Genomic DNA, 56,352 nt, shown 5'->3' with positions numbered 1-56,352 from the left:
GTAGCGGTCGGCCAAGGCGGGGGCCAGCTCGGTGGGCGGGGCGTCGACGACCTCCACCCCGCTACGGCGCAGCCGCGTGGCGATCGCGCGGCGGTCGTTGCGGGACCGTTCGGCGGCCGCCGCGTCGTAGACGGCGGCCGGATCCGAGCGCCCGGCGGCCATTTGGTCGACCCGAGGGTCGGCGACCGCGGCGAGCATCAGGTGGTGTTTCGCCGACAACTGAGGCAGCACCGGCAACAGGCCCTCGTCGAGAGCGGTCGCGTTGAGATCGGTCAGCAGCACCACGAGTGCCCGCCGGCGGGCCCGCCGCGCGATGGCGGAAACCATTGCGGTCCAATCCGGTTCGAGCAGCGCCGGTTGCAGCGGGGCCATCGCCTCGACGAGATGGGCGAGCAGTTCGGTGCGCGACGCGCCGAACACGCCGGCCCGGGTGACCCGGTCGTGGGCGAGGAAGTCGACATGGTCGCCGGCCCGCGACGCGAGCGCCGCCAACAGCAGCGCGGCGTCCATCGACCAGTCCAGCCGGGGCCAGCCGGCGGGGTCGGCGGCGGTCGGGTCGACGCCCACCCGGCCCGCCGAGGTGCGCCCCGTGTCCAGCACGATCAGCACGCGCCGGTCGCGTTCGGGGCGCCAGGTGCGGACGACGACGTCGGCGCGCCGCGCGGTCGCGCGCCAGTCGATCGATCGCACGTCGTCACCGACGACGTACTCGCGCAGCGAGTCGAATTCCGTTCCCTGTCCGCGGATCAGCGTCGGCAGCAGCCCGTCGATCTCGCGCAGCTTGGCCAGTCGCGCCGGCAGGTGCTTGCGGGACAGGAAGGGCGGCAGCACCCGCAGCAGGCCGGGGACCGCCTGTGACCCTTGGCGTCCCGCCAGCCCCAGCGGTCCGATCGAACGGGCGGTGACCAGCGCCGCGCGCTGCTCGCCGCGGCGGACCGGCCGCAGCTGCGACTGGACGTGCTGATGCTGCCGGGCGGGGATGTTGACGGGATGGACGCGGGGCCGCGCGTTTGCACTGGGCGGCCAGGCGTCGCGAACCTGGCCGCGGAACCGGCGCCGACCGTCGTTGTGAATCAGCAGCCCGATGTCCACCTGCTGCGCCAGGCGGGCGGAGCGATCCGGCGAACGGATGTAGCGCATTTTGCGGGTGCTGGCCGCCAGCGCGATGTCCACGATCACCAGGATCGTCAGCGTAACCAGCAGAAAAACGAAAGTCCTTGCCGGCCAAGGGGACAGCGCGATGGGCAGGACGCACACGAGCGCGACCAGCCCGGTGCGTCCGGTCAGGATCACTAGCGGGGCACCGGAACGGACGCCAAGACGCCGTCCAGCACGCCGTCGGGGGTGGCGCCTTCCAGCTCGGCCTCGGGGCGCAGCATCACCCGGTGCCGCAGGGTCGGGCGGGCCATGGCCTTCACGTCGTCAGGGGTGACGTAGTTGCGGCCGGACAGCCACGCCCAGGAACGGGCCGTGGCGAGCAGCGCCGTCGCCCCGCGCGGCGAGACGCCAAGCTGCAGTGCCGGCGAGGAGCGGGTGGCGCCGACGATGTCGACGATGTAGCCCAGTACCTCGTCGGCGACCAGCACGTGCCCCACGGCGTCGCGCCCGGCCGCCAGTTCGGCGGGCCCGGCCACCGGTTTGATCGCCGACAGGTCGCGGGGATCGAAGCCGTGGGCGTGCCGGCCGAGGATGGTGATCTCCGAATCGCGGGGCGGCAGCATCACATTGAGCTTGAGCAGGAAGCGGTCCAGCTGCGCTTCGGGCAGTTGATAGGTGCCCTCGTATTCGACGGGGTTCTGGGTCGCGGCGACGATGAACGGGTCGGGCAGCGGCTGGGCCACGCCCTCCACACTGACCTGGCGCTCTTCCATCGCCTCGAGCAGGGCGGCCTGGGTCTTCGGCGGGGTCCGGTTGATCTCGTCGGCCAGCAGCAGGTTGGTGAACACCGGGCCGGGCCGGAAGGCGAACGCGGCGGTGCGCGCGTCGTACACCAGCGAACCGGTGACGTCGCCGGGCATCAGGTCGGGGGTGAATTGCACCCGTTTGAACTCCAGTCGCAGCGCGGCCGCCAGCGCCCGCACCAGCAGCGTCTTCGCCACTCCCGGAACACCTTCCAGCAGCACATGACCGCGGCATAGCAGCGCGATCACCAGGCCGCTGACCACCCCCTCCTGCCCGACGACGGCCTTCGCGAGCTCGCTGCGCAACGCCAGCAGCGCGCCTCGTGCCGACTCAGCGGTGGGGGTGGTCTCTGCGGGAGAGGAGGACTGTGTCACGTCCGTGTGACCTGCCTTTCGATGTCGTCGAGCGCACGGGCAAGTTGTAGCAGGTCGTGGTCGGTCGCCGGGGGCGGGCCGTACAGCTGGTAGGAGACGAAGGCCGGGTCGGCCCCGCTGCGTCCGGCCACCGCGGCGGCCACCGCGGGGGCCGAGGCCCCGATGCTCAGGCCGAGCCGGGGCAGCAGCCGCTGCAGTGTGGCGGTGCGCAGTGCCGCGGCGGCGCGGTCGCGCGCCCGGCGGGAACGGTAAAGCCGGCCGCGGCCCTCGACCGTCTCGGACGCGCGCACCACGACGGGCAACTCCTCGGCCACCAGCGGGCCGGGGCGCCGGCCGCGCCACAGAGCGACGAGCAGCACCACCAGGCACAGCTGCCAGACGATCCACGTCACGTTCTGCGGGATGAGGTCAAAAATCGAGCCGGGCGGCGCCGGTTCACCCTCGACGCGGTGCGGCGCGTACCAGACCAGCCGGGGCCGGGCGCCGGCGAGGTTCATCGCCAGGGCGGCGTTGCCCTCCTGCAACAGGGCGCCGTTGGTCAGGAAGTCGGTGCTGCCGACCGCGGTGATGGTCCGCCCGCCGTCCCGGAAGCGGATCAGCGCGCCACCGTAGCAGCGAGTCATCTCCCGGCCGTCGGTGGCGCGGTAGCTGTCGCTGGGCCCGAATCGAACCGGCCCGGCCCGGGTCGCCTCGCGCAGAGTGCACTCCGGATCGGTGTCTTCGAACGTCCCGGCCGGCGAGACACGCAGGCCGGGCATCAGCGCCTCGCGGGTGCGTGCCGTCGGTTCCACCAACAGCAGATCACCGGGCGCATTCGCCAGCCGGTCCAACAGCGGGCCGGTCAAGTACTGGCTCTGCGCCACCAGGATCAGCGCGTCGGGACGTGCCGCCCGTTCGACGTCGCCGATGCCGTCGGCGACCACGACGTCTACGCCGCCGCCGCGCAGCAGCGCCACCAGCGCATGGGCACCGTCGGGACCCGTCGACGCCGGATCCATGCGGGCGCCGGGCCGCGGCGCGGTCAGATAGGCGTCGACGCCGGCGATGACGGCGAGCACCACCACGGTGAGGATCACCCAGCGCCACGACCGCCAGCGCTGCACCGCCGTCGGGCCGGCGGCTTCGGGACGCCCGATGGTCGCCATCACCGCACCTGCGCCCACGAGTCGGACGCGGCGCGATGTCCGGGCGCTGCGGGGACGGCCGCCGAGCGTGACCGCAGGTGATCGTCGAGGTCGGCGATCATCCGGTATGCGCTCTGCGTTCCGGGTTGCTCACCGTAGGTGACATCGTTGAAAGCCGTTGCCGCACGGGACAACTCGTCAGCGAGATGGGGCAAGGCGGCGCCGGCATGAAAGGCCAGCTCGTTGGCGGTACGGCCGGGCGCCGGGTCCAGCACGCCCGTCTCCTCGAGCTGGCGGGCGACCGCGCGCAGTCGGTGACGAATCGCTGCGGCCCAGTCACCTTGCGCCGCATAGTTTTCGGCGGTCGCCCGATGCTGGGCCGCGGTGAGCTGTGCGGCTTCGAACAGCTGGTAGTCGCCGCCCCGGTTGGTGCGCATGGTGCGCCGCGCGATGTGGATGGCGGCCGCCAGCGCGATCGCCAGCATGATGAAAAGCACCGTCGCCGTGAGCCACCCACCGGGAAACGAGGCGGTCTTCTGCAGCAACCGGTAGATCATCTCGTTGATCCACTCGGCTACCTGTTCACCCGCCGAGCCCTTGGAGTAGATCGGTTTGTTCAGCTCGTCCTGCGCGGCCTGGTGCGCGGCATCGCGGTCGATGTCGATGGAGGGCACTGTCTTACTCGTCCTCAGACCGGCCGCGTCAGCCAGAGATTGTCGGTGGACGCCGTCCCGTATGGCCCGCCTGCGGCGCCGGTCTGCAGCACTAGATCGAAAGCCTCGGCGCGCATTCGGCGGTCGGTATAGAGCAGCGTGATGACTCCGGCGTTGAACGGGGCGGTGATGATCTCGCCGATCGCGGCGCCTACCGACGTGACCGCGGTGCTGACCAAGAAGGCCCCGGTGGACGGGGTGACGAGGAAGATCTGGCTGACGATGTTGAACGGCACCGCGACCGCGCCCGCGACAACCGATGTCACCAGAACCGTCAGCAGCCGGATGCCGAGCACCCGCCAAAAGCCGTTGCGGACCAGCGCAAACGATCGGGTGATGGCAGCCAGGACGGGCAGGCGCTCCAGCACGATCAGCACGGGCGCGAACGACAGGACCGTGTACAGGTAGACCAGCAACGCGATCACAGCCAGCGCCAGAGGCAGACCCAAGACCACCGCCGCCGCCGGGCTGCCGATGGCCGCCAGCACCGCGATGATCACCGCGACCAGGCCGGCGATAACCGCTACCGCGCCGCCTTCCAGCAGCGCCAGCCCGAGCAGGGGCAGCAGCCGGCCACGGATCTTGACCCAGGTTTCACCGATGGTGATCGGCGAGCCGAACACCGCACGCCCGACGATGACGGTGAGCATTCCCGACAGCAGCACGCCGCCGAGCCAGGCCACCAAGGCGCCGGCGCCCACCGACGTCAACCACGCGCCGATAACTCCCGTGGTCAGCTCGTCGGCCTGGCCGGTCGTAAACCTGCTGTAGGACGCCAGCGGTCCGAAAAAGGCGACCTTGGTGACGATCTGGATGGCCACCACCACGATGGCGGTCAGCCCGAGCGTCGCCTTGGGATTGGCCCGGACGTAGCCGACCGCGCCGTTGAAGATGTCGCCAAGGGTCAGCGGTCGCAGCGGGATGATGCCGGGCTTGATCGCTCCCGGAATCAGTTGCGGCGGGCCGTTTTGCCACCCCGGCGGCGGTCCGTATCCCGCAGGGGGACCGTATCCCGCAGGAGGACCGTAGCCGGGTGGGGGGCCGTAGCCGGGTGGCGGGCCGTAGCCGGGTGGGGGGCCGTAGCCGGGTGGCGGGCCGTAGCCGGGTGGCGGGCCAACCGGATAGCCGGGCGGCGGCGCGGTCACCGTGTTCCGCGGTGTTTGCGGGCGGGCCCGTCAGTCGTCATGGGCTCCATCCTGTCGGTGGTCCGGGCATTTCTCAATCATGGCCAGACTGTCGGCGCGTAGCGTCTCTGGCATGGCCGAACTCAAGTCCCGGCTGCGGGCCGACCTGACCGATGCGATGAAGAGCAAGGACAAGCTGCGCACGGCGACCCTGCGCCTACTGCTCGCTGCGATTCAAACCGAGGAGGTCTCCGGCAAACAGGCCAGGGAACTCTCCGACGACGAAGTGATCAAGGTGCTGGCGCGGGAGTCCCGCAAGCGTGCCGAGTCGGCGGAGATCTACACCCAGAACGGCCGCGGCGAGCTCGCCGCCAACGAACACGCCGAGGCGCGGATCATCGACGAGTATTTGCCGACGCCGCTCACCGAGGCCGAAGTGGCCGATGTCGCCGACACCGCCATCGCCCAGGTCGCCGAGGAGATCGGCGAGCGCCCGAGCATGAAGCAGATGGGCATGGTGATGAAGGCGGCCACCGCGATCGCGGCCGGCAAGGCCGACGGGGCCCGGTTGTCGGCGGCCGTCAAGGAGCGGCTGTAGCGAGCACGACCCGGGTGCCGTCCGGGGCCCGCCTGGTGACGCGCCGGGCGTCGAGCTGCTCCAGCAGCGGGACGGCGACCCGCCGGCTGGTGCCCAGCGCGCGGCGCGCGTCGCTGACGGTGAACGGCTGCGGCAACGCGGCGAGGACGGTGGCCGCCCGGTCCAGCGCGCCGGATCCCAGCACGACGCCGTCGGCGATCCGCGTCAGCCGCCCGGCGCGCACCGCCGCGGCCAGCTCCCGGGGCCCGAGCTTGAGCTCGGCCAGCTCATCGGCCTCCGGCGCCCGAAAAGGCTCGGCGGCCAGCCACTCCTCGATGGTGCGCACCGCCTTGTCGACGCGGGCCGGCAGGCCCGCGCCCGGCGAGCGGACCAGCCCGTCGACCACCTGAAGGCCCGTGCCCGCGAGCAGCGCCGGCAGTAGTTCGGCGGCGGGCAGCCCGACCCGCTGCCGCAGCGTTTCCAGCGGCATCCCCGCCGCGACATCGTGGTCGTCCGCCCAGCTCCGCACCGCCGCGGTCGCGCACTCCCGCCGCCCGGCCCACCAGTCGGGGCCCACCACCCAGTCGCCCACCCGCTGCCCGGCAAGCGGCAGGCCCATCGCTCGCAGTTCGGCCGCCCGGGCGCAATCGGGCGGCCGGACCCGGCCGGTCGCCAGCTCCGCGGCACGATCCCGCGCCGCGCCCCTGCGGCGCAGCGCCGGCGGGGCGACGTCGAGCACTTCGATCCCCGCGGCGATACGGTGTTCCCCGGGATCGCGCAGCAGCCCGACGTCTCCGACACGCAGCGGCAGCTGCCGCGCCAGCCGCAGCCGGGCCGCCGCCTCCCCCAGCTGACGCACCCGCACCGGCACGGCCGCGGACCCGACGTGCAGGACCAGCTGGCGGTGCAGCGCGTCCGCCGACCGCAGGGCGACATCGATCTCGGCGGTGTCGAGCCACGCGCCCGGCGTCCGGACGGCGTCACCGCGACCGATGTGCCGGCGGTCCACGCCGCGCAGGTTCAGCGCGACGCGCGCCACCGCACCGACCGCCGCCTGGTCGCGGCCCAGCGATTGCAGCCCGCGAACCGTGACGCGCCGGCCGGCGTGGTCCAGCTCGTCGCCCACCCGGATCGTCCCGCCCGCCAGCGTGCCGGTCACCACCGTGCCCGCCCCCCGGACGGTGAAGCTGCGGTCGACCCAGAGCCGCACGTCGGCGTCCGGATCCGGGACCGGCAGCCGGTCGGTCAGCGCCACCAGTTCCGCGCGTACCCGCTCCAGGTCGGCGCCGATCGCGACGGGGGCGTCGGCCAGCGACGTCACGGCGAACCGTTGGCGCGCCTGCTCGATGGCCGGACCCGGATCGGCGAGGTCGGCCTTGCTGATGACCAGCAGCCCGTGGCGGACCCCGAGGGCGTCCAGCGCCGCGAGGTGCTCGTCGGACTGCGGCATCCAGCCCTCGGTGGCGGCGACGACGAACATCACCGCCGGAACCGCGCCCACCCCCGCAAGCATGTTGGCCACGAACCGTTCGTGGCCGGGCACGTCCACGAACGCCAGCTGGCGGCCGGCGAGCTCGGTCCACGCGAAGCCCAGGTCGATGGTCAGCCCCCGGCGCCGCTCCTCGGCGAGCCGGTCCGGCCACATGCCGGTGAGCCGGTGCAGCAGCGTCGACTTGCCGTGGTCGACGTGCCCGGCGGTGGCTATGACGAACATGCCCGCACCGCCGCGGCCAGCAGCGCGTCGTCCTGCGGGGCCACCGTGCGCAGGTCGAGCAGGCAGCGGCCCGCCTCGAGGCGGCCGACGACCGGTGGGCTGGCGGCGCGCAGCGCGGCGGCGTAGGGCTCGGGCAGGCTCACGGCGGCGCTGGGCAGTTCGACGCCCGGGGCTCCGCCGCCGCCGACGGCCGCGACGCAATCCACCGCCTCGGCGCCCGGCAGCGCGGCGGCCAGCGACTCGGCGCGGGCCCGCAGCTCCGCCACGTCGGCGGCCAACGCCTCGGCCACCGGTGGGGGCGGGCCCGTCAGGGTCGCCTCCAGCGCGGCGAGGGTGAGTTTGTCGACGCGCAGCGCGCGCGCCGCCGGGTGGCGGCGCAGCCGTTCGATCAGCCCGGCCTCGCCCAGCAGCAGACCGGCCTGGGGGCCGCCGAGCAGTTTGTCGCCGCTCGCGGTGACCAGGTCCGCGCCGTCGCGCAGGGTCGACGTCGCGTCGGGCTCGTCGGGCAGCAGAGGGTGTGGGGACAGCAACCCGGAGCCGATGTCGACCACCAAGGGGACCCCCAGCTTGGCCAATTCCTGGGCCAATTCCGCCACGCCGACCGCCGAGGTGAACCCGGTGACGTGGAAGTTGGACGGATGGACCTTCAGGACGAAACCGGTCTGCGGCCCGATCGCCTCGGCGTAGTCGCGCAGGCTGGTGCGGTTGGTGGTGCCGACCTCGCGCAGCCGCGACCCGGTGGACGCCAGCAGCTCGGGAATGCGGAATCCGTCGCCGATCTCGACCAGCTCGCCGCGGCTGAGCACGATCTCCTTGCCCCCAGCCAGCGTGAGGGCCGCCAGCAGCAGCGCGGCGGCGTTGTTGTTGACCACGTGCACGCCCCCGGCCGTCGGCACCGCCCGTGACAGCGCGGCGAGCGCGGCCTGGCCGCGGCGGCCGCGGCGGCCCGTCGCCAGGTCCAACTCGACATCCGTGGTCCCGGCCGCGGCGACCACCGCGTCGACGGCGGCCCGCGACAGCGGCGCCCGGCCCAGATTGGTGTGCACCACCACGCCGGTGGCGTTGATGACGGGCCGCAGGCTCGACGCCGTGCCGGGAAGCGCGGCGACCGCGCATTCGGCGACGCGCTCGGGCTCGATCTCCCCGGCGCGCGCCCGCTGCTGCGCCTCGGCGATCACCGACTTCACCAGCGCGCGGCCCAGCACCCGCTCGGCCTGGGCGAGGCGCGGATCGGCGAGCAGTGTGTCGGTGCGCGGCACCCGCCGGCGCGGGTCGCTCACGTCAGGCCCGACGAAGTATGGCGGAGGCGGACGGGAATCGAACCCGCCAGCGGCAGCGTCTGCCGTTCGACGGTTTTGAAGACCGCGCCGGTCACCAGACCGGACACGCCTCCTCGGACCATGCCAACGATTATGTATCCGTGACCTATCGACTGACCCAGTACGCCCACGGCGGCGGCTGCGCATGCAAGATCCCGCCCGGCGAGCTGGAGGACGTCGTCCGCGGGTTGGGGGTGGGGGCCCCGCGCGACCCGGCCGGCGAGCTGCTGGTCGGGCTGGAGCACGGCGACGACGCGGCGGCGGTGCGCATCGAGGGCGGCACGGCGCTGATCGCGACGACGGACTTCTTCACCCCGGTGGTGGACGACGCCTACGACTGGGGACGCATCGCGGCCACCAACGCCCTGTCCGACGTCTACGCGATGGGCGGGCGTCCGGTGGTGGCGGTGAACCTGCTGGGCTGGCCGCGTGACGTGCTGCCCTTCGAGTTGGCGGCCGAGACGCTGCGCGGCGGACTGGACGTCTGCGGCCTGGCCGGCTGCCACCTCGCCGGCGGGCACAGCGTCGACGACCCGGAGCCCAAGTACGGGTTGGCCGTCACCGGGATCGCGGATCCGAATCGGTTGTTGCGCAACGACTCCGGCAAGCCCGGCGCGCCGCTGTCGTTGACCAAGCCGCTCGGCGTCGGCGTGCTCAACAGCAGGCACAAGGCCACCGGCGAGCGCTTCGAGCACGCGATCGAGGCGATGACCACGTTGAACGCCGCCGCGGCCGCCGCGGCGCTGGCGGCAGGCGTCGAATGCGCAACGGACATAACCGGTTTCGGGCTGCTCGGGCACCTGCACAAGCTGGCGCGGGCCAGCGGCGTGACGGCGATCGTCGACGCGGCGGCGGTGCCCTACCTGGAGGGCGCGCGGGAGGCGCTGGCGGCCGGCTACGTCAGCGGGGGCACGCGGCGCAACCTCGACTGGGTCGCTCCCCACGTCGACCTGTCCGCGGTCGGCGAGGACGAGGCCCTGTTGCTGGCCGACGCGCAGACCTCCGGCGGGCTGCTGATCGCCGGCGAGATCCCGGGCGCGCCCGTGATCGGGGAGCTGGTGCCGCGCGGTGAGCACACGATCGTGGTGCGCTGAATCCGGCGGGGTTTCGGCAGCCCGCACTAGGGTAAAGGCCATGGCTATGCGCAAGCTTTTCCTGGAATGGCCCGTCGTGCGTCAGTTGCGTTCGGGAGACAAGCTCGGCCGCGGGTCGGCCGTCACCTCGAGGCAGACCCGCGCCGTCATGCCGCGCACGACGACGGCCGACCGGGTGGTGCAAAGCATCTGTCCGTATTGCGCGGTCGGTTGCGGGCAGCGGGTGTACGTCAAGGACGAGCGCGTCGTCCAGATCGAGGGGGACCCGGACTCGCCGATCTCGCGAGGCCGCTTGTGCCCCAAGGGCGCTGCCAGCGAACAGCTGGTGAACTCCCCGGGCCGGCAGCTGCAGGTGCTCTACCGTCCGCCGCGGGCCACTGAATGGCAGCCGCTGGCGCTGGACACCGCGATCGACATGATCGCCGACCGCTTCGTCGAATCCCGCCGCCACACCTGGCAGGACATCGACAAGAAGGGCAACCTGTTGCGTCGCACCATGGGTATCGCCGCACTCGGCGGGGCCACCCTGGACAACGAAGAGAACTATCTCATCAAGAAGCTCTTCACCGCGGCGGGCGCCATCCAGATCGAGAACCAAGCCCGTATTTGACACTCCGCCACGGTTCCCGGTCTGGGAGCCTCCTTCGGGCGCGGCGGCGCCACCCAGACACTGCAGGACATGGCCAACGCCGATTGCATCGTGATCCAGGGCTCCAACATGGCCGAGTGTCATCCGGTGGGGTATCAGTGGGTCGAGGAGGCCCGGGCCCGCGGCGCGCGGGTGATCCACGTCGACCCCCGATTCACCCGCACGTCCGCGGTGTCGGACCGGCACATCCCGATCCGGGCCGGTTCGGACGTGGTGCTGCTCGGCGCCCTCATCAACCACGTGCTGGCCAACGATCTGTGGTTCAAGGAGTACGTCGTCGCCTACACCAACGCCGCCACGCTGATCAACGAAAAGTTCAGGGACACCGAAGATCTGAACGGCTTGTTCTCCGGCTTCGACCCCGAGTCCGGCCACTACGACATGTCCACGTGGGCGTACGCCGACCCGGACGGGTCAAGCCCCGGCGGCGCGGAGCACGGCGCCGAGGCCTCGGCGCGCGCGGCGGGCGACGAACACGGCAGCGGGGGACCGCCGCTCGCGCACGCCAGGGTGAAGCGGGACGAGACCCTGCAGCACCCGCGCACGGTATTCCAGATCCTCAAGCGGCACTACGCCCGCTACACCCCGGAGATGGTCGCCGACGTCTGCGGCATCGGCCGGGAGGATTTCGACTACCTCGCCCGCTCCATCGTGGAGAACTCGGGGCGCGAGCGCACCACCTGCTTCGCGTACGCCGTCGGATGGACGCAGCACACCCTGGGGGCCCAATTCATCCGCACCGCAACGATTCTGCAGCTGCTGATGGGAAACGTCGGCCGCCCGGGCAGCGGCATCATGGCGCTGCGCGGCCACGCCAGCATCCAGGGCTCCACCGACATCCCGACGCTGTTCAACCTGCTGCCCGGCTACCTGCCGATGCCCAAGGCCGGCATGCACGACAGCCTGGCCGACTATCTCGACGCGGTCGGATCGAAGCAACAGAAAGGCTTCTGGGCCAACGCGGACGCCTACACGATCAGCCTGCTCAAGGCGTGGTGGGGCGACGCGGCCACCGAGGACAACGACTGGGCCTACGACTACCTGCCGCGGCTGTCCGGTCCGCACGGCACCTATCAGACCGTGATGGGGATGTTGGCCGACGAGGTCGAGGGCTACTTCCTGCTGGGCCAGAACCCCGCGGTCGGCTCGGCGCACGGCCGCATGCAGCGGCTCGGCATGTCCCACCTCAAGTGGCTGGTGGTCCGCGACCTCAACCTCATCGAGTCGGCCACCTGGTGGAAGGACGGTCCCGAGATCGCCTCGGGCGAACTGAAAACCGAGGACATCGAGACCGAGGTGTTCTTCCTGCCCGCGGCCTCGCACGTGGAGAAGGCCGGCTCGTTCACCCAGACGCAGCGGCTGCTGCAGTGGCGGCACAAGGCCGTCGCGCCGCCGGGCGACTGCCAGAGCGAACTGGCCTTCTTCTACGAGCTGGGCAGGCGCATCCGCCAGCGGCTGGCCGGCTCCGCCGACGAGCGCGACCGGCCCCTGCTGGATCTGACGTGGGACTACCCCGCCGACGAGCACGGCGACCCGGACGGCGAGGCGGTGCTGGCCGAAATCAACGGCTATCACGTCGCCGGGCGCGACCCGTTGTCCTCGTACACCGAGTTGCGCGCCGACGGGGCGACCGCCGCGGGCTGCTGGATCTACACCGGCGTCTACGCCAACGCCGCCAACCAGGCCGCGCGCCGCGTCCCGCAGGGCGGACCGTCGCGCAGCCAGCACGAGTGGGGCTGGGCGTGGCCGGCCGACCGCAGGATCCTCTACAACCGCGCCTCGGCCGACCCGGACGGCAAGCCGTGGAGCGAACGCAAGCGGTACGTGTGGTGGGACCCAGACCAGCGGCGGTGGGTGGGTTACGACGTGCCCGACTTCGTGGCGGACCGGGCGCCGGGCAGCCGGCCCGATCCCGACGTCGGCGGGCCCGACGCGCTGGCCGGCGACGACCCGTTCATCATGCAGGCCGACGGCAAGGGCTGGCTGTTCGCCCCCAAGGGGATGGTCGACGGGCCGCTGCCGACGCACTACGAGCCGCAGGAGTCCCCGGTCGCCAACGCGTTGTATCCGCAACAGCGGAACCCGGCGCGAATCACGTTCCCGCGCAAGGACAATCTGAGCGCGCCCAGCGCCGGGGAGCCCGGCGCCGACGTGTATCCCTACGTGTTCACCACCTACCGGCTGACCGAGCATCACACCGCCGGCGGGATGAGTCGCTGGCTGCCCTACCTCTCGGAGCTGCAGCCGGAGATGTTCTGCGAGGTATCGGAGGAGCTGGCCGCCGAACGTGGCCTCGAGCCCTACGGGTGGGCCACCATCATCTCGCCCCGCGCGGCGATCGAGGCCCGGGTGCTGGTCACCAAACGTGTTGCCCCGCTGGTGATCAACGGCCACACCGTGCACCAGGTCGGGCTGCCGTACCACTGGGGCGTCGGCAGCGACGCGGTGGTCAGCGGGGACGCGGCCAACGACCTGCTCGGCGTGACGCTGGACCCCAACGTGCAGATCCAGGAATCGAAGGCCGGCTCGTGCGACATCCGGCCGGGGCGGCGGCCGCAGGGCGAGGACCTGCTGCGCCTGATCGGCGAGTACCAGTCCCGCTCGGGTGCCACCACCGAGACCGGCAACGCGCGGATCAGCGACGGGGTGTGGAAAGGGGGAGCCGATGGGTCAGCTGAGCGGACCGACCGACCCGACGAGTGACGCCGGCTGGGCCGAGCACAAGCCGCGCAAGGGGTTTTTCACCGACACCTCGATCTGCATCGGGTGCAAGGCCTGCGAGGTCGCGTGCAAGGAGTGGAACCGCAACCCGCGCGACGGCGACCTCGAACTGCTGGGTTCGTCCTACGACAACACCGGCGCGCTGGGCGCCAGCACCTGGCGGCACGTGGCGTTCATCGAGCAGGGCCGCGACCGGATCGAGGAGGCGCGCGAATCCGGGCGCGCCCTCACCGATTTGGGGATGCCCGCGGTCCCCGGCGCCGCGGACGTCACGCCGCCGGACACCCCGGAGTTCCGCTGGCTGATGTCGTCGGACGTGTGCAAGCACTGCACGCACGCCGGCTGCCTGGACGTCTGCCCGACGGGCGCCTTGTTCCGCACCGAGTTCGGCACGGTCGTCGTGCAGGCCGACGTCTGCAACGGCTGCGGCACCTGCGTGGCCGGGTGCCCGTTCGGCGTGGTGGAGCGGCGCAGCGACGGCACCTTCACCACGCCGGCGCAGCGACCGGGTCGCCCGGCCGAGACGCCCGCCTCGGGGGTGGCCCAGAAGTGCACCCTGTGCTACGACCGGCTCGTCGAAGACCAGATCCCGGCCTGCGCCCAGACCTGCCCGACGACGTCGATCAAGTTCGGCGACCACGACGACCTGGTGGCCAAGGCCCGGGAGCGGGTCGCCCAGCTGCACGCCCTGGGTCTGACGGAGGCCCGACTCTACGGCGCCAACGAGCACGACGGCGTGGGCGGCACCGGGTCGATCTTCCTGCTGCTCGACGAGCCGGAGGTGTACGGCCTGCCGCCCGACCCGCGCGTGTGCACCGCCGACCTGCCGCAGATGTTCAAACGCGCGGGCGCGGCCGCGGCGGGGATGTTCGCCGCCGCGGCGCTGGCCTTTTGGAGGAGCCGGTGACCACTTCCGAATTCGACAGCCTTCGTCCGCCGGAACCCGAGGGCGGCAGGCGCCGAAGGGGTAAGCGCGGGGGCCGCCGCGGCGGGGGCGACGGGTCGCGCGAGATGCCGATGGTTCCGGAGGCCGAGTTCAGCTCGTACTACGGGCGCCCGGTGGTCAAGCCGCCGCCGTGGGAGTCGGAGGTGGCCGCGTACCTGTTTCTCGGCGGCGTCGCCGGCGGGTCCGGACTGCTGGCGGCCGGCGCCCAGCTCACCGGCCGCGCGAAGCTGCGCCGCAACGCCCGCCTGACCGGGTTGGCGGCCGTGTTGCTGAGCCTCGTCGCGCTGGTGAAGGACTTGGGACGGCCCGAGCGCTTCCTGCACATGTTGCGGACGTTCAAGCTCACCTCGCCGATGAACCTCGGCTCGTGGATCCTCAGCTCCTTCAGCGCGGGGATCGGGGTGGCGGCCGCGTCTGAGGTCGACCGCTTGACGGGGGAGCGTCTGCCGCTCGGGCCGCTGCGGCCGGTGTTGCGCGCCGTGGAGGGGCCGGCCGGCCTGGAGGCGGCGCTTCTCGCCCCGCCGCTTGCCGTCTACACCGCCGTGCTGCTCTCCGATACCGCGACCCCGACGTGGAACGCGGCCCACGAGGATCTGCCGTTCGTGTTCGTCAGCTCGGCGAGCCTGGCCGCCTCGGGGTTGGCCATGGTCACCACGCCGGTGCACGAGGCCGGCCCGGCCCGGACACTGGCGGTCCTCGGCGTTCTCGGGGACCTGGCCGCCACGAAACTGATGGAACGACGGATGGATCCGGTCGCCGCCGAGCCGCTGCGTCACGGCAACCCGGGAAGGATGCTGCGGTGGAGCCAACGGCTCGTGATCGCCGGCGGGCTGGGAACGCTGCTCGGGGGCCGCAGCCGCGGCATCGCGGCGGTGGCCGGCCTGGCCCTGGCGACGGCGTCGGCGCTGACCCGGTTCGGCGTGTTCGAGGCGGGGCTGGAATCGGCCCGTCACCCCCGCTACACGATCGAACCGCAGAAACGCCGGCTCGCGGCCCGTCGCGCGGCCGGCGTCACGGGGGACTCGATCACCACCGCCGGCTGATCGGCGTCCCGAGCTAACGCCACGGCGCTTTTCGGTCCGATTTCTCGCACTGGCGTTACGCTCGCGGGCGCCCGGGTATCCATACGACTATGACGCATTTCGGCTACACTCTGATGACCGAGCAGAGTGGACCCAAAGACCTTGTCCGGCAAGCCGTTTCAGCCGAAGAGCGTGGTTTTGACTTCGAGGTGTGCAGCGACCACTTCTCGCCCTGGCTGACGTCGCAGGGGCACGCGCCCAACGCGTGGACCGTGCTGGGCGCGGTGGCACACGCCACTGAGCGGGTGGATCTCTACACCTACGTGACGTGCCCGACGATGCGGTATCACCCGGCCGTCGTCGCTCAGCAGGCCGCCACGGTGCAGATTCTGTCGGACGGCCGGTTCACCCTCGGTCTGGGCACCGGCGAGAACCTCAACGAGCACATCGTCGGCCAGGGCTGGCCGACCGTCGAGCGCCGGCAGGACATGCTCCGCGAGGCCATCAAGATCATCCGCGAGTTGTTCGGCGGTCAGCTGGTGAACTTCCGCGGCGACTACTTCCAGGTGGACTCCGCGCGCCTGTGGGACGTGCCCGAGGTCCCAGTCGGCATCGCGGTGGCGATGGGCGGCACCAAGGCCATCGAGAGATTCGGCCGGCTGGCCGACCATTTCGTCGCCGTGGAGCCGGACGGCGAACTCGTCGACGCCTGGCACGCCGCGCGTCAGGCCGCCAACCTGGCGGGCGGCGGCCGCGTGGTCGGCCAGATCCCGGTGTGCTGGGACCCCGACCGCGACACCGCCATCGAGCGCGCCCACGACCAGTTCCGTTGGTTCGCCGGGGGCTGGAAGGTCAACGCCGACCTGCCGACGCCGGCCGGTTTCGCCGGCGCGACCCAGTTCGTCCGCCCCGGAGACGTCGCCGATTCCATTCCTTGCGGCCCGGACCTCGACGCGATCGTCGAGGCCGTCCGGCCTTATTGGGAGGCGGGGTTCACCGACGTGGCGTTGGTTCAGGTCGGCGGCGAATCGCAGGATCTTTTTTTGAAGGAAGCCGCCGAACCTTTGCTTGCCGCGCTGCGTAACGCGGCAAACTGATCCAGGTTTGGGCGGTAGCTGCCCGGGTATCCGGCTTCAGTCGCGCGCCCCCGGCCGTACGGGTCGGTGCGGCGCGCGAACACCGGCTAGCAGCGCCGACCACTTGTTGACCTGCAAAGCGGCTCTCTTGCAGCAACTTTGCCCCGACGTGCGTTCGCCGAAAGGCAAGGAGAGTTGACGATGGGCGATCGATCCGCCAGCACCACCTCCGCATTGGTCAAGGTGCTCAGCGGCGCCAGTTTCGGGCTGGGTCTGAGCGAGTTGCTGGTCCCCGACAAAGTTGCTGCCGTGGCCGGTGTCGACGACACCGACCGGTCGCGACGGGTCATCCGCGCGCTGGGCGCGCGGGAATGCGGCCACGGCGCGGCGCTGTTGGTCGGTCCCGACAAGCTGGTGTGGACCCGGGTGGCCGGTGACGTCCTGGACATCGCGCTGCTGGTGGCCGGGGTGGCCGCCCGCGGTCCGGGACGGCGTCGCCGGGGCACCGTCTCGGCCATGCTGCTCACCGGCATCGGGGGACTCGACCTCTATGCGGCCTTGCGCACGGTTGACGGCGGCGGCCGGCACGTCAGCGGGGCCAGACATCGCACCCTGCGCGCCGCGGTCACCGTGCAGCGCCCCACCGAGGAGGTGTACCGCTTCTGGCGCGACCTGGAAAACCTGCCCAGCTTCATGCAACACCTGAAGTCCGTCACCCCCGGTTCCGACGGACAGTCGCACTGGGTGGCCAACGCCCCGGCCGGACAGTCGGCGCAGTGGGACGCCCAGATCACCGAGGACGACACCAACCGGCGGATCGCGTGGCAGTCGCTGCCCGGCTCGGCGATCGAGAACGGCGGCAGCGTCGAGTTCACGCCCACCGCCACCGGTGACGGCACCGAAGTCCGCGTCAGGATCGGCTACCACATCCCGGGTGGCGTGTTCGGCAAGGCGGCGGCGAGCCTGTTCGGTGAGTCCCCCGAGCAACAAGTCAACGACGACCTCCGCCGTTTCAAGCAGATTCTGGAAACCGGCCAGGTGCTCCGTTCGGACGGATCTCCCGGGGGGACGGCGGCGGTCCGGCAGATGCATCAGCAGCCCGCTCAACCGAACAAAGGAGCTAGCGTATGAGGGCCACCGTCTGGGCGGGTCGCAACAGCGTTCAGGTGGAGTCGGTTCCGGATCCCAAGATCCTCAACGATCGCGACGCAATCGTCCGCATCACCTCGACGGCGATCTGCGGTTCGGACCTTCACCTGTACGACGGTTACATTCCCACCATGAAGCACGGCGACGTGCTCGGCCACGAATTCATGGGCGAGGTGGTCGAAGTCGGCAGGGCGGTCAACAACCTGGCCGTGGGTGACCGCGTGGTGGTGCCCTTCCCGATCGCGTGCGGGGCGTGTTCCGCCTGTCAGCGTGACCTGTATTCGCTGTGCGAGAACTCCAACCCGAACGCCGGCATCGCCGAGAAATTCATGGGTCACTCCCCCGCGGGGCTGTTCGGCTATTCCCACATGCTGGGCGGGTTCGCCGGCGGCCAGGCCGAATACGCGCGGGTGCCGTTCGCCGATGTGGGCCCGCTCAAGATCGAGGACGACCTGACCGACGAGCAGGTCCTGTTCCTGTCGGACATCTTGCCGACCGGCTACATGGGCGCGGAGATGTGCGACATCACCCCGGGCGACGTGGTCGCGGTGTGGGGCGCCGGCCCGGTCGGCCTGTTCGCGATCATGAGCGCGTACCTGCTCGGCGCATCGAAAGTGATTGCTGTCGATCGGGTTCCGTATCGACTGGAGCTGGCGGAGAAGATCGGCGCCACGCCGATCAACTTCGCCGAGACGTCGGTGCTCGAGGAGCTGCGGGATCTCACCGCCGGTCGGGGACCCGACCACTGCATCGACGCGGCCGGCATGGAAGCGCGCAGCGGGTCGGCCCCGGTGGACGCCTACGACCGCGTCAAGCAGGCGGCCCGGCTGGAAACCGAACGCCCGCATGCCATTCGGGAGGCGGCCATGAGCTGCCGCAACGGCGGCACCATTTCGATCGTCGGGGTGTACGGCGGCCTGATGGACAAGTTTCCCATCGGGGCGGTCATGAACCGATCGCTGACCATCAAGACCGGTCAATGTCACGTGCACCGCTACATGCGCCCGCTGCTCGACCGGATCCGCGACGGTGACATCGACCCGACGATCGTCGTCAGCCACCACCTGACCCTCGACCAAGCGCCCCACGGCTACGAGATCTTCAAAAACAAAGAGGACCGCTGCACCAAAGTCATCCTGAATCCGACGTAATGAAGAGATTGGTGAAGGGCAATAGTCATGGGAAATGAATTGCAGGGCAAGAAAGTCGCGATTCTCGCGGCCGACGGCGTGGAGAAGGTGGAACTCGAACAACCGCGCGCAATCCTCGAAGAGGCGGGCGCCAAAGTCGAGCTCCTTTCCCTGAAGACCGGAGAAATCCAGGCCCGCAACCACGATCTCGAGCCGGCCGGAACCTTCAAAGTCGACCGCGCGGTGTCGGAGGCGTCGCCATCCGAATTCGACGGCCTGGTCCTTCCCGGCGGCACGGTGAACCCGGACAAGTTGCGGATGGACAGCTCCGCGGTTTCCTTCGTGCGTGACTTCGTCGCTTCCGGAAAGCCGGTCGCGGCGATCTGTCATGGTCCGTGGACGCTGGTGGAAGCCGGTGTGGCCGAGGGCCGGACGCTGACGTCGTATCCGTCCATTCGCACCGATTTGCGCAACGCGGGCGCGAACGTGGTCGACGAGGAGGTCGTCGTCGACGGCAATTTGATCACCAGTCGCTCACCGAGGGACCTGCCGGCATTCTGCTCTACCATTCTCCGGCAATTCGCGCACGCGGGTTAGCCCGGCGAATGCGCACGCTGTTTGAACCCGCCGGTTTGCGGGCATTAAACAGGCCAAGCAGTGATCGCCGCGGCGATCTGTCGAAAGGCCAAAGTTGACCACAACATGTGCAGGACCCGCTGTCTCGGCTGCTTCGAACGTCTATCAGCCGCAGGACGATTCCCGGTTGCTGGTGGATGTGATGGGAGAAAGCGCGCTCATTCCCGGACGGCGCGTTCTCGACCTGTGCACGGGGAGCGGATTCGTCGCGATCGCCGCGGCGGAGATGGGGGGCGAGGACGTCACGGCCTTCGACATCTGCCCGCACGCCGTGGGTTGTTCCCGTGGCAACGCGGCCGCCGCCGGCGTGAAGGTCGATATCCGGAAGGGCACCTGGAGCGAAGCACTTGACTGCGCGCCGTTCGACGTCGTCGTGTCGAATCCCCCGTACGTGCCTACACCCCCGGACGGCGACAACGAACCGATCAGCCCCAGCGCGGGGCCGTCGTGGGCCTGGAACGCTGGACCGGACGGGCGGATGGTATTGGATCCGCTGTGCGAAGCGGCGCCAAAGTTGCTGTGCGACGGCGGAACCCTGCTGCTGGTGCATTCGGCGCTGTCCGGTGTGCGACAATCGCTGGATTCCCTGAAGTGGGCCGGCATGGACGCGAAAGTCATTGCGTCGAAATGGATACCGTTCGGCCCCGTGATGACAGCGAGGGCGAAATGGCTGGAGAGCGTCGGCCTGATACCCCGGGGACGCCGGGAAGAGGAACTGGTCGTGATCCGGGCGGACAAGCGTTGAGCACCACCCGGGTTCAGGTGGTTGCGGGCGGGCCGGTGCTGGTGTCCGGCCCGGTGCGCATCGAGATGCCGAACGGGCAGGTCGTCGAGTCCGACCGCTTCATGGTGGCGATCTGCACGTGCCGGCGCAGCGGTAACTACCCGTTGTGCGACACCAGCCATCGGCGCTGCCGGAACGTGGGGCGCAAGACCGCTAGTCCAGCGCCACCCGCAACGACGTCCGATCCTGCTGCCACGACGCCATAACCGCGTCGGCCAACCGGTTTTCGATCGCGGCGTGCGCGCGGATCCCGAACACGATGTCGCGGTCGAGCTGCGGCTCCCGGGCGACGAGGTCGCCTACCACGTCGATGCGCACGACGTGCTCGTGCACCGCGTCCGCCTCGACGTGCTCGGCATAGAACTCGATGCAGGCCGACGGTGCACCCATCCGCTGCAGGGCCTGCACCATCCGCTGCGATCCCGGCGGGGAGGTGATCTCGGTCGAGGCGAAGTGCCCGATCGCGGCACCGCGCAGTTCGCGGTGCAGCCCGAACAGAGACATCAGGTTGACCGCCGCAAGCGCTTCGGCCGGGACGACGTCCATGTAGGCCAGATACGTCGTGTCCAGGCCCGCGGCCGCCATCAGATCGGCGAAGAGCTGCTGGTGCAGGCGGGGACCCTGCCCGGCGCCGTACTCGTCGAATTCGATTGCCACGAAGGCGGCTTTGGCGACACCCATCAGCCGCGGAATTGCCCAGGCGTGCGGATCGCCCTCTTTGAGGTGATACACCGACCGGTGCACGAAGTATTCGCGCATCTGCTGCCAGGTTCCGGTGTCACGCAGGTAATACGACGGGCCGGTGCCGTCGACCGGCTCGACCGAGATGGCGTCCATCTCGGCGGCCGCCGTCCGATCCGGCGCGATGGGCCCGACGTCGCGCCGCACGCCCGCCAGGAAGACGCGTTCCAGCTCGCCGCGCAGTGCCAGCAGCGCCGGATTCCACTCCCAGCCGGGGTCGACGCCCGCGAAGCCCCGGTAGTGCAGCTCGTAGCACATGCACAGTGCCAGCTGCAGATCCAGACCGTAGGGATCCGAGTCGCGGACGGACGCACCGATACGGGTCAGGTGGTCGTGTGACGGCGGCCCCGACAGGGCGCGGCGAACGGCGGTCGACAGCGGCCCGTGTGCCTCCGGCAGGGCGGGTTCGGTCGTGATTGATGCGCGGGTCACGTCCACGACTACCCGCAATCCCGGGCCCACAAACGGTGTGGCGTCATCCCTGCCCGTCCTCACCGGGCACTCGAAAGGTGATGTCGGCCGTCGTGCCGGTCGGCGTGCAGTCGAGTTCCAGCGTGTTGCTGAGCGCCCTCATCAGCAACAAGCCCCGTCCACCTTTGTCCGGGTTGGCCTCCGGTGTCTTCCAGGAGCCCCGGTCGGTGATCCGGGCGTGGATCTCGCCGTCTGCGAGTTCGAGGTCGAGCAACATCGTGCCCGGGGCATGCCCGGAATACGCGTGCACGGCGCAGTTCGTGCAGGCCTCGTTGACGACCAACACGATGTCGGCGACCAACTCGTCGGGCAGGCCGGCGCTGTCCAGCCAATCGGCCAACCGATGCCGGATCCCGACCAATCGTTCTGCGCTGGCCTCGGTTTCGATCCGGAGCGGTGACTGCTGATGCCGGTAGATCACCATCGCCACATCGTCGTCATACCCCGCCGCGGGGGCCAGCTCGCGCAGGACCGCATCGGCGACCGAATCCAACGGCAACGTCGTCGTCTTTGCCAGAACCGCAGCCGCGCGGTCGATTCCGTCGTCGATGGACTCGTGCTTGCGCTCGACCAGCCCGTCGGTGAACAGCATCAGGGTGGAGCCGCGCGGCAACACGCGGCTGGACTGCGGGCGAGGTTCGGTGCGACGGACTGCGAGCGGCACCGACGCGGCGTCGGTCAACATCGCCGTCGTGCCGGGTTCGGAGCCGACCAGCACGGCGGGCATGTGGCCGGCGTTGCTGTACTGCAGGACACCGGACTCGGTATCGAGGATCGCCAGAAACACGGTGGTGCAGTAGGCATTCGGGATGAGCGAGGCCGCCGAGTCGAGCTGCTCGAGCAACAGTGCGGGCTCGGCCCCGTTGATCAGCAGCGCTCGCGCCGAGCTGCGCAGCTGACCCATGACCGCGGCCGCCGGCAGGCCACGGCCGACGCAGTCACCGACGACGATGCCGATGCGGTGATCGCCGATGGGCAGCACGTCATACCAGTCGCCGCCGATTTCCAGTGGCGGGACGGCGGGTTCGTAGCGCACCGCGAAGCCCGGCGGCGGCTTTAAAGTCGGCAGCAGGGCGCGCTGCAGCGTCAGCGATGTTTCGCGGGCGCTCTCGAATTGGCGGACATGTTGCATCGCCAGACTGAGGTGGCCGATGAGGACCGTGACCAGCAGCCGGTCTTCGGCGCTGACCCAGCGCGGCGTGCGCAACTGAAGCCACAACGCCAAATCGCCCGCGCCGGAGAGCACCGCCACCAATCCCTGTGCCTTGCCGGGGTCGTCGGGCCGCTCGACCGTTTTGGCCGTCAGCGGCAGCTGATGGCGGGCCTGCTGGAAAGTATGACGCAACCACGGATCCATTCTGCGCCAGTGTATTTCGGACGGCTCGCCCGCCACCTGAACGGTCGGTTCTCCCTCCCCGGCCGGCCAGGTGATGGCAACCACGCGTTGTACGTCGATCGCGGCGCTGCACTCGTCGAGGGTGATGGACAGCAGCTCGTCCACGCTCTTGGCCACCGCAACCGCCGTTGCCAGGCGCAGGACCGCGTTTTCCCTTGCGGCGAAGGCCCGTTCGGCGGTGATGTCGCGCATCGTCCCCACGAACACGTCTTGGTCGCTGCCGCTCCCCTGGACCGCGTTGATGCTGACCGTCACCCAAACCAGGTGCCCGTCGCGATGCCGAATGGGCGTCTCGTAGGCGGAGGCGCCGATGCTCCGGACCAGCCCCTGCTGCTGGCGGGCGCCCTTTTGGTCGACCAACCACGGGTGCGGCCACCGGTAGGGCAGACCTTCGGCGGGATAGCCGAGGATCTCGATCAGGGCGTTGTTCATCTCGATCACGGTGCCCTCGTGGTCGGCGACGAAGAACCCCTCCTGTAACGAATTGACCAGTGCGGTGCGGAATTTGTCGCGGTCGGCCAGCCCCTCGGCGCGGGCGCGCTCGCGCGCGAATCGTTTGGTGCCGTCCAGGAAGCCGCGAGTGGCGATGTCGAGCGGGACCAGCATCTGCAGCAGGAATTCCAGCCCGATCGGTGCGTCGATTCGCACGTCTTGCGACAGGGCGAGGATCAGGTGGACGTGGCGCTCGACGATCTCGAGCAGGCTGACCTGCTCTTGCAGGGCCCGGCGCCCGAGCTCGTACGCGACGGCCAGGCTGTCCTGGTCACGCTCCCGAAGATAGCTGCGCAACGCCGCGGCGTACTGGGCGTGGAACTCGTCGTGGTCGCTCATGTCGAGGACCCCCGATGGCGAGCGGTCAGCACCATGGCATCGTCGGTTTCCTTGGCGTCCTTACCGAGGAGTTCTTCGGCGATCACGACAGCGGTGGCCGAGAAGTCGATGTGCTGCAGGTAACTTTCGGCAATTCCGTCGGTACTTATCACGAGCAGGTCACCGGGGCGGATCGAAATGACTTGCGCCGGTTTGATTTCCGGTATGCGGTAGCCGACGATTCCCGCGGTCAGCCGCGCACTGGATCGGATTTGGGCCCCGGTCGGGGACTTGGCCACCAGGTCGGCGGTGACGTTGCCGACACCCGTCCAAGTCAGCGTGTTGGCCGCGAAGTCCACCCGCGCCAAAGTCATCGCGACTCCTCTGGTGCCCTCCAGCACTCGGTGGCAGAGCTGGATCAAGACTTCGAGCCGCTCAGAGCTGGAGCGCTTGACCGCTTCGATGGCGCGCAGCGCGGCGGTTGCGGCTTCCGGACCGTGGCCGAGGCCATCCACCACTCCGAACAGAGCAGCTTCGCGGTCGATGTCGACGGCGATAGCCCGGTCACCCGAGATGTACTCGCTGGGCAGAGGGCGCCCCGCCCTTGCCCACTCGATTGGCCCGTAGCGACCGTTCTCATACATGGGGCGGGACCCATTTCCACATTTCGACGACCGTTCCCCGGCCGAGCTCCGACTCCACGAACAACTTGTCCATCAGGCGGCGAGAGCCGGGGAGACCCATTCCCAACCCGCGGCCGGTCGAATATCCGTCCTCCATGGCCCGGTCGACGTCGGCGATGCCCGGTCCCTGGTCCTCGGCGCGCACCACCAGGGCCTTGCGGCCGTCCCGGTCGGCCACGAAAACCCGGATGGCGCCTCGGCCGGCGTAGCTGGTGATATTTCGCGCGACCTCGGAGATCGCCGTGGCGATCATCGTGACGTCGGTGAGGGAGAAGCCCAGATCGAGGGCGAGTTGGTGTCCTGCTTTGCGCGCTTCGACGATGTCGTCGGGATTGTCGATGTCGACGACGATATCAGTCTCCACCGTCGCGCCCGATCGTCGGTTTCCGCTGCGCGAGTTGGCGATTCAGCAGGGCCAAACCCTCCTCGAGGTCCAGCGCCGTGTTCATGTCGTCGAACGCCAGGCCCAGCTGGACCATGGCGAAGGCCACCTCCGGCTGCAGGCCCACGATCACCGTGTCCGCGCCGCGCAGCCGGGTCATGTGGGCAATTGTGCGCAGCGACCGGGCCGCGAAGGAGTCCATCACGTCGATGGCGGTGACGTCGACGATGATGCCCTGTGCGCGGAACCTGCTGACCCGCTCCATGAGGTCGTACCGCAGCCGTTCGGTCTCGGAGTCGGTGAGTGCCGACTGCACCGTTGCGATCAGGATCGCGCCCTGCTTCAGGATGGGGACTGGCATGAGGTGCTCGCGCTAATCGTGTTTACCCCGTGGTCTCGCCGGTGCGGGTGACTTCGTAGCCGAGCAGCCGTTCGGCTTCCTCGATACCGCCCTGCAGGTCGCCGACGGCGTTCATCTTTGACAGGTCCAGCCCGATCGTCACCAGCGTCAGGGCGATTTCCGAGGACAGCCCCGTGATGATCACGCTCGCACCCATCAGCCCCGACGCGTCGACCGTCTGCACCAGGTGGTTGGCCACCGTGGAGTCGATGGTCGGCACACCGGTGATGTCGATGACCACCACCTTCGCGCGGTTGGCGCGGATGGCCCGCAGCAGCTGCTCGGTGACCTGGCGGGCGCGTTGGCTGTCGAGCACGCCGATGATCGGCAGAATCAGCAGCTGCTCGCGCACCTGCAGCACCGGCGTCGACAGCTCGCGGATCGCCTCCTGCTGCTGGCGGATGATGCGCTCGCGTTCCTGCACGAAGCTGACGCCCACGGTGTTGGCGATGCGGTTGGCCGCCGGTTCGTAGGCGTCCAGCACCCGGTTGAGCATGTCGAAGTCGGTCTGGTACTTCTCGAACAGCGACCGCGCGAGCACGTCACGCAGCAGCAGCACGATGCCGAGCACCTCGTCGGTTTCGACGCCCCGCGGGATGATGCGCTCCGAGAGGTCGCGCGCGTAGTCCTGCAGCGCCTCGACGCTACCGGTCTCGAGCACTTCGACGTAGCTGTCGTACACCGTCGTCGCCTCGGAGAAGATCTCCTCCGGGGTCATCGCGGTGAGCAGCTCGGCCTCGGTGATCCTGCGGGCCCACTCCTCGCGCAGGACGGTGCGGTTCTGCCGCAGATGCTGGACCAGCTGGGGTAACAGGCCCTCGCTGGAAACGCTGACCGCCTGCGCGGTGGCACCCGAGCTGCTGAACTCCGACGGCGAATCTGACATGTGGCCTCCCGACTGCCGGTCCGCGCCCCGCCCCGCCCTTGCAGGCTAATTTTTCGAGACTAGCGTGGGTTGCCGCGGGGCAGGTGTTGAGGGCATATTCTTCTCGCAGTTCGGAACGCAGGCTAGGCTTGCACCACACCTGAAGCCCCCAGGACAAAGGATCCCCATTGTCAGCTCCCGATTCGATTACCACGTTGGTTGAGGACCACGATGGGGTTTCTGTGGTCAGTGTCAGCGGAGAAATCGATCTGGTCACGGCGCCGGCCCTGGAACAGGCCATCGGTGCGGTAGTTGCGGAGAACCCGACGGCGCTGGTCGTCGACCTTTCCGCAGTGGAGTTCCTCGGTTCGGTGGGGCTGAAGATCCTGGCGGCGACCTACGAGAAGCTGGGCAATGCGACGGGGTTCGGCGTGGTTGCGCGCGGTCCGGCGACCAGGAGGCCCATTCACCTGACCGGGCTGGACAAGACCTTCCCGCTGTACCCGACGCTGGACGACGCCCTGACCGCGGTTCGCGACAACAACAACCGTTAGTCGCTCGATCCCGGTATCCGCCGTTGCGCGGCAACCTTTTTGGCGAAACTTCCGACGTTGCGTCGCGCGATATGTGGACTTCAAGCGGGCGGAACGCCGGACGCGATTCAAGTTGAAGGCGTAGCGATTCTCGCGGCCCTTGCGAGCGAAACGGCGCTGGCGTCCTCCACAGGTGCGATGATCACGGCTATGGACGTCGATCACCCGCAAGACGATCAGCGGTGGGATAGCCGCGAGCGGGGCGAAACAGAAGTCCAACGGCTGGACCGCAATTGGAACAGCTTGCTGCAAGAGCTGCGCGTGGTCCAGACCGGTGTGCAGCTGCTCACCGGCTTTCTGTTGACGCTGCCCTTCCAGCAGCGTTTCGACGTTCTGAGCCCGCTTATGCGCAACTTCTACCTCGCGACGGTGGGGTGCTCGGTGGGCGCGACGGTGCTGCTGATCGCCCCCGTCGGCATGCACCGGCTACTGTTCCGGCGGCATCGCCTGCAGGTGCTGGTGTCCGCCGCGCACCGCTGTGCGTACGCGGGGCTGGCGCTGCTCGGCATGGCGCTGACCGGGGTCACGATCATCGTCTTCACCGCCGTGGCCGGGCGCAGCCCTGGCCTGATCGCGGGAGTGTGTGCGCTGACGCTGTTTACGTTGTTCTGGTGGCTGCTACCGCTGCTGCTGCGCACTCGCGGAAGGTAGCGCGAGCTCGGCGATACGGGTCGAGTCCAGGTGATCGAGCAGGTCTTGGGGATCGGCGAAGATCGGTGACGCACCCGCCGCCTGCAGCTCCTCGCGGGCGATGCCGCCGCTGAGCAATCCGATGCACGGCAATCCGGCGCCCGCCGCGGCGTGCGCGTCCCACACGGCGTCCCCGACGAACACGGCACGGCCGGCTTCAACCCCGGCCCGCTCCAGCGCGATCTGCACGATGCCCGGTTCGGGTTTGGCGGTGTCGACGTCGCGCGCGGACGTCGTTCCGAAGATGACGTCGTCGCAGTCGAGGACCTTGCGCAATATCTCGAGTTCGTCGTCGGGCGCCGAGGTGGCCAGCACGACCTGCAGGCCCAGGTCGGCCACGCGGTGCAGCAGTGCGCGGGCGCCGGGCAGCGGCGCGAGCAGGTGGGTGCTCTCCCGGTAGTAGCGGCTGTGCCCGTCGCTCAGCCGCTCCTGAACCTCGTCCGGGGCGTCATCGGAGAGCGTGCGCACCAGCGTGGAGCCGTCCATGCCGATGCAGCGGTGGATCTGCCAGGCGGCCACCGGTAAGCCCTCGGCGTCGAAGGCGCGTCGCCACGCGTGGACATGCAGATAGTTGGAGTCGACCAGGCTTCCGTCGACGTCGAACAGAACGGCGGGTTTCATCTGCGCGGCATACCCGGATCGGGGCCGGCTGACACCGGACTTCGTCGCCGTTTGGGTTTGCAGGCGGCGGGTAACCGCCATGCGTGATCCGCGAAACCGTAGCGATTCCTTAGCCTCGGTGCTCGGCTCGGGCGGCCGTTATCGGAGAACCGCATATCATGCGAATCCATCTGGTACACAGGCGTTCTCACGAGGAGCGAAGTTGAATTCCCACAACCGTGACCCGGTAGACCATCAACGGACCGCCCGTCAGCACGCCGGCGAAACCGTGACGAACGGCGCCAACGCGCCCGGCCTGGCCGGCTCGGCCGTCGCGGTGGCCGCCCTGATCGTGGGTTTGTTCGCGCTGGCGACCGGGCACTTGTCCGCGGGTCTGACGGCCGTGATCCTGGCGGCCGCCCTGGGTGCGGCGAGCGCGGTGTGGTTGGTGCGCATGCACCGCAGGGTGCGCGACGCCGAACTGGCCTGGCACGCCGCGAATTCCGACGAGCCCGCCCCGCCGCCGACCAGTTGAGCACTGTGAGTAACGGACACCGGCCCGGCCGCCGAGACGTTTGATCGCGGCGATGACCGGGTAATAGCGGATCATGGTCGCGCCCGTTTCGTTGCGAGCAGCAAACTATTCGGTCGAGCATGAGCATGATGTCGCCCTGCTCGGCCTCGTGGCCGTGGTGGTCTGGGCGGTCAGCCTGGCGGTGGGCCTGTTCGAGCTGCTGGTGGGGCACGAAGGGGTGGCCATCGTGGCGCTGGTCGTGTCCGTCGTCGCGCCGTGGTTGGGGCTGACCCTCGCGCATTACCCCGCGGTTACCCGGCACCTGAGGCGGCTCAGCGTCCGGCGGCGCGACTTTTTCGAACCGGTCGGTGTAGCTCGCGGCTGAATGGGGTACTGCCTGCGCCACGGGATGAGTACAGGAAAGTGCGTCAACCCCGGTGATTAGCAGGAAAGGAACTGCCATGCCGACCGTAAGCGACTATGACGCACGCCGGGTGTCCGACATGGAAACCCAGGACAAGTCCGCGATAGGCGAGCTAGCGCCCACCTTGCAGGGACCCGCCACCGCGGTGGTCGACGAGGATCCCAACGATGTGCACTTCTTCGAGCTGCCCGGCGCCGACCTGTCCGACGAAGAGCTGTCGGTGACGGTTATTCCGCAGCGGTCCGACGAGTTCACTTGCTCGAGCTGTTTTTTGGTGCAGCACCGCAGTCGGCTGCGCACGTCCAGCGCGGGGCTGTCGATCTGCGCCGACTGCGCGTAACGTCCCCCGCCCATTGACCGACCGCGTTGCCGCGCAACCGTTTTCGCTCGGGGGGCTACCGGATCGACGCGGGTACGCGAATTCGCCGTCCACATCGGCGCAGTCGACCAGCGGGTCCCATCGTCGTTGTAGCGCCGCGCGCAGGCGCGAAATCGATTCAGGCCCGCGCCCATTCGCGGTCACACACGGCCCAAGGCCGGGTGACGGTCGCCCAGTCCGGTTCGCCATTGCCGGGCTCGCGGATCACGTGGGCGGACGTGTCGCCGCGGCCGGGGCGGGCGCAGACGGCGCGGTAGGGCCCCGCCGGCTGGTTCTGCATGAGCCGCAGGTGTTCCGCGTGGGTGAACGGCACGGTCGCCAACGACCGGGGGGACCGGGCGCGGATTGTCCGACCACAACAGACCACAGGTCACCGTGGCCACCGCCGTGACGATGGCCAGGATCGTCGTGGCGATGTCCCACCGCCAGTTCGACGGGAGGGCCGCCCCGCCTTACCAGCGCCATGGCGGGCCGAGCTCAATCGCGCAGCCGCCGCGGTGTCAGACTCCGCGGTCAGCCGTCATACCGGCTAACAAGACTGAGTCGGGGTGGCGGGATTTGAACCCACGGCCTCTTCGTCCCGAACGAAGCGCGCTACCAAGCTGCGCCACACCCCGCTTGAAGCTCCGACAGCCTATCGCACCCGCCCATCGCCTGGCCAAACCGCGGTGTGGCGGATCACCTCCACAGGCAGGAGCGCTCGAACTCCGCCAGCGCCTCGGCGGGGCCGCTCGGATCGAGTCCCTGCGCGCTGACCCATTCGTCGCTGAAGTAGGTGTCGCGGTAACGGTCGCCGCTGTCGGCGAGCAGCGTGACCACCGAACCGCTGCGGCGCTCGGCGACCATCTCGGCGAGCAAGCCGAAGGCACCCCACACGTTGGTGCCCGTCGAGGGCCCCACCCGGCGGCCCAGGACGGCGCTGACGTGGCGGGCGGCCGCGATGGACGCCGCGTCGGGCACCGCCACCATCCGGTCGACCACGCCGGGCAGAAACGACGGCTCGACCCGCGGCCGCCCGATGCCCTCGATCCGGGACGAGGTCGGCATCACGACGTCGTAGCGGTCCTCGGCGTAGGCGGGGAAGAACGCCGAATTCTCCGGGTCGACGACGCACAACCGGGTCGCGTGCCGCCGGTAGCGGATGTAGCGGCCGATCGTCGCGCTGGTGCCGCCGGTGCCCGCGCCGACCACGATCCACTCCGGAATCGGATGCGTCTCCTCACCCATCTGCTCGAAGATCGACTCGGCGATGTTGTTGTTGCCCCGCCAGTCGGTGGCGCGTTCGGCGTTGGTGAACTGGTCCAGGTAATGCCCGCCGGTGTCGCGCGCGACGCGCTCGGCCTCGGCGTACACCTCGCTCGAGTTCCGCACGAAATGGCAACGGCCGCCCTGGGCTTCGATCAAGGCCACCTTGGATGAGCTGGTGGACGCCGGCATCACCGCGACGAACGGCAGACCCAGCAGCGCCGCGAAGTAGGCCTCCGACACCGCCGTCGAACCCGACGAGGCCTCGACCACCGTGGTGCCCTCGTTGATCCATCCGTTGCAGAGCGCATACAGAAACAGCGATCGCGCCAGCCGGTGCTTGAGGCTGCCCGTGATGTGTGTGGTCTCGTCCTTGAGGTACAGCGCCACGTCGACATCCGCGCCCCACGCCGACGGCAGCGGGTAGCGCAGCAAGTGTGTGTCCGCACTGCGGCGGGCGTCGGCCTGGATCAGCCGGACCGCGTTGTCCGTCCAGCACCGCGAGCGGCCGCGGACCGCGATCCGGGCCCGCTCGGTCAACGCACCGAAACTGTTGGCTGCGAACGGCTCAGGTCGCTGGCCGAATCGCGACCGCCCATCGGGGTGGCGATCAGCGTCAGCAGGGTGGCCTCGGGCCTGCAGCAGAAGCGCACCGGCGCGAACGGCGAGGTGCCGATGCCGGCGGACACGTGCACGTGCATGTTCGCGCCCCACCGCGACGGTCCCTTCGCGCGGGACCGGTCCAGGCCGCAGTTGGTCACCACCGCGCCGTAGCGCGGCAGGCAGACCTGTCCGCCGTGGGTGTGTCCGGCCATCACCAGTTGGTGGCCGTCGGCCGCGAAGCGGTCCAGCACCCGCGGCTCCGGGGAATGGATCAGCCCGAGGCGCAGGTTCGCGGCCGGGCTGGCCGGACCCGCGATCGTGTCGTAGCGGTCCCGGTCGATGTGCGGGTCGTCGACACCGGCGGCGGCGATGTGCAGGCCGGCCACCTCGAACTCCCGCCGCGTGTGGGTGAGGTCGAGCCAGCCGCGCTCCGTGAAGGCCGCCCGCAGGTCCTGCCAGGGCAGCGGCTCACCGAAGACCCGGTGCGACGGGTTGGCCAGGTAGTTCAGCGGGTTCTTCAGGCGCGGGCCGAAGTAGTCGTTGCTGCCGAACACGAAGACGCCCGGCCGCGACAGCAGGTCCCCGAGGGCCTGCACCACCGCCGGCACCGCCTTGGGGTGCGCCAGGTTGTCGCCGGTGTTGACCACCAGGTCGGGTTCCCAGTTGCTCAGCTCGCGCAGCCAGGCCTGTTTGCGGCGCTGGCCGGGCAGCATGTGGAGGTCGCTGATGTGCAGTACCCGCAGCGGTGTCGAGCCGGGCGTCAGGACCGGCATGGTTATCTCGCGCAGGACGAAGGCGTTGCGCTCCACGACGGCGGCATAACCGATGCCGGCGACGGCCGAACCGAGCGCGGCGGCACCCGCGCGCACCAGCTTGGGCAAAACATCAGCCATGCTGGCAAGCCTACTGCCGGTCGCGCCTTGGCAGCGTACAGCGTGCGCCGCGGGGCCAAAGTCGCCAAGCCTACGGGGGCGGCTGCCCCGGCGGAGGCGGCGGCGCCAGCAGCGGAATGGTGATCGGGGGCAGGCCCGGGATCTCCACCACCTGCGAGCCGACCGGCACCGGCGCGCCCTCCGGGGGCGGCGGCGGTGCCGGCGGGATGCCGTTGCTGACCTGGATGGTGATGATCGACCCGGGGATCGTCGCGCCGCTCGGCGAGGTTCCGACCACCTCGCCCTGCTTGGCGGAGCTGTTGACGAAGTTGTTCTGGTCGTTGACCTGGAAGCCGGCTTCCTTCAGGCGGGTGCGGGCCGCCTCGATGTCCAGGCCGGCGACGCTGGGCACCCGCGACCCGGGCGAGCCGTCGACGTAGCGGGGGTCGGTGGGCGGCAGCTGCACCGGACCGAAATTGGTGGCGATCGGCTTCATCGCCGTGAACCAGGTGCGGGCCGGCTCGTTACCGCCGTACAGGTCGCCCGCGCCGCAATGGCGCAGCGGCGCCGAGCACAAGTCGGTCGGCGTTGTCGAATCGTCGTAGATGTAGTTGGCCGCGGCGTAGTGGTTGGTGAAACCCACGAAGCCGGACGAGCGGTGCGCCTCGGTGGTTCCCGTCTTACCGGACATCGGCAGCGTCCAGCCCGCGGCGCCGGCCGAACCGGCAGCCGTGCCGCCGCCCACCGCGTCTTTGCTCATCGCGTTGGCCAGCGTGTTCGCCAACCCTTCGGGCACCACCTGGTCGCAGGTCTCGGTCGTCACGGCGACTTCGTTGCCGTGCCGGTCGATCAGCTTGTCGATCGGGTTGGGCGGGCACCACGTGCCGCCGGAGGCCAGCGTGGCCGCGACGTTGGACAGCTCCAGCGCGTTGACCTCGATGGGGCCCAGGGTGAACGAGCCGATGTTCTGCCGTTTGACGAAGTCGGCCAGGCTCTCGTTGCTGTCGGGGTTGTAGTCGCGGGCGGTGCCGGGGTCGGCATAGGACCGCAGGCCCAGCTTGATCGCCATGTCCACCGTGCGGGTGACCCCGACCTGCTGGATCAGCTTGGCGAACGCGGTGTTGGGCGAGGTGGCCAGCGCCTCGGTCACGTTCATCGACCCGCGATAGTTACCGGCGTTGACCACGCACCAGTTGTCCTTGGGGCAGCCCCTGGCCCCGCCGCTACCCAGGCCTTTGGCCTGGAACCGCGCCGGCACTTCGAGCGTGGCGTTGATGCCCATGCCCATGTCCAGCGCCGCGGCCGTGGTGAAGATCTTGAAGACGGACCCCGCGCCGTCGCCGACCAGGGAGAACGGCTGCGGGCGCATGGTTTGACCGGCATCGACGTCCAGCCCGTAGGTGCGGTTGCTGGCCATCGCCATGACCTTGTGCGACGTCTTGCCGGGCTGGATCACGCTCATCACGCTGGAGATGCCCGGCAGCGTGGGACTGGCGAACTTGTCGATGGCCTCCTTGACCGGGGCCTGCACGTCCGGGTCCAGCGTGGTGCGGATCAGGTAGCCGCCCCTGGCCACCTGTTCTTTGCTGATCCCGGCCCGGGAGAGGTACTCCTGGACGTAGTCACAGAAGAAGGCGCGATCGCCCGCCGCGATACAGCCCCGGGGCAGCTCGTTGGGCTGCGGCAGCACGCCCAGCGGGGTGGCCTTGGCGGCGCTCAGCGCGTCGGCCTCCTGCGGGATGTTCTCGATCATGGTGTCCAGCACCAGGTTTCGTCGCGCCAGCGCGCCCTCGGGATTGGTGTAGGGGTTGAGTGCGCTGGTCGACTGCACCATGCCCGCGAGCAGCGCCGCCTGCTGCCAGTTCAGGTCCGAGGCGTTGATGCCGAAGTAGGTCTGCGCCGCGTCCTGCACGCCGAACGAACCGTTACCGAACGACACCAGGTTCAGGTAGCGCGTCAGGATCTCGGGTTTGGTGAAGGTCTTGTCCAGCGTGAGCGCCATCCGGATCTCGCGCAGCTTGCGCGCCGGGGTGGTTTCCACCGCGGCGCGCTTCTCGGCGTCGGTCTTCGCCGTCACCAGTAGCTGGTAGTTCTTGATGTACTGCTGTTCGATGGTCGAACCGCCGCGGGTGTCGACGTCGCCGCGCGCGTAGCCGGCCAGCCCGGTCAGGGTGCCCTGCCAGTCCACCCCGTTGTGTTCGGCGAAGCGCTTGTCCTCGATGGACACGATCGCCAGCTTCATGGTGTTGGCGATCTTGTCGGTGGGCACCTCGAACCGGCGTTGCGAGTACAGCCAGGCGATGGTGTTGCCCTTCGCGTCGAGCATCGTCGACACCGCGGGCACCTCACCCTCGAGCAGTTGGGCCGACCCGTTGGCAACGACTTCGGAGGCACGGTTGGACACCAGACCCAATCCGCCCGCGAACGGAAACATCAGCGCCGTGGCGACGACGCCGGCCAAAAAGCAGTACCCCGCAAGCTTGAGGATCGTGAGCAGGGCCTGGGGGCGGTCTGACATGGCTACTACAGTAGCGGCCTCCAGTCACGCCGCCACGCTGCGAGTTCGCCCCCTTTTTCCGCTGTCATTGACCAGCGCTTTACCGTCGCCGCTGCGATAAAATTTGCACCTGCGTCAGTGAGCGAACACCGCGACCGCCTGTCCAAGATCACTTCTTCGCCTATCGCATCTGAGCGAGACGGCACGCCCGTCCCAAAAAAAGCGTTATCGGACTGTTGCGCAATTGGCAGCTGACCACCTAACTTAGACACACGGTGAGATTCAGGTAACACCGATGTACACAGTGTGGCGTAGATCGCAGGTGAAGATCTGCACCCCAGGAGGCGGCCGCGGGAGCGGCCGGTAGGGAAGGGAACAGTTCGTGTCAGCAACACGGCCTGCGGCGCGTAGGACAAACATTGCGGCCGCACAAGGGGTACTCCGCAGCGTTGATGCAGAAGAACGGATCGCCTGGGTTTCCAAAGCACTGTGCAGAACCACCGACCCCGACGAGCTCTTCGTTCGGGGGGCGGCCCAGCGCAAAGCGGCCGTCATCTGCCGGCACTGCCCGGTGATGCAGGAGTGCGGGGCGGACGCGTTGGACAACAGGGTCGAGTTCGGCGTCTGGGGCGGCATGACCGAGCGTCAGCGCCGGGCCCTGCTCAAGCAGCACCCCGAGGTGGTGTCCTGGGCGGACTTCTTCGACAAGAGGAGAACCCGCAGCGCCGGCTGACCCCCGGGGGGCCGGCGGCTCCTAGCGCAGGGGCCCCTGGGCCGTGGCGCGGGCCGCATCGTCGCCGGCCGACGTGATCTGATCGGCGAGCGCGCGCAGAGCATCCAGATCCGAGACGTCGAACGGCAGCGAGGGAACCCCGATCACCGGCACGTGCGGGTTGGCCCCGGTGAACCGCGACAGCAACCTGATTTCCCGTTTGGCGGTCTGCGCGCGGTCGGCATGAATCCTGAGCACGGCCGCGGCCAGCGACGCCGCCTCGGAATCCGGGTGGTCCGCCAGCGTTTCGGTCCCATCGATCGCCCGCTCGGCGGGCAGCGAGCACAACGTCGGATGGGTGCGGTTCAGGACCAGCCCCGCGAGCGGCATGCCTTCCTGCGACAGCCGATCGACGAAGAAGGAGGCCTCGCGCAGCGCGTCGGGTTCGGCCGCCGACACCACGACGAACTGCGTACCCCGCCTCTTCAGCAGCGCGTACGTGCGATCCGCCTTCTCCCGGAAGCCACCGAAGGTGGCGTCCAGCGATTGCACGAAATCCGCCGCATCGCTCAGCATCTGTGAGCCGAGCACGGTAGACATCGCCTTCATCGCCAAACCCATTGCGCCGGTGACCAATCGGCCGATGCCCCGGCCCGGCGCCAGCAGCAGCCGCCACAGCCGGCTGTCCATGAAGCTGCCCAGCCGTTTGGGCGCATCCAGGAAGTCCAGGGCGTTGCGCGACGGCGGGGTGTCCACCACCACCAGGTCCCACCGGTCCTCGGCCAGCAGTTGACCGAGCTTCTCCATCGCCATGTACTCCTGCGTGCCGGCGAGCGAGCTGGCCACCGTCTGATAGAACTGGTTGTCCAGAATCGCCTGGGCCCGGCCGTTTCCCGAGTACTGGAGCACCATCTCGTCGAACGTGCGGCGCATGTCCAGCATCATCGCGTGCAACTCGCCGGGAACCTCGGATGCCAGGGGCACCCGTTGCGGGATGTTGCCGAGGTCGTTGACCCCCAGCGCTTGTGCCAGCCGCTTGGCCGGATCGATCGTCAAAACGCAGACGTTGCGGCCGTATTCGGCCGCCCGCAACGCCATCGCGGCCGCGGTGGTGGTCTTGCCCACCCCGCCGGCACCGCAGCACACCACCACCCGGTTGGCGGTGTCGGCCAAGATCGCCGCCATATCAAGCCTGCTCGGCGTGGTACTCATCGGACCCCCTGCTGCGCAAGCGATTCCGAAAGTTCATAGAGGCTGCCGAGGTCGACACCGTCGGAGATCGCCGGCAGTTCGAGCCGCGGCACCTTCAACGCGTCCAGCTGTTGCGCGATCTCGGCGCGCGCGGCGATGACCGTCGCGTGCTCGATGGTTTCGGTCAGCAGACCGGCGAAATCGGTGTCGTTCAGCTTGATTCCCGCCATTTCCAGCCCCGCGCGCACCGAGTCCGCGTCGACGTCTCCCTCCGCGGCCTTCGCCAGATCGGCGGGCTGCAGATAGGACGCGATGTTGCGATTCACGATCACGCTGCCGATCGGCAGCTGCATCTCGGCGAGCTCCTCGATGGCCTCCAGCGTTTCCTGCACCGGCAACGCCTCCAGCAGGGTGACCAGGTGGATGGCGGTCTGCTCGGAGTGCAGCAGCTTCACCACGCCCTCGCTCTGCGAGTGCACCGGCCCGCCCTTGGCCAGATCCGACACGGCCTTGGTGACGTCCAGGAAGCGGGCGATCCGGCCCGTCGGCGGAGAGTCGACGACGACCGCGTCGTAGACCGGAAGCCGGTTCTTGTCGACACGCACCACCGACTCCTTGATCTTTCCGGTGAGCAGCACGTCACGCAGACCGGGGGCGATCGTCGTCGCGAACTCGATGGCGCCGATGCGGCGCATCGCCCGCCCGGCGATGCCGAGGTTGTAGAACATGTCCAGGTATTCCAGGAACGCGGCCTCGATGTCGATCGCCAGGGCGTTGACCTGACCGCCGCGTTCGGCGGTCGCGATCTTGACCTCCTGGTAGGGCAGCGGGGGGACGTCGAAGAGTTGTGCAATGCCTTGCCGCCCTTCGACTTCCACGAGGAGAACCTTGCGGCCTCCGGCTGCCAAAGTCAGCGCCAGTGCGGCCGCTATCGTCGACTTGCCCGTACCGCCTTTGCCGGTGACGAAATGCAGGCGGGCTTTCGACAGCCGCGCCGGCCAGCCGACGGAGCTACCGCCGCTCGATGTGTTTGCCACCTTCGCATGCTAGCCCGACCGGCGCCCGGCCCCCGGGCAGGCCGGAGGCGTTCACATCGGACGGATAAGCTCGCGCCATGAGCCAACCGACCGCATGGGAATACGTCACGGTCCCGCTGCTGACGCACGCCACTAAACAGATCCTCGACCAGTGGGGTGCCGACGGCTGGGAACTGGTGTCCGTGCTGCCCGGGCCCACCGGTGAGCAACACGTCGCGTATCTGAAGCGCCCGAAATAGATGACCGCGTCGGCGCGGCTCGCGCAGCTTGGTGTCACGCTCCCCGAGGTGGCGGCTCCGCTCGCCGCCTATGTGCCCGCGGTGCGCACGGGCGACCTGGTCTACACCGCGGGCCAGTTGCCGATGAAGGGCGGGCACCTGGCCGCGGCCGGCAAGGTCGGGGCCCGGCTCAGCCCGGAGGAGGGCAAGGCGCTGGCCCGGATCTGCGCGCTCAACGCCCTGGCGGCCATCGACGCGCTGGTGGGCATCGATGCGGTGACGCGGGTGGTCAAGGTCGTCGGCTTCGTCGCATCCGCTCCAGGTTTCAACGGCCAGCCCAGCGTGATCAACGGGGCCTCCGAGCTGTTGGCCGAGGTGTTCGGCGATGATGGCGCCCACGCGCGGTCGGCGGTCGGCGTGTCCGAGCTGCCGCTGGACGCGCCGGTGGAAGTGGAGCTGATCGTGGAGGTCGGCCCGCGGCCGTGACCGACGCACCCGAGTCGCTGAGCCACCCCGCATACGGCAGGCTGCGGGCCGTCACCGATACTGCCTCGGTCCTGTTGGCCGACAACCCCGGATTGATGACGCTCGAGGGCACCAACACCTGGGTGCTGCGCGGCAGGGGCAGCGACGAGCTGGTCGTCGTGGATCCCGGGCCGGACGACGACGAACACATCGCCCGGCTCGCCGAACTGGGCCGCATCACGCTGGTGCTGATCAGTCACCGGCACGGCGATCACACCGACGGCATCGACAAGCTCGTCGAGCGGACCGGTGCAACCGTGCGCTCGGCGGGCAGCGGGTTCTTGCGGGGCCTCGGCGGCCACCTCACCGACGGCGAGGTGATCGACGCGGCCGGCCTGAAGATCACGGCGATGGCCACCCCGGGCCACACCGCCGACTCGTTTTCGTTCGTGCTCGACGACGCCGTGCTCACCGCGGACAGCGTGCTGGGCCGCGGCACCACCGTTATCGATAAGGAAGACGGCAGCCTGGCCGACTACCTGGAATCGTTGCGGAGGCTGCGCGGCCTGGGGCCGCGCAGGGTGCTGCCCGGTCACGGGCCGGACCTGGCCGACCTCGAGGCCGTCGCGTCGGGCTACCTGATGCACCGGCAGGAACGCCTGGAGCAGGTGCGCGCGGCGTTGCGGCACATCGGCGACGACGCCACCGCCCGGCAGGTCGTCGAGCACGTCTATGTAGACGTCGACGAGAAACTCTGGGACGCGGCCGAATGGTCCGTTCAGGCGCAGCTGGACTATTTGCAGGGCTGAACTTTCAGCCGAAATCGACGCTAACGCGAAAAAAGTGCGAGACAACGTGTCATAACGCCGATCTCGACGCAATTAGTGCGCTTACCGAGCGCGCCTTGCCAGCCTTTCGGAGTCCGAAATCAGCACACTCTTGCCCTCCAGGCGGATCCAGCCGCGGTGGGCGAAATCGGCCAGCGCCTTGTTTACCGTCTCCCGCGAGGCCCCCACCAGCTGGGCGATCTCCTCCTGGGTCAGGTCGTGGGTGACCCGCATGGCGCCGCCCTCCTGGGTGCCGAAACGCTGGGCGAGCTGCAGCAGCTGCTTGGCCACGCGGCCGGGCACGTCGGTGAAGATGAGGTCGGCCAGGTTGTTGTTGGTGCGGCGCAGCCGTCGGGCCAGCACCCGCAGCAGCTGTTCGGCGATCTCGGGACGATCGGCGATCCACGCCCGCAGCGCGTCGCGGTCCATCGACACCGCGCGCACCTCCGTGATGGTGGTCGCGCTGGAAGTCCGCGGGCCCGGGTCGAAAATCGACAATTCGCCGAACATGTCCGACGGGCCCATGATCGTCAGCAGGTTCTCCCGGCCGTCGGGTGAGCGGCGGCCGATTTTGACCTTCCCCGAGACGATGATGTAGAGCCGATCACCCGGCTCGCCTTCGGCGAAGACCGTGTGCCCACGGGGAAAGTCGACGGGTTGCAGTTGCTTGGTCAGCGCGGCGACGGCGCTGGGCTCAACCCCTTGGAAGATTCCTGTCCTTGCCAGGATCTCGTCCACATTGCCTCTTCGGATTTCAAATGATTGTGTACGGGCAGGTTAATCCCGTGCTCGCGTGATGAGTCTAGCGGTAGGACTTTTTGTCCAACGTGCAACGCTACACACGATTGACGTGTCTAGTCGCCTCAAACTGCGGATTGATGCGCGAATGCGCGTGTATTCGGGTCGGCAATGTCAGCTCGCCGTGGTCGACGAAGCTGGCGGCAAACGACGGCGCCGCGTGACGCGGCCCCCCGGTTAGCGCGGCCTCCGCAAGTTCCCGGGCCTCGCGCCGATGCAGGAATTCCACCGCCTCCGGCATGCCTTCCCGGGCCAGCGTGTGCATGTCCACGAGCTCGGCGTACTCGAAGAACTCGCTGACAGCGACCATCGCGACGTCATCGCGGGCGAGCCCCCGTTCGAGCCGTCCCAAGCCGAGCGCCGCCAGCATCAGCAGCCCGGGAATGCAGGCCACCAGCAACCATGACACAAGGAGAGTAAACAGGGCCTTCAATCAACACGAGGTCTCGGCGAGATCACGAAATCAGTACTCTGTCGTAGGTGACAGCGGCAAAGTCGTCCGGGCGCTCGAAGTCCACGCCGGCCCCTCCGAGTGGCGATGGCGCGCGGCGCTGGTCCGAGGAGACCCGGGCCGCCTTGGTGCGACGGGCCCGCCGGATGAATCGGGCGCTGGCCCAGGCGTTTCCGGACGCGCACTGCGAGCTGGACTTCACCACGCCGCTGGAGCTGACGGTCGCCACCATCCTTTCCGCGCAGAGCACCGACAAACGGGTGAACCTGACGACTCCGGCCTTGTTCAAGCGGTACCCGTCGGCTCTGGACTACGCGCAGGCCGACCGCGACGAACTGGAAGCCCTGATCCGTCCGACGGGCTTCTTCCGTAACAAGGCGACCGCCCTGATTCGCCTCGGGCAAGCCCTGGTCGAACGGTTCGACGGCGAGGTGCCTTCCACCATGGAAGAACTGGTCACGCTGCCCGGTGTGGGGCGCAAGACTGCCAACGTCATCCTGGGCAACGCTTTTGGGGTTCCCGGCATCACCGTGGACACGCACTTCGCGCGGCTGATGCACCGCTGGCGCTGGACCGCCGACAAGGACCCGGTCAAGATCGAGCGCGCGGCCGGCGAACTGATCGAACGCGGCGAGTGGACCATGTTGAGCCACCGCGTGATCTTCCACGGCCGCCGGGTGTGCCACGCGCGCAAGCCGGCCTGCGGTGTGTGCTTGGTGGCCAAGGATTGCCCCTCCTTCGGCCTCGGCCCCACCGATCCGCTGCTGGCCGCGCCCCTGGTGCGGGGCCCGGAAACCGAGCACCTGCTGGCCCTGGCCGGCCTGTAGAGCACGGCCTTGACGCGGACCACGCGCTGGACCATCGCGATCCTCGCGGTGGTGGCGGCGCTGGCCGCGGCCCTGGTGGGCCAGCTGCGCGACGAGTCCGCGACGACGTCGAAGCCCGGCACGGCCGTGAACACCCCCGGCCGCGAACACCGCGACGCCGACACGGCGGCCGCGCTGGCGGGTCCGCGGCAGCGGGCCGGCCTGGCGGCCTGTCCCGCCGCGGGCGACGCTCCCGGCCCCCCGCCGCTGCGCGGAGTCACGGCCGAGTGCGCCGCGGACGGTTCGGTTGTCGACGTCGCCCGCGCGCTGGGCGGGCGCCGGGTGGTCCTCAACTTGTGGGCGTATTGGTGCGCGCCGTGTGCGGCCGAGCTGCCCGCGATGGCCGAGTATCAACGCCGGGCCGGGCCGGCCGTGATGGTGGTGACCGTGCATCAGGACGAGAACGAAACGGCCGCGTTGCTGCGGCTGGCCGAGCTGGGCGTTCGGCTGCCCACCCTGCAGGACGGCCGCCGTCGGGTCGCGGCGGCCCTGGGCGTGGTGAACGTAATGCCCGCGACGGTGGTTCTGCGGCCGGACGGTAGCGTGGCAAGGATGCTGCCGCGGGCTTTCGACAGCGCCGAGGAGATCGCCGCCGCGGTCGGAAATGACAAGGGATAAGCCGAAAATTGGACCGACTGGAGCGCCCGGTGAGTGTTGGGGGCACGCCTCGGCCTGCGGGAGATGAGACCCCCGCCCCAGCGCGCGGGGCGGTTTCGCTGACCCCGGAGGCCTCGCCGCCGTGGCTGCGCCCCCTGGTCGACAACGTCGGGCGGATGCCGGACGCGTACCGGCGGCGGCTGCCCGCCGACGTGCTGGCGATGATCACCGGAAAGGCCGCGTCGACTTTGTCGGTGATGCGTGGCAGTGGCCGCGAGGCCGCCGTCTTGGTGCTCTTCTCGGGTCCTGCATCGGCGCCGGCCGATGGCGGCGTCCCCGACGACGCCGACTTGCTGGTCACCGTGCGCGCCTCGACCCTGCGCCACCACGCCGGCCAGGCCGCGTTTCCCGGCGGCGCCTCCGATCCGACCGATGCCGGTCCCGTCGCCACGGCCTTGCGCGAAGCCCAGGAGGAGACCGGGATCGACGTGTCCCGGTTGCGTCCCCTGGTCACGATGGAGCGCACGTTCATCGCGCCGTCGCGATTTCACGTCGTCCCGGTGCTGGCATTCTCGCCCGATCCCGGCCCGGTGGCCGTCGTCAACGAGGCCGAGACCGCGATCGTGGCGCGAGTTCCGTTGCGCGCCTTCATCAATCCGGCCAACCGGCTGATGGTGTACCGGCGTGACCTCGGGCGCCGGTGGGCCGGACCGGCGTTTTTGCTGAACGAGATGCTGGTTTGGGGATTCACTGGCCAGGTGATCTGTGCGATGCTCGACGTCGCCGGCTGGGCCCAGCCCTGGGACACCACCGACGTCCGCGAACTGGACGCGGCGATGGCGCTGGTCGGCGACCAGGGTGGTGCCCAGCGATGAACATAAACTCGATGACCCCGTCGCAGTGGCTTGACGTGGCCGTGCTGGCGGTTGCCTTCATCGCGGCCGTCTCCGGCTGGCGCTCCGGCGCGTTGGGCTCGCTGCTGTCGTTCGTCGGCGTGTTACTCGGCGCGATCGCGGGCGTGCTGCTGGCGCCCCATCTCGTCAGCCACATCGCCGCGCCCCGGGCCAAGCTGTTCGCCGCCCTGTTCCTGATACTCGCCCTGGTCGTCGTAGGCGAGGTCGCGGGAGTGGTGTTGGGTCGGGCGGTCCGCGGCGCGATCCGCAGCCGCACGATCCGGACGGTCGACTCCTTCATCGGGGTGGGGGTCCAGCTGGTGGTGGTGTTGACCGCGGCCTGGTTGCTGGCGACTCCGCTGACCCAGTCGAAGGACCAGCCGGAGCTGGCCGCCGCGGTCCGCGGCTCGCGGGTGCTGGCCCAGGTCAACGAGGTCGCCCCGCCATGGCTGAAGACGGTGCCCAAACGGCTGTCGGCCCTGCTGAACACCTCCGGCCTGCCCGCGGTGCTGGAGCCGTTCAGCCGCACCCCGGTGATCCCGGTGGCTTCGCCCGACCCCGCGCTGGCCAACAATCCGGTGGTGCAGGCCACCGCGCCGAGCGTCGTCAAGGTGCGCAGCCTGGCGCCGAGCTGCCAGAAAGTGTTGGAGGGCAGCGGATTTGTGATCGCCCCCGACCGGGTGATGACCAACGCGCACGTGGTGGCCGGTTCCAACAGCGTGCAAATCTATGCCAGCGGCAGCCCCCTCGATGCCACCGTGGTGTCCTATGACCCGTCGGTCGACATCGCCATCCTCGCCGTCCCCAACCTGCCGCCACAACCCCTGACCTTCGCCCAGACCGAGGCCAAAACCGGTACCAGCGTGGTGGTGCTGGGTTATCCGGGCGGCGGTAACTTCACCGCGACCCCGGCCCGCATTCGTGAGGTCATCAAGCTCAGCGGGCCCGACATCTACCGCGACCCCGCGCCGGTCACCCGTGACGTCTACACCATCAGAGCCAATGTGGAGCAAGGTAATTCGGGTGGACCGTTGATCGACCTGAACGGCCAGGTGCTCGGCGTGGTATTCGGTGCGGCCGTCGACGACCCCGACACCGGTTTCGTGTTGACCGCCGACGAGGTCAACAGTCAACTCTCCAAAATCGGCGACACCCGGCAGGTAACCACCGGGTCGTGCGTCAGCTGACCACGGAGTCGAGGAAGCGCATCAAGTGCCTGTTGATTTCCTCCGGCACCTCTTCGTGGCTGAAATGCCCTGCGCCGGCGATGGATACGTAACGTCCCTGCGGGGCATACCGCTGCGTCCGGTCCACCGGGTCGGCCAGCACGTAGGGATCGGCGTCGCCGCGCAGGTGTAGCAGCGGCACGCTGAGCTGCTGGCACATCGACTTCATGAATCGCCGGCCTTCGTCGCGCAGCTGACTGCGCACCGCCCAGCGTTGGTATTCCAGTGCGCAGTGCGCCGCCGACGGAATCTGGATGGCCAGCCGCTGGTAACCGATGGCTTCGGAAAAATCTTCGGATGCAAGCCATTTGGCGCAGCTGCGGCTGCGGACAAGTCGCTCGATCTCGGCCGCATTGCGGCGGGTCAGCAGGCGCTCCGGCCAGATCGGCACCTGGTAGCGCAGCAACGTCGGCAACAATGCGTAACGCTGGTCGCGGCGGGTCAGCGTGGACCGGCGCAGCGCCGCCGGGTGCGGCGAGCTGATCAGCGCGATGGCCGACACCAACCGTGCGTGCAGCAGCGCGGTGGCCCAGCAGGCCAGCCCGCCGTCGGCGTGACCTACCAGCGTCGCCGAGGAGTGCCCCAGCGCGCGAATGAGGCCGGCCGTGTCGCCGGCCAGTGTCCAGCCGTCGTAGCCGCGGGGCGGCTTGTCGCTGCCGCCGTAGCCGCGCAGGTCGACCGCGACCACCCGCGCCCCCGTCAGTCCCCGCAGCTGATGACGCCAGGACCACCAGAACGAGCCGAAACCGTGCAGCAGCATCACCAGTGGGCGGGCCGTGGGCGGCGTGGTCGGGTCCGCCCCGGCGGGCAGGGCCTCGACGACGTGGAACCGGATCCCGTTGGCGTGCACGTCCAGGTGGCGCCATGGCCCGCCGATGCGGGTCACCGACGGATCCGGCGGGGCCACTTACCAGCCCGAGGGGTCGGTATCGGGCTTTTCGTGCTTGCCGCGCTCGGCGAGCTGCTGCGCCTTGTCGTGTCCCGGGGTGAGAGCGGTGCGTGTCTCCTTGACCGATTCGATGGTCTCCCGCGGCCCCCGGATGCGGCGGACCTTGAGGAATCCCAGCAGGGCCAGCAGGGCACCGACCACCACCTGGACGCCGAACACGATCAGGAACGCCACCCAGCGCCACAGCCAGGTGTCGAGCAGCTCGGCGACGAAGAAGAAGAAAAAGAACGTGGAGTAGAACAGCACCACCAGCGCGGCGATGAAGAACACGCTGCCGGTCAAGCCCTTCTTGACGTCCCGGGTGATCTCCGCCCTGGCCAGTTCGACCTCTGCGCGCACCAGAGTGGAGATTTGCGTGGTCGCGTCCTTGATCAGGTCGCCGATCGACGGCTCGGCGGGCCGGGCGTGCGGGTCGGTCAAGGGGATCGTGGTCAGGGTGCTGGGCACACCGTTCTTGCCATCGGCTTTGCTCACAGACGGTCCCCTCTTTCGTCATTTGCCCGGCTCGCTGTCGTCGCGGTTCATGTTGCCATGCGCCGCCATGCCAGACGAGGCCAGCCGAAGGCGGCGGCCAATTCCAAGCCGCTGGGCACGGGGCGACGCGGGCCCGACGGGCCCCGCTGAGCACGGCGAGTGAGACAGCGGGCCGACTAGACTGGCCAAGCCGGTCGGGAGTCCGGCCGGTGGATGGGAGTGGTGCTGTGCAGACGGCGTACCGGCGCTGCGTGGCCGCGATCGCGGCGGTGCTCTTGGTCCTGGTCGGCTGCCCTGAACGCGCCGCCGCCGCCAATGTCAGGATCCCGATGGGCGGCGGCGCCGGCATCGTCGTCAACGGGGACACGATGTGCACCCTGACGACCATCGGGGGCGATGCCACCGGTGAACTGATCGGCTTCACCTCCGCGCACTGCGGCGGCCCCGGCGCACAGGTCGCCGCCGAGGGCGCCGAAAACGCCGGCATCCTGGGCACCATGGTGGCCGGCAACGACAACCTCGACTACGCCGTCATCAAGTTCGATCCCGCCAAGGTGACACCGACGGCCAACTACAACGGCTTCGCGATCAACGGCCTCGGCCCGGATCCGGCCTTCGGCGAGATCGCCTGCAAGCAGGGCCGCACCACCGGAAACTCGTGCGGCGTCACCTGGGGGCCGGGCCAGGACCCCGGCACCATCGTCATGCAGGTCTGCGGCCAGCCGGGCGACTCCGGGGCGCCGGTGACCGTCAACAACATGCTGGTCGGCATGATCCACGGGGCGTTCAGCGACAACCTGCCGACCTGCATCATCAAGTACATCCCGCTGCACACGCCTGCCGTGGTCCAGTCGTTCAACGCGATCCTGACCGACGTCAACTCCAAGCACCGGCCCGGTGCGGGCTTCACGCCGCTACCGGCCTGATCCGGCTACTTCGAGGTTTGGATCGCGTCGAACACGCTGGGGTCCAACAGCGTCGACGTGTCACCGAGCTCGCGGTTTTCGGCGACGTCACGCAGCAGGCGGCGCATGATCTTGCCGCTGCGCGTCTTGGGCAGCTCGGGCACCACGTGAACCTCCCGTGGCTTCGCGATCGGCGAAATCTCCCGGGACACCTCGACACGCAGCTCGTCGACGATCCCGTCGTGCACCTGAAAGTCGGCGCATAGGACGACGAACGCGCAGATGGCCTGGCCGGTGGTTTGATCGGTCACCCCGACGACGGCCGCCTCCGCCACCGCGCCGTGGCCGACCAGTGCTGACTCCACCTCGGCGGTCGAGAGCCGATGCCCCGACACGTTCATCACGTCGTCGATGCGGCCCACCACCCAGATGGCGCCTTCGGAGTCGTAGTAGGCGCTGTCGCCGGCGAAGTACCAGCCCTGCTCGGCGAACCTGGACCAGTAGGTCTCGACGTACCGTTCGGGGTCACCCCAGATGCCGCGCAGCATGGACGGCCACGGTTGGTCCAGGACCAGGTACCCGCTGACGTGTTCGCCCTTGTCGTTCCCGAACGGTAGCTGGTCGCCGTGGTCGTCGACGATCCTGGCCGAGATGCCCGGCAGCGGCCGCATGGCCGAACCGGGTTTGGCCGCGGCCACGCCGGGCAGCGGGGTGATCATCGCCGAGCCCGTCTCGGTCTGCCACCAGGTGTCGACGACGGGCAGCCTGTCCGCGCCGATCACCTTGCGGTACCAGCGCCACGCCTCGGGGTTGATCGGTTCGCCCACCGAACCCAGCAGCCGCAGGCTGGACAGGTCGTGCGCGTCGGGGATCTCGCGGCCCCACTTCATGAACGTGCGGATGAGCGTGGGCGCCGTGTAATAGATTGTGACACCGTACTTTTCGATGATCTCGAAATGGCGGTGCTGGGTCGGCGTGTCCGGCGTGCCCTCGTAGAGAACCTCGGTGGCCCCATTCGACAGCGGGCCGTAGACACCGTAGGTGTGCCCGGTGACCCAGCCGATGTCGGCCGTGCACCAGAACACGTCCGTCTCGGGCTTGAGATCGAAGACGTAGTAGTGCGTGTAGGAGGTCTGGGCCAGGTAGCCGCCACTGGTGTGCACGATGCCCTTGGGCTTGCCCGTGGTGCCGGAGGTGTACAGCAGGAACAGCGGCTGCTCGGCGTCGAAGGGCTGCGGCGTGTGTTCGGGCGACGCGGAGCCGACGACGTCGTCCCACCACAGGTCGCGATCGTCGTTCCACGACACGTCGATTCCGGTGCGCCGCACCACCAGGACCCGCTCCACCGGGCTCGGGCCGTCTGGGCCATCGGCCACGGCCTCGTCGGCCGCGTCCTTGAGCGGCGCCGGCTTGCCGCGGCGGAACTGCCCGTCGCTGGTGATCAGCAACTTGGCCTGGGCGTCGGCGATGCGGGCCCGCAGCGCCTTGGCGGTGAAACCGGCGAAAACGAGGCTGTGCATGATGCCCAGCCGGGCGCAGGCCAGCATCGCTATCACCGCTTCGGGGATCAACGGCAGATAGATCGCGACGCGGTCGCCGGCGACCAGGCCGAGGTCGGTCAGCGCGTTGGCGGCCCTGCACACCTCGGCCTGTAGATCGGAATAGGTCAGGCTGCGGCTGTCGCCGGGCTCGCCCTCCCAGTGGATGGCGACGCGGTCGCCATGGCCGGCCTCCACGTGGCGGTCGACGCAGTTGTAGGCGACGTTGAGCTTGCCGTCGGCGAACCACTTGGAAAACGGCGCCTGCGACCAATCCAGCACCTCGGTGAACGGCGTCGCCCAGGAGAGCCGATTGGCCTGTTTGGCCCAGAAGGCCAGGCGGTCCTCGTCGGCCTCGCGGTAGAGCTCCTCGCCCGCATTGGCCTGCTCGGCGAACGCGGGTGGCGGGGGATACGACGACGGGCCTACGGCGTCGGTGGCGGTCACTGGCTTCCTCCTAGTGTCGAGGCTCGTCAATCGTGAGAGAGCCTAGCCCCACAAGGTGAAAAGCGACGCGGCGAATAGACGTCGAAGCGCGCCCCCATGGCGGATAATCACCGGTGTGCCGGGCCGCGGGCGGGTCATCCGCCGACTGATTCCCAGCTTCGCCGCGGCCGCAACGGGTTACGCGGCCACCGCCATGCTGGGATCAGCGGCGTGGGCCATGCCGACCGAAACCGCCGACGAGCCGACCCCGTGCTGGTCGGACCGGATCGCCATCACCGCTTCGCCGACTCAAGCCGCCGTGGGGCACCGCGCGGCCACGCTGGTGTTCAGCCTCGCCGGCGGGGCGGAGCCCTGCACGTTGACCGGCTATCCCGGCGTCGACTCGGGTTCGGGCGGTCCGCTCATTCACGCCCAGCCCACGCTGCGCGGCTACATGGGCGGCCTGCCGGGCGGCGCCGACGTGCCGCCCACCGTCATCCTGTCCCTGTCCAGCCAGGCGCAGGCCGTCGTCGAGGGAATGGCCATCGACGCCAACGGCGATCCATGCCCCACCTATACCGAGCTGCTGGTCAACCCGCCGGACACGACCGTGGTGCTGAGCGTGCCGGCCACGATCGACGCCTGCGGGCTGCAGGTGCACCCCGTCACGCCGGTCTGAGAGACGCACCGGCACTTCAGCGGCCCCGCGCCGTGGCAGGCCCTAAGGTCGGGTGTCATGCGTCGGATGCGGGCCCCGCACGGCTTGATTGCCGTTGCGGCCGTCTGGCTTCTGGCGGCCGCGTCACTCACGGGTTGTGGCGGCGGTGCGCTGAGCCCCGAGTCGGTGGTCGTGAACGGTGGAGAACCGCCCAACCCGCTGATCCCGACCGGCACGAACGACAGCCTCGGAGGGCGGATCCTGGATCGGCTGTTCGCCGGTTTGGTGTCCTATGACGCCGCCGGCAAACCGTCGCCGGAGGTGGCCCAGTCCATCGATTCCACCGACAACGTCAACTACCGAATCATTCTCAAACCCGGCTGGAAGTTCACCGACGGCTCGCCGGTGACGGCCCATTCGTTCGTCGACGCGTGGAACTACGGAGCACTGAGTACCAATGCCCAACTGCAACAGAGCGTTTTCAGCCCGATCGTCGGGTACGACGAGGTCGCCGGCCTGACTAAAGACGGAAAGCCGGCCCGGACCACGATGTCCGGGCTCCAGGTGGTCAATGATCTCGAGTTCCATGTGCGGCTCAAGGCGCCGACCGTCGACTTCACGTTGCGGCTGGGACACAATGCGTTCTACCCGTTGCCGGGCATGGCTTTTCGGGACATGGCCGCGTTCGGCCGCCACCCGGTCGGCAACGGCCCGTACGAGTTGGCGGACGGTCCCGACGGGCCGGCCTGGGAACACAACGTCAAGATCGATTTGAAGCCCAACCCCGACTACCACGGCAATCGCCAACCCCGCAACAGGGGCTTGAGGTTCGAGTTCTACGGCAACCTGGACACCGCCTATGCCGACCTGCTGTCCGGCAATCTCGATGTGCTGGACACGATTCCGTCCAGCGCGCTGACAATCTACCGGCGCGACCTGGGTGGCAACACCGCCAGTGGGCCCGTCGCGGTCAGCCAATCCCTCGACACGCCGTTGCGGCTACCGCATTTCGGGGGTGAGGAAGGTCGACTGCGCCGCTTGGCGATATCGGCGGCCATCAACCGGCCGCAGATCTGTCAGCAGATCTTCAACGGCACCCGCAGCCCGGCCCGCGATTTCACCGCCAGCTCGTTGCCCGGATTCGACCGGAACATCCCGGGCAACGACGCATTGGACTTCAACCCCGAACGGGCACACCAACTCTGGGCGCAAGCCAACGCGATCTCGCCGTGGAGCGGGCGGTACGCGATCGCCTACAACGCCGACAGCGGCCATCAAGAGTGGGTGGACGCGGTGGCCAACAGCATCAAGAACGTGCTGGGAATCGATGCCGTCGGCGCGCCGCAACCCACGTTCGCGGGTTTCCGTACCCAGATCACCAACCGCACCATCCAGACCGCGTTCCGCGCTGGCTGGATCGGCGATTACCCGTCGATGATCGAGTTCCTGGCCCCGCTGTACGCCACCGGCGCGGGGTCCAATGACGTTGGATACTCGAGCCGGGAGTTCGACGCCGCGCTGGCCGCCGCCGAGGCAGCACCCAACCTGCAGCAAGCGGATGTGCTGGTCAACGAGGCCCAACGAATCCTGCTGCGCGACATGCCCGCTGTGCCGCTGTGGTACTACATCGCGGTGTTCGGATGGTCGCCTCAGGTCAGCGGCGTCAAACTCACCTGGAACGGTATGCCCGACTACGAAAACATCGTCAAGGGCTAGGACATGGGTTGGTACATCGCGCGCCGGGTCGCCGTCATGGTGCCCGTTTTCCTCGGCGCCACCTTGCTGATCTACGGCATGGTGTTCCTGTTGCCGGGCGACCCGGTGGCCGCGATCGCCGGGGACCGGCCGCTGACGCCCGAGGTCGCCGCGCAACTGCGGGCCCGCTACCACCTCGACGATCCGTTCATCGTGCAGTACCTGCGTTACCTCGGCGGCGTGCTGCACGGCGACTTGGGCCGGTCCTATTCCGGGCTACCGGTGAGCGATGTTCTGGCGCATGCGTTTCCGGTGACGCTGCGGCTGGCGCTGATCGCCCTGGCCGTCGAGGCGGTGCTGGGCATCGGCTTCGGGGTGATCGCCGGCCTGCGCACGGGCGGGGTCTTCGATGCGGGCGTGCTGATCGCCGGGCTCGTCATAATCGCGGTCCCCATCTTCGTCCTGGGCTTCCTGGCGCAGTTCGTCTTCGGGGTAAAGCTGGGCATCGCGCCGGTCACGGTGGGGGAGCGCTCGACGTTCGGGCGCCTGCTGCTGCCGGGCATCGTGCTGGGTTCGGTGTCGTTCGCCTACGTGGTGCGGTTGACCCGCTCCGCGGTGGCCGCCAACGCGCACGCCGACTATGTGCGCACCGCTACCGCCAAGGGGTTGTCCCGGCCGCGCGTGGTGATGGTGCACATCCTGCGCAATTCGCTGATCCCGGTGGTGACCTTCCTGGGGGCCGACCTGGGCGCGCTGATGGGCGGAGCCATTGTGACGGAAGGCATTTTCAATATCCACGGCGTCGGCGGTGTGCTGTATCAGGCCGTCACCCGGCAGGAGGCGCCGACCGTGGTGTCGATCGTGACCGTGCTGGTGCTGATCTATCTGGTCACCAATCTGGCGGTGGACCTGCTGTATGCCGCGCTGGACCCGAGGATCCGGTATGGCTGAGCGAAATGGCTTCTGGCGCGACACCTGGCGCGGGTTGCGCGGGCGCCCGAAGTTCCTCATCGCCGGCGTGCTGATCCTGATCATCGTTGCCGTCGCGATGTTTCCGGCGTTGTTCACCGGGGCCGATCCCAGCTACGCCGATCCCGCCCAGAGCCTGCTTCCGCCGTCGCGCGCGCACTGGTTCGGCACCGACCTGCAGGGCCACGACGTCTACGCCCGCACCGTCTACGGCGCGCGCGCCTCGGTCACCGTCGGCGTGGGGGCCGCCCTGCTCGTGTTCGTGATCGGCGGCGCGCTCGGCGCGCTGGCCGGCTTCTACGGCGGATGGATCGACGCGGTGGTCTCCCGCGTCAGCGACGTCTTCTTCGGCTTGCCGCTGTTGCTGGCCGCCATCGTGCTCATGCAGGTTGTGCACCACCGCACGGTGTGGACCGTGATCACCATCCTCGCCTTGTTCGGCTGGCCGCAGGTGGCCCGCATCGCGCGGGGATCGGTCCTTGCGGTGCGCGCCAGCGAGTACGTGCTCGCCGCCAGGGCCTTGGGGCTGAGCCGTTTTCAGATATTGCTGCGCCACGCGGTGCCCAACGCGCTGGGCCCGGTCATCGCGGTGGCCACCATCGCCCTGGGGGTTTTCATCGTCACCGAGGCCACGCTGTCCTACCTGGGCGTGGGACTGCCGACCACGGTGGTGTCCTGGGGCGGTGACATCAACCTCGCCCAGACGCGGCTGCGGGCGGGCTCGCCCATCCTGTTCTATCCCGCCGGCGCACTCGCGACCACGGTGCTGGCCTTCATGGTGATGGGCGACGCGTTGCGCGACGCCCTGGATCCGGCGTCCCGGGCGTGGCGGCCGTGAGCGTCAGACCGCTGCTGGCCATCGAGGGCCTCAACGTCAGCTTCGGCGATCAGCCCGCCGTCCGAGGTGTCGATCTCACCGTCCTGCCCGGCGACACCGTCGCGGTGGTGGGCGAGTCGGGCTCGGGGAAAACGACCACGGCGGCCGCGATATTGGGTCTGCTTCCTCCAGGCGGGCGGATCACCGCCGGGCGCATCGTCTTCGACGGATCCGACATCGCCGGGGCCGACCTCCGGACGCTGCGCGCGATCAGGGGCCGTGAGATCGGCTACATACCCCAGGACCCGATGACCAACCTCAACCCCGTCTGGAAGGTCGGATTCCAGGTCTCGGAAGCCTTGCGGGCCAACACCGCCGACCGTCGGACGCGTCGACGGGCGGTGGAGTTGCTGGGCCAGGCGGGCATGCCGGACCCGGCGAAACAGGCGGGCCGCTATCCGCATCAGTTGTCCGGCGGCATGTGCCAGCGGGCGCTGATCGCGATCGGGTTGGCGGGCCGGCCGCGGCTGCTCATCGCCGACGAGCCGACGTCGGCGCTCGACGTCACCGTGCAGCGGCAGGTGCTCGACCATCTGCAGGGGCTCACCGCGGAACTGGGCACCGCGCTGCTGCTGATCACCCACGACCTGGCGCTGGCCGCCGAACGCGCCGAGTCCGTTGTCGTCATGCGAGAGGGAGCCGTGGTGGAATCCGGTGCGGCGCATTCGATCTTGCGTGACCCGCAACACGAGTACACCCGGCGGCTGGTGGCCGCGGCGCCGTCGCTGACCCTCGGCAGCCCGGCCCGGCCGCGTCCGACAAAGCCTGGGGCGTCCGACGATATCCTCGTCGCTTCGGAGCTGACCAAGGTTTACCGCGAGTCCCGCGGGGCGCCGTGGCGTCGAGCGGAATCCGTTGCTGTCGAGGGGGTTTCGTTTCGGCTGCGGCGGGCGAGCACCCTGGCCATCGCCGGGGAATCGGGCTCGGGCAAATCCACGCTGGCGCGGATGGTGCTCGGGCTCTTGCCGCCCAGTTCGGGCACCGTCGTTTTCGACGGCACCCGCATCGACGCCGCGCTGAACCCCGATCAGCAATTGGCCTTCCGGCGGCGGGTGCAGCCGGTATTCCAAAACCCCTACAGCAGCCTGGATCCCATGTACACGGTCTTTCGCGCCATCGAGGAACCGCTGCGCATTCACCGCGTCGGCGACCGGGCCCAGCGCGAGCGCGCGGTGCGCGACCTCGTCGACCAGGTGGCGCTGCCGTCGTCGGTGCTGGGGCGGCTGCCCCGCGAGCTGTCGGGTGGCCAACGCCAGCGGGTGGCGATCGCTCGGGCGCTGGCGTTGCGGCCCGACGTGCTGGTGTGCGACGAGGCGGTCTCCGCGCTCGACGTCCTGGTGCAGGCGCAGATTTTGGATTTGCTCGCCGGCCTGCAGGCCGGGCTGGGCCTCACCTACCTGTTCATCAGCCACGACCTGGCGGTGATCCGGCAGATCGCCGACGACGTCTTGGTGATGCGCGCCGGCCGAGTGGTGGAACAGGCCACCACGGAGGAGCTGTTCACCCGGCCCCGCCACGAATACACGCGCCAGCTGCTGGAGGCCATTCCGCGAGCGCGGGCGAAGCCCGGATAGGTTGGCAACCTGTGACGGCTGATCCCCTGGCTCCGCTGATGGAGTTGCCGGGCGTCGCCGAGGCCAGCGACCGGGCCCGCGACGCTCTGGGCCGCGCGCATCGCCACCGGGCCAACCTGCGCGGCTGGCCGGTGACCGCCGCCGAGGCGGCGTTGCGGGCCGCCCGCGCCTCGTCGGTGCTGGACGGCGGCCCTGTGCGGCTGGAAGACCTCGCGGACGCGGGGGCCGTCAGCGACCCGGTGTTCGGCGGGGCCCTGCGGGTGGCCCAGGCACTGGAGGGCGGCGAGGGTCCCCTGGTCGGGATTTGGCGGCGGGCACCGCTGCAGGCGCTGGCCCGGCTGCACGTGCTGGCGGCGGCCGACCAGGTCGACGAGGAGCGGCTGGGCCGACCCCGCGCCGATGCCGGCGTCGGGCCGCGGCTGGAGTTGCTGGCGGAGTTGGTGAGCGGTGGCACCCAGGCGCCGGCACCGGTGATCGCCGCGGTCGCGCACGGCGAGCTGCTGACGCTGCGGCCGTTCGGCAGCGCGGACGGCGTGGTTGCCCGTGCGGTGTCGCGGTTGGTGACCATCGCCAGCGGGCTCGATCCACACGGATTGGGTGTGCCCGAGGTGAGTTGGATGCGCCAGCCCGCCGACTACCGCGACGCCGCCCAGGGCTTCGCCGGAGGCACGGCGGAGGGGGTGGGTGGCTGGCTGCTGTTGTGCTGCCGGGCGCTGCGAGCCGGCGCGCAGGAGGCTCTGACGATCGCGGAGTCGATGTCGAATCGGTAGCTGAATCGATAGCCGGGGCGGGACAGAACGTCACCGGACAATGCAAAGCGGGCGACGACCCGAAGTATTCGGTCCGCCGCCCGCTAACACGGAACTCGGTTACCATGCGTGCATTTCGGGGCTGCGTGGGTTGGCCTCGGCGATCTTGCGACGCTTCCGGTTGCAACCCCACCCAAAGGGCCGTCGACACCGTCCACAATTCGCAATTACGCAGGCCCGCAACACTTCTGCCATTATCGCGGCTATGACTCCGCGTGGGTGCCGAGCACCGTGCTGGGCGCCCGGGTCGGGAGATCGAACCTTCTCTTCCGGATCGACCTAGGCCTCACCGGGCTTCCGTGGTTCCTTTGTACTACTAGTCCCTTAGCGCAGCAAGGCCCAATTTTGCAAAAGTTGCGAAGCGATGCCCGGATGTGTTTGCTGCGTATCGCCCCGCCGGTTCGCAGAAGGCTTCCTAGAAGGTGAAGCGGCGCAACAACGTATAGGTGACCGCGCCGGCGGCCAGCGCGCTGACCCCCACCGCGGCAGTGGTCGCGATCGCGGCACCCGACGGCGCCGGGATGCGGTCCCGCAGCGACACCGGCCGGGAGAACGACAGCACGGGCCAACCACGCTCGACGGCCTCCCTGCGCAATCCGCGGTCGGGATTCACCACGCTGGGGTGGCCGACGGCGTCGAGCATCGGCAGGTCGGTGATCGAGTCGGAATAGGCGTAGCAGTGCTCCAGCAGGTAGCCCTCCCGGGCGGCCAGCTCGCGGATCGCTTGCACCTTGCCCTCGCCGTAGCAGTAGAACGCTATCTCGCCGGTGTACCGGCCGTCCTCGACGACCATGCGGGTCGCCATCGCATGCGTGGCGCCGAGCGCGCGGGCGATCGGCGCCACGATTTCCTCACCGGAGGCGGAGACCACGACCACGTCGCGGCCGCACAACTTGTGCGCGGCGATCAGGTCCGCGGCTTCGGCGAAAACCAGCGGGGTCACGATGTCGTGCAGCGTTTCATTGACGATCGACTTGACCTGTTCGACGTCCCAACCGGTGCACATGTTGGTCATGTGGGCGCGCATCCGGTCCATCTGGTCATGATCAGCACCGGAGAGCAGATAGATGAACTGTGCATAGCTGGACTTGAGCACGGCACGGCGGTTCAGCAGTCCCTGGTTGAAGAACGGTTTGCTGAACGCCAGCGTGCTGGACTTGGCGATGATCGTCTTGTCCAGGTCGAAGAAGGCCGCGGTGCGGGGCCGGGGAGCGGTGGCCGCCGCCGTGTGCTGCTCCGCGGCCGGGTCGAAGACGGTCACCGGCCCAGCATAGGTCGGTCGCGAGGCGGCGCTGCGACCTTGGGCCCGAAATGGCCGCTCAGCTAACTGGGACCGGCGGTCTCACCAGTGTTTTTGCGGCTCAACGTGTTCTTTCATAGAAAGAGCTATTGCGTTACCGCGGCTTGTCATGTGTATAGTAAGCATTACTCGGCCTGAGCCGAGGGTGTATCAGCCCGACCCCCCGGGGCTGATACACGACGACCCTCGCCTCCTCCCCCCCTGGCGGGGGTCGTCCCTTTTCTGGGGTCAGTTTCGCTCCTCCCGGACCGCGTAGCGCGGCCGCTCGGGTGGTTGCGGACCCTCCGTCTTCGGCGCGTCGGCTGACGTGTTTGTGCACACTCGGGTCCCCATCCACAAATCCGCACTTTGGGACTGGTGTCCCAACATCGCGGGCCCGCAGAGTGGGTGCGTGAGTAACACCTCAGAGGCAAAACCGGCGGCTTCCACGGGCGTGTTGGCCGTGCTGGCGGACCCGGAACTGCGCCGGGAATTGGAGCGCGTCGCCGCGGCCGTCGGGGTCCGGGTGGTCCACGCTGGCGGTGCCGTGAGTCGCAAGGCGTGGTCGGCGGCCGCGGCCGTGGTGCTGGATGATGCGGCGGCCGACCGGTCCGCGAGGGCGGCGCTACCGCGTCGCCCTCGCGTCACCGTGCTGGCGGCGGCAGACCCGACGGCCGCGACGTGGGCGGCGGCCGTCGC

General features: G+C 69.2%; 58 protein-coding genes and 2 tRNA genes (2 of these 60 running past the window's edge). 32 read left to right on the top strand and 28 right to left on the bottom strand.

From position 1 onward, the window contains the following. The 5 genes in view from KXD96_RS01745 to KXD96_RS01725 are tightly spaced (at most 14 nt apart) and all read right to left on the bottom strand, a layout consistent with a single transcriptional unit that may run on beyond the window. Positions 1-1,293 carry the 5' portion of a DUF58 domain-containing protein gene (locus KXD96_RS01745; RefSeq protein ID WP_260742576.1) on the bottom strand. Its footprint begins 30 nt before the window's first position, so only the first 1,293 of its 1,323 coding nucleotides appear in the window; it begins with the start codon at positions 1,291-1,293; the stop codon falls past the left edge of the window. After that, the gene (locus KXD96_RS01740) at positions 1,293-2,276 is read right to left on the bottom strand and encodes a MoxR family ATPase (protein WP_260742575.1); all 984 of its coding nucleotides are present in this window, start codon (positions 2,274-2,276) and stop codon (positions 1,293-1,295) included. Before KXD96_RS01740 ends, KXD96_RS01745 begins: the two co-directional genes overlap by 1 nt. After that, positions 2,273-3,421, bottom strand: coding sequence for a DUF4350 domain-containing protein (locus KXD96_RS01735; RefSeq protein WP_260742574.1), 1,149 nt, complete (start codon positions 3,419-3,421; stop codon positions 2,273-2,275). The genes KXD96_RS01740 and KXD96_RS01735 overlap by 4 nt, the downstream gene beginning before the upstream one ends. After that, positions 3,421-4,074, bottom strand: a complete 654-nt coding sequence (locus KXD96_RS01730) for a DUF4129 domain-containing protein (RefSeq protein WP_260742573.1) — start codon at positions 4,072-4,074, stop codon at positions 3,421-3,423. The genes KXD96_RS01735 and KXD96_RS01730 overlap by 1 nt, the downstream gene beginning before the upstream one ends. Positions 4,075-4,088: 14 nt before the next feature. Continuing rightward, complete coding sequence (locus tag KXD96_RS01725) at positions 4,089-5,258, bottom strand: hypothetical protein (protein ID WP_260742572.1); 1,170 nt, start codon at positions 5,256-5,258, stop codon at positions 4,089-4,091. A gap of 112 nt (positions 5,259-5,370) precedes the next feature. Between KXD96_RS01725 and KXD96_RS01720 the strand changes: the two genes are divergently transcribed. Next, positions 5,371-5,835 (top strand): GatB/YqeY domain-containing protein, encoded by a 465-nt coding sequence (locus KXD96_RS01720; protein ID WP_260742571.1) that lies wholly within the window; start codon positions 5,371-5,373, stop codon positions 5,833-5,835. On the opposite strand, the gene KXD96_RS01715 is transcribed toward KXD96_RS01720, so the two are convergent. The 3 genes from KXD96_RS01715 to KXD96_RS01705 form a co-directional block, all read right to left on the bottom strand. Further along, entirely contained in the window at positions 5,819-7,528 is a 1,710-nt protein-coding gene (locus tag KXD96_RS01715; protein WP_260742570.1) for a selenocysteine-specific translation elongation factor, read from the bottom strand. The two genes, KXD96_RS01720 and KXD96_RS01715, sit on opposite strands and share 17 nt — an antisense overlap. After that, complete coding sequence (gene selA, locus KXD96_RS01710; protein ID WP_260742569.1) at positions 7,516-8,808, bottom strand: L-seryl-tRNA(Sec) selenium transferase; 1,293 nt, start codon at positions 8,806-8,808, stop codon at positions 7,516-7,518. The genes KXD96_RS01715 and selA overlap by 13 nt, the downstream gene beginning before the upstream one ends. An 18-nt stretch (positions 8,809-8,826) precedes the next feature. Beyond that, a tRNA-Sec gene (locus tag KXD96_RS01705) sits at positions 8,827-8,921 on the bottom strand. Positions 8,922-8,948: 27 nt separating this feature from the next. On the opposite strand from KXD96_RS01705, the gene selD reads away from it, so the two are divergent. The 10 genes from selD (at position 8,949) to KXD96_RS01655 (ending at position 20,260) form a co-directional block, all read left to right on the top strand. Further along, positions 8,949-9,941, top strand: coding sequence for a selenide, water dikinase SelD (gene selD, locus KXD96_RS01700; RefSeq protein ID WP_260742568.1), 993 nt, complete (start codon positions 8,949-8,951; stop codon positions 9,939-9,941). 40 nt (positions 9,942-9,981) lie between these two features. Next, positions 9,982-13,293 (top strand): formate dehydrogenase, encoded by a 3,312-nt coding sequence (fdh, locus tag KXD96_RS01695; RefSeq protein WP_313901611.1) that lies wholly within the window; start codon positions 9,982-9,984, stop codon positions 13,291-13,293. Further along, positions 13,256-14,218 carry a 4Fe-4S dicluster domain-containing protein gene (locus tag KXD96_RS01690; protein WP_260742567.1) on the top strand — a complete coding sequence of 321 codons (963 nt, stop codon included), beginning with the start codon at positions 13,256-13,258 and terminating at the stop codon, positions 14,216-14,218. Before fdh ends, KXD96_RS01690 begins: the two co-directional genes overlap by 38 nt. Next, positions 14,215-15,300, top strand: a complete 1,086-nt coding sequence (gene nrfD / locus KXD96_RS01685; protein WP_260742566.1) for an NrfD/PsrC family molybdoenzyme membrane anchor subunit — start codon at positions 14,215-14,217, stop codon at positions 15,298-15,300. The genes KXD96_RS01690 and nrfD overlap by 4 nt, the downstream gene beginning before the upstream one ends. An 89-nt stretch (positions 15,301-15,389) precedes the next feature. After that, positions 15,390-16,376 (top strand): LLM class F420-dependent oxidoreductase, encoded by a 987-nt coding sequence (locus tag KXD96_RS01680; protein WP_260742565.1) that lies wholly within the window; start codon positions 15,390-15,392, stop codon positions 16,374-16,376. Positions 16,377-16,556: 180 nt separating this feature from the next. After that, positions 16,557-17,486, top strand: a complete 930-nt coding sequence (locus tag KXD96_RS01675) for an SRPBCC family protein (RefSeq protein ID WP_260742564.1) — start codon at positions 16,557-16,559, stop codon at positions 17,484-17,486. After that, positions 17,483-18,655, top strand: coding sequence for a zinc-dependent alcohol dehydrogenase (locus KXD96_RS01670; protein WP_260742563.1), 1,173 nt, complete (start codon positions 17,483-17,485; stop codon positions 18,653-18,655). The genes KXD96_RS01675 and KXD96_RS01670 overlap by 4 nt, the downstream gene beginning before the upstream one ends. 27 nt (positions 18,656-18,682) lie before the next feature. After that, positions 18,683-19,231 carry a type 1 glutamine amidotransferase domain-containing protein gene (locus tag KXD96_RS01665; protein WP_260742562.1) on the top strand — a complete coding sequence of 183 codons (549 nt, stop codon included), beginning with the start codon at positions 18,683-18,685 and terminating at the stop codon, positions 19,229-19,231. 94 nt (positions 19,232-19,325) lie between these two features. Next, entirely contained in the window at positions 19,326-20,015 is a 690-nt protein-coding gene (locus tag KXD96_RS01660) for a HemK2/MTQ2 family protein methyltransferase (protein WP_260742561.1), read from the top strand. A 65-nt stretch (positions 20,016-20,080) separates the two neighbouring features. Further along, on the top strand, positions 20,081-20,260 hold the full coding sequence (locus KXD96_RS01655) for a CDGSH iron-sulfur domain-containing protein (protein WP_260745586.1): 180 nt from the start codon (positions 20,081-20,083) through the stop codon (positions 20,258-20,260). Here the strand turns inward: KXD96_RS01655 and KXD96_RS01650 are convergent. Genes KXD96_RS01650 through KXD96_RS01625 form a run of 6 tightly spaced genes read right to left on the bottom strand, consistent with a single transcriptional unit; the run spans position 20,208 to position 25,823 of the window. Next, entirely contained in the window at positions 20,208-21,227 is a 1,020-nt protein-coding gene (locus tag KXD96_RS01650) for an iron-containing redox enzyme family protein (RefSeq protein WP_260742560.1), read from the bottom strand. The genes KXD96_RS01655 and KXD96_RS01650 overlap by 53 nt on opposite strands. A gap of 43 nt (positions 21,228-21,270) precedes the next feature. After that, positions 21,271-23,493: a SpoIIE family protein phosphatase gene (locus KXD96_RS01645; RefSeq protein ID WP_260742559.1), complete on the bottom strand. Its 2,223-nt coding sequence runs from the start codon at positions 23,491-23,493 to the stop codon at positions 21,271-21,273. Beyond that, complete coding sequence (locus KXD96_RS01640) at positions 23,490-24,116, bottom strand: SpoIIE family protein phosphatase (RefSeq protein WP_260742558.1); 627 nt, start codon at positions 24,114-24,116, stop codon at positions 23,490-23,492. Before KXD96_RS01640 ends, KXD96_RS01645 begins: the two co-directional genes overlap by 4 nt. Next, on the bottom strand, positions 24,109-24,519 hold the full coding sequence (locus tag KXD96_RS01635; protein WP_260742557.1) for an anti-sigma regulatory factor: 411 nt from the start codon (positions 24,517-24,519) through the stop codon (positions 24,109-24,111). The genes KXD96_RS01640 and KXD96_RS01635 overlap by 8 nt, the downstream gene beginning before the upstream one ends. After that, positions 24,509-24,898 (bottom strand): STAS domain-containing protein, encoded by a 390-nt coding sequence (locus tag KXD96_RS01630; protein WP_260742556.1) that lies wholly within the window; start codon positions 24,896-24,898, stop codon positions 24,509-24,511. Before KXD96_RS01630 ends, KXD96_RS01635 begins: the two co-directional genes overlap by 11 nt. Before the next feature lie 22 nt (positions 24,899-24,920). Continuing rightward, positions 24,921-25,823 carry an STAS domain-containing protein gene (locus KXD96_RS01625; RefSeq protein ID WP_260742555.1) on the bottom strand — a complete coding sequence of 301 codons (903 nt, stop codon included), beginning with the start codon at positions 25,821-25,823 and terminating at the stop codon, positions 24,921-24,923. A gap of 167 nt (positions 25,824-25,990) precedes the next feature. Between KXD96_RS01625 and KXD96_RS01620 the strand changes: the two genes are divergently transcribed. Next, positions 25,991-26,356 (top strand): STAS domain-containing protein, encoded by a 366-nt coding sequence (locus KXD96_RS01620; protein ID WP_260742554.1) that lies wholly within the window; start codon positions 25,991-25,993, stop codon positions 26,354-26,356. A gap of 189 nt (positions 26,357-26,545) precedes the next feature. Beyond that, positions 26,546-27,046, top strand: a complete 501-nt coding sequence (locus KXD96_RS01615; RefSeq protein WP_260742553.1) for a DUF6328 family protein — start codon at positions 26,546-26,548, stop codon at positions 27,044-27,046. On the opposite strand, the gene KXD96_RS01610 is transcribed toward KXD96_RS01615, so the two are convergent. Next, complete coding sequence (locus tag KXD96_RS01610; protein ID WP_260745585.1) at positions 27,014-27,706, bottom strand: HAD family hydrolase; 693 nt, start codon at positions 27,704-27,706, stop codon at positions 27,014-27,016. The two genes, KXD96_RS01615 and KXD96_RS01610, sit on opposite strands and share 33 nt — an antisense overlap. 202 nt (positions 27,707-27,908) lie before the next feature. Between KXD96_RS01610 and KXD96_RS01605 the strand changes: the two genes are divergently transcribed. The 3 genes from KXD96_RS01605 (at position 27,909) to KXD96_RS01595 (ending at position 28,963) form a co-directional block, all read left to right on the top strand. Beyond that, a complete protein-coding gene (locus tag KXD96_RS01605) occupies positions 27,909-28,220 on the top strand; it encodes a hypothetical protein (protein WP_260742552.1) in 312 nt (103 codons plus the stop codon). A 73-nt stretch (positions 28,221-28,293) separates the two neighbouring features. After that, a complete protein-coding gene (locus KXD96_RS01600) occupies positions 28,294-28,584 on the top strand; it encodes a hypothetical protein (RefSeq protein WP_260742551.1) in 291 nt (96 codons plus the stop codon). A gap of 76 nt (positions 28,585-28,660) precedes the next feature. After that, positions 28,661-28,963, top strand: a complete 303-nt coding sequence (locus KXD96_RS01595; protein WP_260742550.1) for a DUF4193 domain-containing protein — start codon at positions 28,661-28,663, stop codon at positions 28,961-28,963. 157 nt (positions 28,964-29,120) lie between these two features. On the opposite strand, the gene KXD96_RS01590 is transcribed toward KXD96_RS01595, so the two are convergent. The 5 genes from KXD96_RS01590 to ponA2 form a co-directional block, all read right to left on the bottom strand. Then, a complete protein-coding gene (locus KXD96_RS01590) occupies positions 29,121-29,315 on the bottom strand; it encodes a hypothetical protein (RefSeq protein ID WP_260742549.1) in 195 nt (64 codons plus the stop codon). A gap of 230 nt (positions 29,316-29,545) precedes the next feature. Continuing rightward, positions 29,546-29,619, bottom strand: a tRNA-Pro gene (locus tag KXD96_RS01585). 61 nt (positions 29,620-29,680) lie between these two features. After that, complete coding sequence (locus KXD96_RS01580) at positions 29,681-30,787, bottom strand: PLP-dependent cysteine synthase family protein (RefSeq protein ID WP_260742548.1); 1,107 nt, start codon at positions 30,785-30,787, stop codon at positions 29,681-29,683. Next, the gene (locus KXD96_RS01575; RefSeq protein ID WP_260742547.1) at positions 30,784-31,743 is read right to left on the bottom strand and encodes a metallophosphoesterase; all 960 of its coding nucleotides are present in this window, start codon (positions 31,741-31,743) and stop codon (positions 30,784-30,786) included. Before KXD96_RS01575 ends, KXD96_RS01580 begins: the two co-directional genes overlap by 4 nt. A 70-nt stretch (positions 31,744-31,813) precedes the next feature. After that, positions 31,814-34,240 carry a transglycosylase/D,D-transpeptidase PonA2 gene (ponA2, locus tag KXD96_RS01570; RefSeq protein WP_260742546.1) on the bottom strand — a complete coding sequence of 809 codons (2,427 nt, stop codon included), beginning with the start codon at positions 34,238-34,240 and terminating at the stop codon, positions 31,814-31,816. Positions 34,241-34,601: 361 nt separating this feature from the next. Here ponA2 and KXD96_RS01565 point away from each other — a divergent pair, with 361 nt between their 5' ends. Then, positions 34,602-34,952 (top strand): WhiB family transcriptional regulator, encoded by a 351-nt coding sequence (locus KXD96_RS01565; protein ID WP_260742545.1) that lies wholly within the window; start codon positions 34,602-34,604, stop codon positions 34,950-34,952. A gap of 21 nt (positions 34,953-34,973) precedes the next feature. On the opposite strand, the gene KXD96_RS01560 is transcribed toward KXD96_RS01565, so the two are convergent. Both KXD96_RS01560 and KXD96_RS01555 read right to left on the bottom strand, forming a co-directional pair. Further along, positions 34,974-36,143: an ArsA family ATPase gene (locus KXD96_RS01560; RefSeq protein ID WP_260742544.1), complete on the bottom strand. Its 1,170-nt coding sequence runs from the start codon at positions 36,141-36,143 to the stop codon at positions 34,974-34,976. Further along, a complete protein-coding gene (locus KXD96_RS01555) occupies positions 36,140-37,159 on the bottom strand; it encodes an ArsA family ATPase (protein WP_260742543.1) in 1,020 nt (339 codons plus the stop codon). Before KXD96_RS01555 ends, KXD96_RS01560 begins: the two co-directional genes overlap by 4 nt. Positions 37,160-37,236: 77 nt before the next feature. Here KXD96_RS01555 and KXD96_RS01550 point away from each other — a divergent pair, with 77 nt between their 5' ends. The 3 genes from KXD96_RS01550 to KXD96_RS01540 are packed head-to-tail and all read left to right on the top strand — an operon-like array spanning position 37,237 to position 38,651. Beyond that, positions 37,237-37,398: a DUF4177 domain-containing protein gene (locus tag KXD96_RS01550; protein ID WP_007166633.1), complete on the top strand. Its 162-nt coding sequence runs from the start codon at positions 37,237-37,239 to the stop codon at positions 37,396-37,398. Beyond that, positions 37,399-37,863 (top strand): RidA family protein, encoded by a 465-nt coding sequence (locus KXD96_RS01545; protein ID WP_260742541.1) that lies wholly within the window; start codon positions 37,399-37,401, stop codon positions 37,861-37,863. Continuing rightward, positions 37,860-38,651 (top strand): MBL fold metallo-hydrolase, encoded by a 792-nt coding sequence (locus KXD96_RS01540; RefSeq protein WP_260742540.1) that lies wholly within the window; start codon positions 37,860-37,862, stop codon positions 38,649-38,651. The genes KXD96_RS01545 and KXD96_RS01540 overlap by 4 nt, the downstream gene beginning before the upstream one ends. A gap of 81 nt (positions 38,652-38,732) precedes the next feature. Here KXD96_RS01540 and crp read toward each other — a convergent pair whose 3' ends face one another. Both crp and KXD96_RS01530 read right to left on the bottom strand, forming a co-directional pair. Continuing rightward, positions 38,733-39,407, bottom strand: coding sequence for a cAMP-activated global transcriptional regulator CRP (gene crp / locus KXD96_RS01535; protein ID WP_260742539.1), 675 nt, complete (start codon positions 39,405-39,407; stop codon positions 38,733-38,735). Between the two features lie 97 nt (positions 39,408-39,504). Further along, a complete protein-coding gene (locus KXD96_RS01530; RefSeq protein WP_260745584.1) occupies positions 39,505-39,891 on the bottom strand; it encodes a hypothetical protein in 387 nt (128 codons plus the stop codon). Between the two features lie 173 nt (positions 39,892-40,064). Between KXD96_RS01530 and nth the strand changes: the two genes are divergently transcribed. From nth to marP, 4 genes are read left to right on the top strand one after another with little or no spacing between them, the layout of a single operon-like run. Further along, a complete protein-coding gene (nth, locus tag KXD96_RS01525; RefSeq protein WP_260745583.1) occupies positions 40,065-40,745 on the top strand; it encodes an endonuclease III in 681 nt (226 codons plus the stop codon). A gap of 9 nt (positions 40,746-40,754) precedes the next feature. Beyond that, on the top strand, positions 40,755-41,402 hold the full coding sequence (locus KXD96_RS01520) for a TlpA disulfide reductase family protein (RefSeq protein WP_260742538.1): 648 nt from the start codon (positions 40,755-40,757) through the stop codon (positions 41,400-41,402). Positions 41,403-41,431: 29 nt separating this feature from the next. Then, positions 41,432-42,256, top strand: coding sequence for a CoA pyrophosphatase (locus KXD96_RS01515; RefSeq protein ID WP_260742537.1), 825 nt, complete (start codon positions 41,432-41,434; stop codon positions 42,254-42,256). An 11-nt stretch (positions 42,257-42,267) separates the two neighbouring features. Then, a complete protein-coding gene (gene marP / locus KXD96_RS01510) occupies positions 42,268-43,461 on the top strand; it encodes an acid resistance serine protease MarP (RefSeq protein ID WP_260742536.1) in 1,194 nt (397 codons plus the stop codon). Here marP and KXD96_RS01505 read toward each other — a convergent pair. Together KXD96_RS01505 and KXD96_RS01500 are read right to left on the bottom strand one after the other, a co-directional pair. Further along, positions 43,454-44,407 carry an alpha/beta fold hydrolase gene (locus KXD96_RS01505; RefSeq protein ID WP_260742535.1) on the bottom strand — a complete coding sequence of 318 codons (954 nt, stop codon included), beginning with the start codon at positions 44,405-44,407 and terminating at the stop codon, positions 43,454-43,456. The two genes, marP and KXD96_RS01505, sit on opposite strands and share 8 nt — an antisense overlap. Further along, positions 44,408-44,923 (bottom strand): phage holin family protein, encoded by a 516-nt coding sequence (locus tag KXD96_RS01500; protein WP_260742534.1) that lies wholly within the window; start codon positions 44,921-44,923, stop codon positions 44,408-44,410. 227 nt (positions 44,924-45,150) lie between these two features. Between KXD96_RS01500 and KXD96_RS01495 the strand changes: the two genes are divergently transcribed. Next, on the top strand, positions 45,151-45,849 hold the full coding sequence (locus tag KXD96_RS01495; RefSeq protein ID WP_260742533.1) for a S1 family peptidase: 699 nt from the start codon (positions 45,151-45,153) through the stop codon (positions 45,847-45,849). Positions 45,850-45,854: 5 nt separating this feature from the next. On the opposite strand, the gene acs is transcribed toward KXD96_RS01495, so the two are convergent. Then, the gene (acs, locus tag KXD96_RS01490; RefSeq protein ID WP_260742532.1) at positions 45,855-47,813 is read right to left on the bottom strand and encodes an acetate--CoA ligase; all 1,959 of its coding nucleotides are present in this window, start codon (positions 47,811-47,813) and stop codon (positions 45,855-45,857) included. A gap of 115 nt (positions 47,814-47,928) precedes the next feature. Here acs and KXD96_RS01485 point away from each other — a divergent pair, with 115 nt between their 5' ends. The 6 genes from KXD96_RS01485 to KXD96_RS01460 are packed head-to-tail and all read left to right on the top strand — an operon-like array spanning position 47,929 to position 54,335. After that, positions 47,929-48,471 carry a DUF4232 domain-containing protein gene (locus KXD96_RS01485; RefSeq protein ID WP_260742531.1) on the top strand — a complete coding sequence of 181 codons (543 nt, stop codon included), beginning with the start codon at positions 47,929-47,931 and terminating at the stop codon, positions 48,469-48,471. A gap of 57 nt (positions 48,472-48,528) precedes the next feature. Beyond that, entirely contained in the window at positions 48,529-50,166 is a 1,638-nt protein-coding gene (locus tag KXD96_RS01480; RefSeq protein ID WP_396877742.1) for an ABC transporter substrate-binding protein, read from the top strand. Between the two features lie 3 nt (positions 50,167-50,169). Further along, a complete protein-coding gene (locus tag KXD96_RS01475) occupies positions 50,170-51,096 on the top strand; it encodes an ABC transporter permease (RefSeq protein ID WP_260742529.1) in 927 nt (308 codons plus the stop codon). Beyond that, positions 51,089-51,952, top strand: coding sequence for an ABC transporter permease (locus KXD96_RS01470; protein ID WP_260742528.1), 864 nt, complete (start codon positions 51,089-51,091; stop codon positions 51,950-51,952). The genes KXD96_RS01475 and KXD96_RS01470 overlap by 8 nt, the downstream gene beginning before the upstream one ends. Beyond that, a complete protein-coding gene (locus KXD96_RS01465; protein ID WP_260742527.1) occupies positions 51,940-53,565 on the top strand; it encodes an ABC transporter ATP-binding protein in 1,626 nt (541 codons plus the stop codon). Before KXD96_RS01470 ends, KXD96_RS01465 begins: the two co-directional genes overlap by 13 nt. 11 nt (positions 53,566-53,576) lie before the next feature. After that, positions 53,577-54,335: an oxidoreductase gene (locus KXD96_RS01460; protein ID WP_260742526.1), complete on the top strand. Its 759-nt coding sequence runs from the start codon at positions 53,577-53,579 to the stop codon at positions 54,333-54,335. 454 nt (positions 54,336-54,789) lie between these two features. Here the strand turns inward: KXD96_RS01460 and KXD96_RS01455 are convergent, their stop codons facing one another. After that, positions 54,790-55,635, bottom strand: coding sequence for an HAD-IB family hydrolase (locus KXD96_RS01455; protein ID WP_260742525.1), 846 nt, complete (start codon positions 55,633-55,635; stop codon positions 54,790-54,792). Between the two features lie 481 nt (positions 55,636-56,116). Between KXD96_RS01455 and ssd the strand changes: the two genes are divergently transcribed. Continuing rightward, positions 56,117-56,352: the 5' portion of a septum site-determining protein Ssd gene (ssd, locus tag KXD96_RS01450; RefSeq protein WP_260745582.1), read on the top strand. 820 nt of this gene lie beyond the right edge of the window; 236 of the gene's 1,056 nt are visible here — the first part of the coding sequence; its start codon is at positions 56,117-56,119; its stop codon lies beyond the right edge, outside the window.

It is taken from the genome of Mycobacterium sp. SMC-2 (genome assembly GCF_025263485.1).
Classification (GTDB): Bacteria; Actinomycetota; Actinomycetes; order Mycobacteriales; family Mycobacteriaceae; genus Mycobacterium.
This window is presented reverse-complemented; position numbering and strand designations above follow the sequence as displayed.

Excerpts from the sequence above, each read along its gene's own strand:
- KXD96_RS01735 (WP_260742574.1), bottom strand. The coding sequence starts at position 3,421 with ATGGCGACCATCGGGCGTCCCGAAGCCGCCGGCCCGACGGCGGTGCAG.
- KXD96_RS01720 (WP_260742571.1), top strand. The coding sequence starts at position 5,371 with ATGGCCGAACTCAAGTCCCGGCTGCGGGCCGACCTGACCGATGCGATG.
- KXD96_RS01715 (WP_260742570.1), bottom strand. The coding sequence starts at position 7,528 with ATGTTCGTCATAGCCACCGCCGGGCACGTCGACCACGGCAAGTCGACG.
- KXD96_RS01690 (WP_260742567.1), top strand. The coding sequence starts at position 13,256 with ATGGGTCAGCTGAGCGGACCGACCGACCCGACGAGTGACGCCGGCTGG.
- KXD96_RS01680 (WP_260742565.1), top strand. The coding sequence starts at position 15,390 with ATGACGCATTTCGGCTACACTCTGATGACCGAGCAGAGTGGACCCAAA.
- KXD96_RS01675 (WP_260742564.1), top strand. The coding sequence starts at position 16,557 with ATGGGCGATCGATCCGCCAGCACCACCTCCGCATTGGTCAAGGTGCTC.
- KXD96_RS01670 (WP_260742563.1), top strand. The coding sequence starts at position 17,483 with ATGAGGGCCACCGTCTGGGCGGGTCGCAACAGCGTTCAGGTGGAGTCG.
- KXD96_RS01665 (WP_260742562.1), top strand. The coding sequence starts at position 18,683 with ATGGGAAATGAATTGCAGGGCAAGAAAGTCGCGATTCTCGCGGCCGAC.
- KXD96_RS01655 (WP_260745586.1), top strand. The coding sequence starts at position 20,081 with ATGCCGAACGGGCAGGTCGTCGAGTCCGACCGCTTCATGGTGGCGATC.
- KXD96_RS01645 (WP_260742559.1), bottom strand. The coding sequence starts at position 23,493 with ATGAGCGACCACGACGAGTTCCACGCCCAGTACGCCGCGGCGTTGCGC.
- KXD96_RS01640 (WP_260742558.1), bottom strand. The coding sequence starts at position 24,116 with ATGTATGAGAACGGTCGCTACGGGCCAATCGAGTGGGCAAGGGCGGGG.
- KXD96_RS01630 (WP_260742556.1), bottom strand. The coding sequence starts at position 24,898 with ATGCCAGTCCCCATCCTGAAGCAGGGCGCGATCCTGATCGCAACGGTG.
- KXD96_RS01625 (WP_260742555.1), bottom strand. The coding sequence starts at position 25,823 with ATGTCAGATTCGCCGTCGGAGTTCAGCAGCTCGGGTGCCACCGCGCAG.
- KXD96_RS01615 (WP_260742553.1), top strand. The coding sequence starts at position 26,546 with ATGGACGTCGATCACCCGCAAGACGATCAGCGGTGGGATAGCCGCGAG.
- KXD96_RS01610 (WP_260745585.1), bottom strand. The coding sequence starts at position 27,706 with ATGAAACCCGCCGTTCTGTTCGACGTCGACGGAAGCCTGGTCGACTCC.
- KXD96_RS01600 (WP_260742551.1), top strand. The coding sequence starts at position 28,294 with ATGGTCGCGCCCGTTTCGTTGCGAGCAGCAAACTATTCGGTCGAGCAT.
- KXD96_RS01595 (WP_260742550.1), top strand. The coding sequence starts at position 28,661 with ATGCCGACCGTAAGCGACTATGACGCACGCCGGGTGTCCGACATGGAA.
- KXD96_RS01575 (WP_260742547.1), bottom strand. The coding sequence starts at position 31,743 with ATGGCTGATGTTTTGCCCAAGCTGGTGCGCGCGGGTGCCGCCGCGCTC.
- ponA2 (WP_260742546.1), bottom strand. The coding sequence starts at position 34,240 with ATGTCAGACCGCCCCCAGGCCCTGCTCACGATCCTCAAGCTTGCGGGG.
- KXD96_RS01560 (WP_260742544.1), bottom strand. The coding sequence starts at position 36,143 with ATGAGTACCACGCCGAGCAGGCTTGATATGGCGGCGATCTTGGCCGAC.
- KXD96_RS01550 (WP_007166633.1), top strand. The coding sequence starts at position 37,237 with ATGAGCCAACCGACCGCATGGGAATACGTCACGGTCCCGCTGCTGACG.
- KXD96_RS01545 (WP_260742541.1), top strand. The coding sequence starts at position 37,399 with ATGACCGCGTCGGCGCGGCTCGCGCAGCTTGGTGTCACGCTCCCCGAG.
- nth (WP_260745583.1), top strand. The coding sequence starts at position 40,065 with ATGAATCGGGCGCTGGCCCAGGCGTTTCCGGACGCGCACTGCGAGCTG.
- marP (WP_260742536.1), top strand. The coding sequence starts at position 42,268 with ATGACCCCGTCGCAGTGGCTTGACGTGGCCGTGCTGGCGGTTGCCTTC.
- KXD96_RS01480 (WP_396877742.1), top strand. The coding sequence starts at position 48,529 with ATGCGTCGGATGCGGGCCCCGCACGGCTTGATTGCCGTTGCGGCCGTC.
- KXD96_RS01475 (WP_260742529.1), top strand. The coding sequence starts at position 50,170 with ATGGGTTGGTACATCGCGCGCCGGGTCGCCGTCATGGTGCCCGTTTTC.
- KXD96_RS01470 (WP_260742528.1), top strand. The coding sequence starts at position 51,089 with ATGGCTGAGCGAAATGGCTTCTGGCGCGACACCTGGCGCGGGTTGCGC.